This window comes from Streptomyces sp. NBC_01233 (assembly GCF_035989305.1).
Lineage (GTDB): Bacteria > Actinomycetota > Actinomycetes > Streptomycetales > Streptomycetaceae > Streptomyces.
In genome coordinates this window covers 2,123,852-2,180,710 of the sequence record NZ_CP108514.1, presented here as the reverse complement: position 1 = coordinate 2,180,710, position 56,859 = coordinate 2,123,852, and the positions used below count along the sequence as shown (strand labels likewise).

49 protein-coding genes and 1 pseudogene (2 of these 50 only partly in view) are annotated in these 56,859 nt (G+C 73.0%); 24 read left to right on the top strand and 26 right to left on the bottom strand.

What is annotated here, in order from left to right; all coding sequences use genetic code 11:
* Positions 1-595 carry the final stretch of a ribosome biogenesis GTPase Der gene (der, locus tag OG332_RS10020; RefSeq protein WP_327413120.1) on the top strand. Its footprint begins 869 nt before the window's first position, so the window shows 595 of its 1,464 coding nt (coding positions 870-1,464); the start codon falls outside the window, past its left edge; its stop codon occupies positions 593-595.
* A 37-nt stretch (positions 596-632) separates the two neighbouring features.
* Here the strand turns inward: der and OG332_RS10015 are convergent, their stop codons facing one another.
* Positions 633-998: a hypothetical protein gene (locus OG332_RS10015; protein ID WP_327413119.1), complete on the bottom strand. Its 366-nt coding sequence runs from the start codon at positions 996-998 to the stop codon at positions 633-635.
* Positions 999-1,205: 207 nt separating this feature from the next.
* Positions 1,206-2,012 (bottom strand): hypothetical protein, encoded by an 807-nt coding sequence (locus OG332_RS10010; protein ID WP_327413118.1) that lies wholly within the window; start codon positions 2,010-2,012, stop codon positions 1,206-1,208.
* Between the two features lie 298 nt (positions 2,013-2,310).
* On the opposite strand from OG332_RS10010, the gene OG332_RS10005 reads away from it, so the two are divergent.
* From OG332_RS10005 to OG332_RS09995, 3 genes are all read left to right on the top strand, one after another.
* Entirely contained in the window at positions 2,311-3,132 is an 822-nt protein-coding gene (locus tag OG332_RS10005; protein ID WP_327413117.1) for a LysM peptidoglycan-binding domain-containing protein, read from the top strand.
* Between the two features lie 116 nt (positions 3,133-3,248).
* Complete coding sequence (locus OG332_RS10000) at positions 3,249-3,773, top strand: hypothetical protein (protein WP_327413116.1); 525 nt, start codon at positions 3,249-3,251, stop codon at positions 3,771-3,773.
* 66 nt (positions 3,774-3,839) lie between these two features.
* Positions 3,840-4,820, top strand: a complete 981-nt coding sequence (locus tag OG332_RS09995; protein WP_327413115.1) for a helix-turn-helix transcriptional regulator — start codon at positions 3,840-3,842, stop codon at positions 4,818-4,820.
* Between the two features lie 283 nt (positions 4,821-5,103).
* Here the strand turns inward: OG332_RS09995 and OG332_RS09990 are convergent, their stop codons facing one another.
* A complete protein-coding gene (locus OG332_RS09990) occupies positions 5,104-6,171 on the bottom strand; it encodes a phosphatase PAP2 family protein (protein WP_327413114.1) in 1,068 nt (355 codons plus the stop codon).
* 239 nt (positions 6,172-6,410) lie between these two features.
* Positions 6,411-7,526: a hypothetical protein gene (locus tag OG332_RS09985; RefSeq protein ID WP_442816129.1), complete on the bottom strand. Its 1,116-nt coding sequence runs from the start codon at positions 7,524-7,526 to the stop codon at positions 6,411-6,413.
* 282 nt (positions 7,527-7,808) lie between these two features.
* Between OG332_RS09985 and OG332_RS09980 the strand changes: the two genes are divergently transcribed.
* Together OG332_RS09980 and OG332_RS09975 are read left to right on the top strand one after the other, a co-directional pair.
* Positions 7,809-9,458 (top strand): MFS transporter, encoded by a 1,650-nt coding sequence (locus tag OG332_RS09980; protein WP_327413112.1) that lies wholly within the window; start codon positions 7,809-7,811, stop codon positions 9,456-9,458.
* A gap of 178 nt (positions 9,459-9,636) precedes the next feature.
* Positions 9,637-10,809: an acyl-CoA dehydrogenase family protein gene (locus OG332_RS09975; protein ID WP_327413111.1), complete on the top strand. Its 1,173-nt coding sequence runs from the start codon at positions 9,637-9,639 to the stop codon at positions 10,807-10,809.
* Positions 10,810-10,818: 9 nt separating this feature from the next.
* On the opposite strand, the gene OG332_RS09970 is transcribed toward OG332_RS09975, so the two are convergent.
* Entirely contained in the window at positions 10,819-11,268 is a 450-nt protein-coding gene (locus tag OG332_RS09970) for a cell division protein SepF (protein ID WP_319731194.1), read from the bottom strand.
* Between the two features lie 285 nt (positions 11,269-11,553).
* Here OG332_RS09970 and OG332_RS09965 point away from each other — a divergent pair, with 285 nt between their 5' ends.
* The 4 genes and pseudogenes from OG332_RS09965 to OG332_RS09950 all read left to right on the top strand — a co-directional run bounded on the left by OG332_RS09965 (position 11,554) and on the right by OG332_RS09950 (position 15,386).
* Positions 11,554-12,873, top strand: coding sequence for a DUF5685 family protein (locus OG332_RS09965; RefSeq protein WP_327413110.1), 1,320 nt, complete (start codon positions 11,554-11,556; stop codon positions 12,871-12,873).
* Between the two features lie 77 nt (positions 12,874-12,950).
* Positions 12,951-13,789, top strand: a pseudogene (locus tag OG332_RS09960) (DUF1684 domain-containing protein).
* Between the two features lie 135 nt (positions 13,790-13,924).
* The gene (locus OG332_RS09955; RefSeq protein ID WP_442816128.1) at positions 13,925-14,812 is read left to right on the top strand and encodes a S1 family peptidase; all 888 of its coding nucleotides are present in this window, start codon (positions 13,925-13,927) and stop codon (positions 14,810-14,812) included.
* A 94-nt stretch (positions 14,813-14,906) separates the two neighbouring features.
* Positions 14,907-15,386 carry a hypothetical protein gene (locus OG332_RS09950; protein ID WP_327413108.1) on the top strand — a complete coding sequence of 160 codons (480 nt, stop codon included), beginning with the start codon at positions 14,907-14,909 and terminating at the stop codon, positions 15,384-15,386.
* Positions 15,387-15,441: 55 nt separating this feature from the next.
* On the opposite strand, the gene OG332_RS09945 is transcribed toward OG332_RS09950, so the two are convergent.
* From OG332_RS09945 to fxsA, 6 genes are all read right to left on the bottom strand, one after another.
* Positions 15,442-16,338: a DUF4231 domain-containing protein gene (locus OG332_RS09945; RefSeq protein WP_327413107.1), complete on the bottom strand. Its 897-nt coding sequence runs from the start codon at positions 16,336-16,338 to the stop codon at positions 15,442-15,444.
* A gap of 84 nt (positions 16,339-16,422) precedes the next feature.
* A complete protein-coding gene (gene fxsT / locus OG332_RS09940; RefSeq protein WP_327413106.1) occupies positions 16,423-20,415 on the bottom strand; it encodes an FxSxx-COOH system tetratricopeptide repeat protein in 3,993 nt (1,330 codons plus the stop codon).
* On the bottom strand, positions 20,399-21,766 hold the full coding sequence (locus tag OG332_RS09935; protein WP_327419165.1) for a TIR-like protein FxsC: 1,368 nt from the start codon (positions 21,764-21,766) through the stop codon (positions 20,399-20,401). The genes fxsT and OG332_RS09935 overlap by 17 nt, the downstream gene beginning before the upstream one ends.
* A 92-nt stretch (positions 21,767-21,858) precedes the next feature.
* Positions 21,859-22,707, bottom strand: coding sequence for an aminoglycoside N(3)-acetyltransferase (locus tag OG332_RS09930; RefSeq protein ID WP_442816127.1), 849 nt, complete (start codon positions 22,705-22,707; stop codon positions 21,859-21,861).
* Positions 22,704-24,956 (bottom strand): radical SAM/SPASM protein FxsBH, inactivated beta-hydroxylase extension form, encoded by a 2,253-nt coding sequence (gene fxsBH, locus OG332_RS09925; RefSeq protein WP_327413105.1) that lies wholly within the window; start codon positions 24,954-24,956, stop codon positions 22,704-22,706. The genes OG332_RS09930 and fxsBH overlap by 4 nt, the downstream gene beginning before the upstream one ends.
* A gap of 29 nt (positions 24,957-24,985) precedes the next feature.
* Complete coding sequence (gene fxsA, locus OG332_RS09920; protein WP_319727240.1) at positions 24,986-25,150, bottom strand: FxSxx-COOH cyclophane-containing RiPP peptide; 165 nt, start codon at positions 25,148-25,150, stop codon at positions 24,986-24,988.
* 326 nt (positions 25,151-25,476) lie between these two features.
* On the opposite strand from fxsA, the gene OG332_RS09915 reads away from it, so the two are divergent.
* The gene (locus tag OG332_RS09915; protein ID WP_327413104.1) at positions 25,477-26,049 is read left to right on the top strand and encodes an NADPH-dependent FMN reductase; all 573 of its coding nucleotides are present in this window, start codon (positions 25,477-25,479) and stop codon (positions 26,047-26,049) included.
* Here the strand turns inward: OG332_RS09915 and OG332_RS09910 are convergent.
* Together OG332_RS09910 and OG332_RS09905 are read right to left on the bottom strand one after the other, a co-directional pair.
* Complete coding sequence (locus OG332_RS09910; RefSeq protein WP_327413103.1) at positions 26,046-26,948, bottom strand: alpha/beta fold hydrolase; 903 nt, start codon at positions 26,946-26,948, stop codon at positions 26,046-26,048. The two genes, OG332_RS09915 and OG332_RS09910, sit on opposite strands and share 4 nt — an antisense overlap.
* A gap of 690 nt (positions 26,949-27,638) precedes the next feature.
* Positions 27,639-28,193 carry a TetR/AcrR family transcriptional regulator gene (locus OG332_RS09905; RefSeq protein WP_327419163.1) on the bottom strand — a complete coding sequence of 185 codons (555 nt, stop codon included), beginning with the start codon at positions 28,191-28,193 and terminating at the stop codon, positions 27,639-27,641.
* Positions 28,194-28,380: 187 nt separating this feature from the next.
* Between OG332_RS09905 and OG332_RS09900 the strand changes: the two genes are divergently transcribed.
* From OG332_RS09900 to OG332_RS09890, 3 genes are all read left to right on the top strand, one after another.
* On the top strand, positions 28,381-29,769 hold the full coding sequence (locus OG332_RS09900) for a purine-cytosine permease family protein (RefSeq protein WP_327413102.1): 1,389 nt from the start codon (positions 28,381-28,383) through the stop codon (positions 29,767-29,769).
* 86 nt (positions 29,770-29,855) lie between these two features.
* On the top strand, positions 29,856-31,514 hold the full coding sequence (locus OG332_RS09895) for an amidohydrolase (protein ID WP_327413101.1): 1,659 nt from the start codon (positions 29,856-29,858) through the stop codon (positions 31,512-31,514).
* 66 nt (positions 31,515-31,580) lie between these two features.
* Positions 31,581-31,997 (top strand): hypothetical protein, encoded by a 417-nt coding sequence (locus tag OG332_RS09890; protein WP_327413100.1) that lies wholly within the window; start codon positions 31,581-31,583, stop codon positions 31,995-31,997.
* Positions 31,998-32,244: 247 nt separating this feature from the next.
* Here the strand turns inward: OG332_RS09890 and OG332_RS09885 are convergent, their stop codons facing one another.
* A complete protein-coding gene (locus OG332_RS09885) occupies positions 32,245-33,315 on the bottom strand; it encodes a DUF3533 domain-containing protein (protein ID WP_327413099.1) in 1,071 nt (356 codons plus the stop codon).
* A gap of 156 nt (positions 33,316-33,471) precedes the next feature.
* Between OG332_RS09885 and OG332_RS09880 the strand changes: the two genes are divergently transcribed.
* The 3 genes from OG332_RS09880 (at position 33,472) to OG332_RS09870 (ending at position 39,228) form a co-directional block, all read left to right on the top strand.
* Positions 33,472-37,116 carry a DNA polymerase III subunit alpha gene (locus tag OG332_RS09880; protein ID WP_327413098.1) on the top strand — a complete coding sequence of 1,215 codons (3,645 nt, stop codon included), beginning with the start codon at positions 33,472-33,474 and terminating at the stop codon, positions 37,114-37,116.
* A 107-nt stretch (positions 37,117-37,223) separates the two neighbouring features.
* Complete coding sequence (locus OG332_RS09875) at positions 37,224-38,210, top strand: DNA polymerase Y family protein (RefSeq protein ID WP_327419162.1); 987 nt, start codon at positions 37,224-37,226, stop codon at positions 38,208-38,210.
* A gap of 157 nt (positions 38,211-38,367) precedes the next feature.
* Positions 38,368-39,228: an esterase/lipase family protein gene (locus tag OG332_RS09870; RefSeq protein WP_327413097.1), complete on the top strand. Its 861-nt coding sequence runs from the start codon at positions 38,368-38,370 to the stop codon at positions 39,226-39,228.
* A gap of 45 nt (positions 39,229-39,273) precedes the next feature.
* Here OG332_RS09870 and OG332_RS09865 read toward each other — a convergent pair whose 3' ends face one another.
* Both OG332_RS09865 and OG332_RS09860 read right to left on the bottom strand, forming a co-directional pair.
* Positions 39,274-40,326 (bottom strand): lytic polysaccharide monooxygenase auxiliary activity family 9 protein, encoded by a 1,053-nt coding sequence (locus OG332_RS09865; RefSeq protein ID WP_327413096.1) that lies wholly within the window; start codon positions 40,324-40,326, stop codon positions 39,274-39,276.
* Positions 40,327-40,660: 334 nt separating this feature from the next.
* The gene (locus OG332_RS09860; protein ID WP_327413095.1) at positions 40,661-40,888 is read right to left on the bottom strand and encodes a hypothetical protein; all 228 of its coding nucleotides are present in this window, start codon (positions 40,886-40,888) and stop codon (positions 40,661-40,663) included.
* Between the two features lie 479 nt (positions 40,889-41,367).
* Between OG332_RS09860 and OG332_RS09855 the strand changes: the two genes are divergently transcribed.
* Positions 41,368-41,733 (top strand): hypothetical protein, encoded by a 366-nt coding sequence (locus OG332_RS09855; RefSeq protein WP_327413094.1) that lies wholly within the window; start codon positions 41,368-41,370, stop codon positions 41,731-41,733.
* 76 nt (positions 41,734-41,809) lie between these two features.
* Here OG332_RS09855 and OG332_RS09850 read toward each other — a convergent pair whose 3' ends face one another.
* Both OG332_RS09850 and OG332_RS09845 read right to left on the bottom strand, forming a co-directional pair.
* Positions 41,810-42,292, bottom strand: coding sequence for a DUF402 domain-containing protein (locus tag OG332_RS09850; RefSeq protein ID WP_327413093.1), 483 nt, complete (start codon positions 42,290-42,292; stop codon positions 41,810-41,812).
* Positions 42,289-43,254, bottom strand: a complete 966-nt coding sequence (locus tag OG332_RS09845; RefSeq protein ID WP_327413092.1) for a GNAT family N-acetyltransferase — start codon at positions 43,252-43,254, stop codon at positions 42,289-42,291. Before OG332_RS09845 ends, OG332_RS09850 begins: the two co-directional genes overlap by 4 nt.
* Before the next feature lie 119 nt (positions 43,255-43,373).
* Here OG332_RS09845 and OG332_RS09840 point away from each other — a divergent pair, with 119 nt between their 5' ends.
* Together OG332_RS09840 and OG332_RS09835 are read left to right on the top strand one after the other, a co-directional pair.
* Positions 43,374-44,783, top strand: a complete 1,410-nt coding sequence (locus tag OG332_RS09840) for an IS4 family transposase (protein ID WP_327411459.1) — start codon at positions 43,374-43,376, stop codon at positions 44,781-44,783.
* A 94-nt stretch (positions 44,784-44,877) separates the two neighbouring features.
* On the top strand, positions 44,878-45,267 hold the full coding sequence (locus OG332_RS09835; protein ID WP_327413091.1) for a GntR family transcriptional regulator: 390 nt from the start codon (positions 44,878-44,880) through the stop codon (positions 45,265-45,267).
* Between the two features lie 103 nt (positions 45,268-45,370).
* Here OG332_RS09835 and OG332_RS09830 read toward each other — a convergent pair whose 3' ends face one another.
* Positions 45,371-46,468, bottom strand: coding sequence for a DUF5925 domain-containing protein (locus OG332_RS09830; RefSeq protein WP_327413090.1), 1,098 nt, complete (start codon positions 46,466-46,468; stop codon positions 45,371-45,373).
* A 206-nt stretch (positions 46,469-46,674) separates the two neighbouring features.
* On the opposite strand from OG332_RS09830, the gene OG332_RS09825 reads away from it, so the two are divergent.
* Complete coding sequence (locus tag OG332_RS09825) at positions 46,675-47,475, top strand: SGNH/GDSL hydrolase family protein (RefSeq protein WP_327419161.1); 801 nt, start codon at positions 46,675-46,677, stop codon at positions 47,473-47,475.
* Here OG332_RS09825 and OG332_RS09820 read toward each other — a convergent pair.
* Positions 47,445-49,202 (bottom strand): serine/threonine-protein kinase, encoded by a 1,758-nt coding sequence (locus tag OG332_RS09820; RefSeq protein ID WP_442816126.1) that lies wholly within the window; start codon positions 49,200-49,202, stop codon positions 47,445-47,447. The genes OG332_RS09825 and OG332_RS09820 overlap by 31 nt on opposite strands.
* Positions 49,203-49,442: 240 nt before the next feature.
* Here OG332_RS09820 and OG332_RS09815 point away from each other — a divergent pair, with 240 nt between their 5' ends.
* Positions 49,443-49,712: a hypothetical protein gene (locus OG332_RS09815; protein WP_319731741.1), complete on the top strand. Its 270-nt coding sequence runs from the start codon at positions 49,443-49,445 to the stop codon at positions 49,710-49,712.
* A 44-nt stretch (positions 49,713-49,756) separates the two neighbouring features.
* Here the strand turns inward: OG332_RS09815 and OG332_RS09810 are convergent, their stop codons facing one another.
* From OG332_RS09810 to OG332_RS09800, 3 genes are read right to left on the bottom strand one after another with little or no spacing between them, the layout of a single operon-like run.
* The gene (locus tag OG332_RS09810) at positions 49,757-50,977 is read right to left on the bottom strand and encodes a CaiB/BaiF CoA transferase family protein (RefSeq protein ID WP_327413088.1); all 1,221 of its coding nucleotides are present in this window, start codon (positions 50,975-50,977) and stop codon (positions 49,757-49,759) included.
* A 56-nt stretch (positions 50,978-51,033) separates the two neighbouring features.
* On the bottom strand, positions 51,034-51,831 hold the full coding sequence (locus OG332_RS09805) for an ABC transporter permease (RefSeq protein WP_327413087.1): 798 nt from the start codon (positions 51,829-51,831) through the stop codon (positions 51,034-51,036).
* Complete coding sequence (locus OG332_RS09800; protein ID WP_327413086.1) at positions 51,828-52,799, bottom strand: ATP-binding cassette domain-containing protein; 972 nt, start codon at positions 52,797-52,799, stop codon at positions 51,828-51,830. Before OG332_RS09800 ends, OG332_RS09805 begins: the two co-directional genes overlap by 4 nt.
* Positions 52,800-52,873: 74 nt before the next feature.
* Between OG332_RS09800 and OG332_RS09795 the strand changes: the two genes are divergently transcribed.
* A complete protein-coding gene (locus tag OG332_RS09795; RefSeq protein ID WP_327413085.1) occupies positions 52,874-53,599 on the top strand; it encodes a TetR/AcrR family transcriptional regulator in 726 nt (241 codons plus the stop codon).
* Between the two features lie 55 nt (positions 53,600-53,654).
* On the opposite strand, the gene OG332_RS09790 is transcribed toward OG332_RS09795, so the two are convergent.
* On the bottom strand, positions 53,655-54,779 hold the full coding sequence (locus OG332_RS09790; protein WP_327419160.1) for a type ISP restriction/modification enzyme: 1,125 nt from the start codon (positions 54,777-54,779) through the stop codon (positions 53,655-53,657).
* Positions 54,780-54,946: 167 nt separating this feature from the next.
* On the opposite strand from OG332_RS09790, the gene OG332_RS09785 reads away from it, so the two are divergent.
* Entirely contained in the window at positions 54,947-55,108 is a 162-nt protein-coding gene (locus OG332_RS09785; protein WP_327413084.1) for a hypothetical protein, read from the top strand.
* A 104-nt stretch (positions 55,109-55,212) separates the two neighbouring features.
* Here the strand turns inward: OG332_RS09785 and OG332_RS09780 are convergent, their stop codons facing one another.
* Positions 55,213-55,962 carry a GntR family transcriptional regulator gene (locus tag OG332_RS09780; protein WP_327413083.1) on the bottom strand — a complete coding sequence of 250 codons (750 nt, stop codon included), beginning with the start codon at positions 55,960-55,962 and terminating at the stop codon, positions 55,213-55,215.
* Between the two features lie 64 nt (positions 55,963-56,026).
* A protein-coding gene (hmgA, locus tag OG332_RS09775; protein WP_327413082.1) for a homogentisate 1,2-dioxygenase crosses the window boundary here: on the bottom strand, positions 56,027-56,859 show its 3' portion. The gene runs 493 nt beyond the window's last position; only the last 833 of its 1,326 coding nucleotides appear in the window; the start codon falls outside the window, past its right edge; the stop codon is at positions 56,027-56,029.

The following is a 56,859-nucleotide window of genomic DNA, read 5'->3' as shown; positions in this document are numbered from 1 at the left end:
CTACGCCTCCCTGCGCACGGCCGCCGCCGTCGAGAAGGCGGAGGTGGCGGTCATCCTGATCGACACCACCGAGACGATCAGCGTCCAGGACCAGCGCATCATCACCATGGCCGTCGAGGCCGGCCGCGCGATCGTCATCGCGTACAACAAGTGGGACGAGCTCGACGAGGAGCGCCGCTACTACCTCGAGCGCGAGATCGAGACCGAGATGCAGCAGGTCGCCTGGGCGCCTCGCGTGAACGTCTCTGCGCTCACCGGCCGCCACATGGAGAAGCTGGTCCCGGCGATCGAGACCGCCCTCGCGGGCTGGGAGACGCGCGTCCCCACCGGCCGGCTGAACGCCTTCCTCGGCGAGGTCGTCGCCGCCCACCCGCACCCGATCCGCGGCGGCAAGCAGCCCCGCATCCTGTTCGGGACCCAGGCGGGCAGCAAGCCGCCGCGGTTCGTCCTCTTCGCCTCCGGCTTCCTGGAGCACGGCTACCGCCGCTTCATCGAGCGACGTCTGCGCGAGGAGTTCGGCTTCGAGGGCACCCCGATCCACATCTCGGTGCGGGTGCGCGAGAAGCGCGGCGCCCAGTACAAGAAGAAGAAGTAGCAGCGCGAGCAGCGGTGCGCGGAAGCGCTGTCCGGGGTCAGTAGCCCCGGCGAGGAGCGGGCGGCAGGGCCGCCGGGATGTGCGTCATCCCGGTCTGGTGCTGCCGCCCGCCGGCGTATCCGGAGGGGCCCGCGTACGCGTACGCCGGCTGCGGCTGGGGGGTGTACGAGGGCTGCCAGTCGTCGGTCCGCTGCCACGCGGAACCGCTCCAGCCGCTGCCGTACGAGCCGGCGCCGCCGGTGTAGGAGCTCCCGTAGGAGAAGGCCGTGAACCCGAGGTCCTCCTCGCCCGAACGGTCGCCCGGCAGGGCCCGGAAGGCACGCAGGTACTCCGAGTACAGCGTGTCGTAGATCGGGGTGTGCGAGACGGCCGGTGCGCTGTCCCGGTCGCGTACGGGGCGCATCGCGGGGACGGTGCTCGGATAGGACGGGGCGCGGGAGGAGTCGTATGAATGCACGTATCAGCCAACGAAACCGACGGCTTGCGGATGCGGGGTGACAGGGGAGGAAACGCAGATCGCCGGGGGTGCGCGGGACGGACCGCACACCCCCGGCGCACGCCGCCGGGCCCCCTCGTCAGGGGGCTGGCGGCCGTTCCGGTACCGCCTCGGTCAGGCGCCGGGCGAACCCGCCAGGGGCATCGCGGCGGCCACGAGCTTGCCCGCGGCGGCGGCCTTGTCCAGCGCGTCGCGCAGCAGGTCCTCGCGGGGCTGCTGGCCGATGGAGCCGACCGGGGCGGCGTAGATGAGCACGCGCTGGGTCTTCTGGACGGCGGTGCGCCAGCCGTCGGTGACCGACAGCGCCTGGTGCGCCTGCCACCAGGCGACCTGGCCGCCGCCCTCGGAGCCCGGCTGCAGCACGGCGTGCAGCTGGCCGCCGGCGAGCAGGACCGACCAGCCGCCCAGGACGGTGGGGAGCTCGGCGGTGTCGGTGACCGGGATGAAGCCCTGCTCGATGAGGAGCGGCAGGAAGTCGTCGCCCGGGCCGTCGCTGCCGGGGCGGGCGATCGGCGCGGTCGGCTCGACGACCAGGGCCGGGTGCAGCTCGCCGCCGATCAGGATCAGGCCGCTGGTGATGCCGAGGACCGCCTGGCCGCCGGGCACGTTCTGCGGGGCGTTGCCGTCGGCGCCGGGCGCCGGGCTGTCGCCGGTGATGCTGCGGACGGCACCCTGGAGCTGCTCCTCCGAGACGGAGACGACCTGCGAGGGGATGCAGGTGGCGTGGGCGAAGGCGAGGACGGCCGTCTCCTCGCCGACGAACAGCACCGTGCTGGTGCGGTCGTTCTCGGGGTCGCCGGGAGTGCGGCAGGAAGTGCAGTCGTAACTGCGCGGCGCGTCCTCGCCGACGAGCAGCCTGTCGGCTTCTTCGTCACCGATCTCGGCACGTACCTCATCACTGACGTCGAGCATGCGCGGCACGGGGTGGCTCCTCGGCATAGGTGCGGGGCCGGGGGACTCCCGGCTCGCCGGGCTCAACGGACGAGCGGCGGCGGGGGTCACGCCATTGGAGGGAACGGAATCGAACCGGGCCCCCGGAAGAGTGAACCGTCCGACTGGAGCGTTGTTTTCGTGCCAACTGTTTTCTGGTTGTGGTCAGTTGGCGGCTGGGTATGGCCGTTTGGGGCAGGGGGGGGCGGGTCGGCCGACCGGGTGGGGTGCGGTGACCCGCCGCGTGGCGGGCCGGAGGGGGCCGCAAGGGGCTGCATAGCGTGACCCGATGCCCAACTTCCGGATCCGCCGGGCCGCCGCCTGCGGCGTCGCCGTTGCCGCCGCCGTGCTGGTGCTCCTCCCTCCCTGCGACCCGGCGGCCGCGGCTCCGCCACCGCCCGCGCCCGGACCGGCGGGAGCGGCGCACCCCGGCTCGCCGGGGGTGATCGGCAGCGGGCCGGGGGACTGCGGACCGGGCGGGGAGTGGCCCTGGGACTGCGTGGCCGACTGCGAGAGCGGTGGACGGTGGGCGGTCAACACCGGCAACGGCTTCTACGGCGGGCTGCAGTTCTGGCAGCCGACCTGGGAGGAGTACGGGGGGCTGGCGTTCGCCCTGCGGGCCGACCTCGCGACCCGCGGACAGCAGATCAGGATCGCGGAGGACCTCCTCGGCTCGCAGGGGTGGAACGCGTGGCCGGTGTGCTCGAAGCGGTACGGGCTGGCGGGGCGGATGCACGCGGTGCGGGCCGGGGACACGCTGGTGTCGATCGCACGCAAGCACCGGGTGCGGGGCGGGTGGCGGGCGCTGTACGAGGCGAACCGGGAGCTGATCGGGCCGCGATCGGAGGCGATCGCGGTGGGGATGCTGCTGGCGGTCCCCGAGCCGCAGCCGCAGCCGCAGCCGGAACCGAAACCGAAGCCTGAGCCGAAACCGCGGCCGGAGGCGGAACCGGGGCCTGAGCCGAAACCGAAGCCTGAGCCGAAACCGAAGCCTGAGCCGAAACCGCGGCCGGAGCCTGTGGTCGGGCCGGTTCCCGCCCGGCCGGACGCCGCGTCCCCCGCCGTGCCGTCGCCGTCGCCGCCGCCCGCCAAGGCTCCGGCCCGCGGCTGAGAGCACCGCATCGCCGCGGCCCGGCACGGCAGGTCCGCGCGTTGCGGGATGCCCTGAAGGCACTGACCCTGGAAGCACCGAGCCGAACGGCTCGCTCGGAGCCGGTGGTGAGTCAGATGGTCCAGAGCAGACACCCTCGGGCCGCGGCCTGCGCGGCGGCCGCAGTCCTGCTGGCCGTACCGGCCGTCGCGGGATGGTCCCCGGCCTCCGGGCCGGGAGAACGGGGATCCCCGGGCCCGCCGGCGGCCGTGGCCGCCGCCGTGCCGGCCGTGGACGGCCCGGCGGACCCCGAGGCCGCCAAGGCGCAGATCGAGAAGAACTGGGCCACCTTCTTCGACCCCGAGACCTCCGTCAAGGAGAAGGCCGAGCTGCTGCAGCACGGTGAGACGCTCGCCGTGCTGCTGGGCCTCTTCGGGGCCGACGCCAACGCCCCCGAGACCTCCGTGGAGATCACGGACATCACCTTCACCTCGCCCACCGAGGCCAAGGTGACGTACGACCTGATGGTCAGCGGCATCCCGGCGCTGGAGGACGGCAAGGGGGTCGCGGTGCTGGACGACGGGGTCTGGAAGGTGTCGCTGAAGAGCCTGTGCGGGCTGATCGAGCTCAGCGGCCACGACGCGCCGGCGCCGCCCTGCTGAGACCCCGCTGCCCGGCCGGATTCCGCGCGGCTCCGCGCCGCCGGGCTCCGCTGGCAGACTCGGGGAATGCTCGACACCTCCGCACGACTCCTGCGCCTCCTGTCCCTGTTGCAGGCCCACCGCGAATGGACCGGGGCCGATCTCGCGGAGCGCCTCGGGGTCACCGCGCGCACGGTCCGGCGCGACGTGGACCGGTTGCGGGAGCTGGGGTACCCGGTGAACGCCAGCCCGGGGACCGGCGGCGGCTACCAGCTGGGGGCGGGGGCCGAGCTGCCCCCGCTGCTGCTGGACGACGACGAGGCCGTGGCCGTCGCCGTCGGGCTGCGGACCGCCGCGGGGAACGGGGTGGAGGGGATCGGGGAGGCCTCCGTACGCGCCCTCGCGAAGCTGGAGCAGGTGTTGCCTTCGCGGCTGCGGCGCCGGGTGTCCGCGCTCAACGAGTTCACCGTGCCGATGCTGCGGGGGGCCGAGCGGTCCACCGTGGACGCCTCGGTGCTGACCGAGCTGGCCTCCGTCTGCCGTGACGGTGAGCGGCTTCGCTTCGGCTACCGGGACCACGAGGACACCGTCAGCCGCCGCACCGTCGAGCCACACCGGCTGGTCTGCACCGAGCGGCGCTGGTACCTGGTCGCCTGGGACCTGGACCGGGACGCGTGGCGGACCTTCCGAGCCGACCGGATCGAGCCCAGACCGCCGCACGGACCGCGGTTCACCCCGCGTCCGCCGCCCGCCGAGGACCTTGCCGCGCACGTCTCCGAGGGGGTGTCGCAGCGGGTGTACGCCGCCCGTGCGGTGGTGCGGCTGAAGGTTTCGGCGCAGGAGGCGGGACGGATCGTCGGGCCGAGCGACGGAGTCCTGGAACCGGTGGACGGGCAGAGCTGTCTGCTGCGCACCGGGGCGGTGAGCCTGGACGTTCTGGTGATTCACATCATGCTGCTCGGCTGTGAGTTCGAAGTGGTCGAGCCGCCGGAGCTGACGGACCGGATCAGGGTCGCGCGGGATCTCCTGGGGAGGGCCGTGGATCCAGGAGAAGTGAAGGAAATGTAGCGGACCTGAGGGGGATTCAGCTGGTCTGGTCCATGAGGACCGTGGCAATGTCCGCCACGAATTCCGGGCCGCTCGGGGGAAATTCCAAAGTCCTTGCACGTCGGGCGTGTCGCGGTTCGGAAAACAATGTGCGGCTGTTGATATTCTGTGACACAAGCGTGACCCGGGACGGACGAACGTCCGGGCGCGGCGCTGACGAACGACGAAGGCGGGCCCGGTCGGTGAGACCGGGCCCGCCTCGTGTCGCGGGTGAGGTGGTGCGTACCGACCCGCGGTGGATCCGTCAGCCGCCGGCGATCGGCCGGGCGGCCGCCCCCCGGGTGGCGGCGGCCCGCTCGGTGTGGGCCGGGCGGCGGCTGCCGACCGGGGTGACCGGGGTCCGCTCGGAGCGGATCAGGTGCGGCCGGGCCGCGGCCGGGTGCGGGGCGGGCCGGGGAGCCGGGGAGTGCGCCGCGCCGGCAACGGCCGCGGCGGGGACCGGAACCGGCTCCTCGGCGACGGGGCCGTCGACGCGCCGCAGCTGCCATTTGCCGCCCGCGGAGAGCAGCGGCGTGAGCGCGGAGACGACCGGCGCGGGCATCCGTCCGGTCTCGGCGCGGCGGCGCAGCAGCTCGCGCAGGTCGAAGACGTAGGCCTCGCTCCGGGCGATGAGCGGCTCGAACCAGGGCAGGGCCAGCAGGATCAGCAGACCCGCGGACCAGCCGAGCAGAACGTCGCTGACCCAGTGCGTGCCGAGGTACACGGTGGTGGCGCCGACGCTCAGCGAGACGACGGCGGACACCACGGACAGCACCCGCCGGGTGACCACGGTGGAGGCCAGGTAGGCCAGGATCCCCCAGGTCACGACGGCGTTGGCGGTGTGGCCGGAAGGAAATATATCGCCGCCCGCGAAGAGTTCGGCGGATCCGATCTCCGTGGCGTAGTGCGGGCCGAGCCGGCCGAGACCGAGCTTGACGGACCCGACGGTGACGTTGAGCAGGAGCAGTGCCACGCCGAGGGTGATCAGCGGGCGGAGGGTGTGCTGGCGCCAGCAGCGCCAGCCGAGCCAGGCGGCGACCATGACCGCGGTGGGTCCGCGCTGGCCGAGCACGACGAGGTAGTCGAGGAAGGCGTGTACCTGCGGCCACTGTTCGTAGGGCCGGAAGAACATGATCTGCCAGTCCAGGCGGACCAGCCACGAAGTGGTCAGTACGGCCACCACGATTGCGAGATAGAAGACGAGGGTCGATCCCAGGAGTACGACGCGGTGCCGGCTCATCTGCGGGGTTTGCAGATGAGCCGGTCGCTCTGGTTCCCGGTCCAGCCGGGCGAACACCCGCTCCAGACGGGTCAGGATTTGGTCGGTACGCACTCAATCGACGTTACCGCGCGCCGCTGGTCGGCCCGGGCGAATCGCGGGCTTTGTGATGACCATGTGATGTGGAGTTGGTCTCACGCGGTGCTTAATTCGCGGTATTTCGGCAGTGGTTGGAACCAGGGTGATCCACTGTCTCGGCAATTGTTTCGGCCGCTTACCCGAACTTTATTGCCGCAGGTCATTTCTTTTGCTGAAAGATGGATGGGAATGATTCATTCCGTTATGTGGGGACTCTAGGGAGGCCCCGACCCGTTCAGCCAGAACGCCCCGTAGAGCGCCGAGACCAGGGCCGCCGCGCCCAGCACCAGGGCGGCCCGCCGGGTCCGCCACCCGGCCAGCGCCAGCGCCGGCGGCAGCATCAGCGGGAAGGCCGGCAGCAGCAGCCGGGGCTTGGAGCCGAAGTACCCGGAAGCGCACAGCGCCAGCGCCACGACGATCCCGCAGTACACGAGCAGCGGCGCCGGCTGCCGCTGCCGCACGCACGTCGCGTACAGCCACAGCACCAGCACCACCCCCGCGATCAGCCCCACCCCGGCGGGGAAGGCGGACGAGGCCAGCTTCGCGCCGACGAACCGGGCGAAGGCCCAGCCCCCGTCGAAGCCGTTGCCCCAGCCGCCCTGCACCTCCAGGTACCCGAGCAGCCCGCTCCCGGTGTGCGCGCCGACCCACAGCACGTACGCCGCCGCTCCCAGCGGAGCCAGCAGCGCGCCCGCCGCCATCCGCCAGGACCGCTCACCGCGACGCCAGCCCAGAACGGCCGCCACCCACACCGCCGCGACCACCGCCGCACCGACCGGGCGGGTCAGCCCGGCACCCGCCGCGAGCAGCCCCGCCGTCAGCCACCGGCCGCGCAGGGCCCCGTACAGCGCCCAGGCGGCCAGCGCCGTGAACAGCGACTCGCTGTACGCCATCGACTGCACGATCCCGACGGGCAGCGCCGCCCAGACCCCGACCGCGAACACCCCAGCCCGGCGGCCGTGGAGCAGATCGGCCACCGCGAAGATCCCCCAGGCCGCGGCGAGCCCCGCGACCGCCGACACCACCAGGCCGGCGGAGCCGTACGACAGTCCGGTCGCCGCCGAAACCAGCCGCTCCAGCCACGGCAGCAGCGGGAAGAACGCCAGGTTCGAGTGGACGTCCCCGTTCGGGAGGACCACCTCGTACCCGTACCCCTCCGCGGCGATGCGGGCGTACCAGAGCGAGTCCCAGCGGGCCGACAGCAGCGTGTGCGGGCTGCTGCCCGCCGCCGCGCCCCACACCGCGAGCACGGTCAGCCCCAGCAGCCGGACCGCCGCGAAGACGGCCAGCGCGGGCGCGGCCCGGCGAAATCCAAGATCTTTCACGGGCATGATTATCGGTGGCGCCGGGCCCTGCCCGGGTCCGAGAACCACCGGCCGTGAGCGCGCGTGTACGCGGGGGAGGATCGGGGGCGCGGGAGTGGCGCACACCACACCGGGGCCGTCGCCGGGATGAGAGCTTGGCCACGTGTCGGACGGACGAACTCGCGTACGCTGACCGTTCACTCGCGTGTCGATGCCGGACCCCGTTGGACGCCGCACAGCGCACCACCCCCCGTGGCTCCACAAGACGCTGGTCCGCCGAGCGCGAGGGATCACCTGGGAGGTACATGCATGTCGGGGACGAACGCGGCCGGGGCCAGGACCCCTTCCCCCTGGCAGCGGCTCAGCGCGGCCTCCGGCGGAGCCAACCGCTGGGTCGTCCTGGCGGTTCTCTGCGTCAGCCTGGTCCTCGTCGCACTCGACGCGACCATCCTGCACGTCGCCGTCCCCTCCATCACCGAGGACCTGCGCCCCGGCCCGATCGAACTCCTCTGGATCGTCGACGCCTACCCGCTGGTCTGCGCCTCCCTGCTCATCCTCTTCGGCACCCTCGGTGACCGGGTCGGCCGCCGCCGCATCCTCCTCCTCGGCTACGGACTCTTCGGCGTCGCCTCCGCGATAGCGGCCCTCGCCGACAACGCCCAGGTCCTCATCGCCGCGCGCGCCCTGCTGGGCATCGGCGGCGCGATGATCATGCCCGCCACCCTGTCGATCCTGCGCCAGGTCTTCCCCGACCGGCGCGAGCGGGCCCTGGCCATCGGCATCTGGACCGCCGTCGCCGCGGTCGGCGCCGCGAGCGGGCCGGTGCTCGGCGGCTTCCTGGTCCAGCACTTCTGGTGGGGCTCGGTCTTCCTCATCAACATCCCGCTGATGGCACTGATCCTTCCGCTCGGACGCTGGCTGCTGCCCGAGTCGCGCGGCGCCGCGGACGGACCGTGGGACGTGGTCGGCGCGCTCATGGCCGCCGCCGGCGTACTCGTCTCGGTGCTCGGCATCAAGCGGCTCGGCGCCGAACGCCACCTCCTGGACGCACAGGCCGTGGTCCCGCTGCTGCTCGGCGCGGTGCTGCTCGTGCTGTTCGTACGGCGGCAGAAGCGGCGGACGCACCCGCTGATCGACATGCGGATGTTCTCCCGCGCCGCCTTCTCCACCTCGGTGGCCTGCATCGTGCTCGCCATGCTGGCCCTCGTCGGCCTGGAGCTGATCGCCGTCCAGTACCTCCAGCTGGTGCTGGAACTCAGCCCGCTGGAGACGGGCCTGCGGCTGCTGCCGCTGACCTTCGCCGCCATGGCCGCGGGCGCCACCGGGTCGTACACGCTGGGCCGGGTCGGGCCGCGCACGATGGTCTCGCTGGGCTTCCTGCTGACCGCCTTCGCCGTGCTGCTGCTGACGCTGATGGGCCAGCAGGACCGGCCGCTGCTGCTGACCGTCGGCTTCATCCTGCTCGGCTTCGGACTGCAGACCACGCTCTTCGCCGCGTACGAGTCGATGCTCAGCGAGGCCCCGGCGGCCACCGCGGGCGGCGCGGCCTCGATCGGCGAGACCTCGTACCAGCTGGGCGCGGGCATCGGCATCGCGCTGCTGGGCAGCGTGATGAACGCGGCGTACCGGCCGGGGCTCGTGGGAGTGCCGGGGGTCTCGAAGGCGGACGCGGCGGGCGCGGCGAACTCTCTCGGCGAGGCCTATCAGATCGCCGCGCACCTCGGAGGGCCGGCGGGGGCCGCGCTGTACGCGGCGGCGCGGCACTCGTTCGTGCACGGGCTGCACGTGACCCTGCTGGTGAGTGCCGGACTGTTGTTCGCGGGGGCGGTGATGGCGCTGAAGCTGCCGCGGGCCATGGAGTGCGGGGCCGCCGAGGGTGTGGCCGAGCCGGTGCGGTTGCCCGCGCAGGCGAGCGGTGAGCCGTGCGTGGCTCCTGCGCCGGTCGAGCACGCGGGCTGATCGCCGTTGCGGGGGCGCTGCCCCCGAGCCCCCGCGCCTCAAACGCCGGCGGGGCTGGATGGTGCGGGCGGGGCCGCTGTCATGGCGGGGCTGGATTTGGGCGGCGAGGGCTAATAGCGTCGGGCGGGCGCAAAAACTTGCGTTGCCGGGTTTTGTATTCAGGCCGCCGGGAGGCCCCGTGTCCGCGTTCCTGCCCCATGATCCGCTCGGGCTCGACGAGCTCCTCGGGCCCGATGACCTCGCCGTCCGCGACACCGTCCGGAGCTGGGCCGCCGACCGGGTGCTGCCGAACATCGCCCAGTGGTACGAGAGCGGTGAGCTGCCCGGGATCCGGGAGCTGGCCCGGGAGCTCGGGGCCATCGGGGCGCTCGGGATGTCCCTCGAGGGCTACGGCTGCGCCGGGGCCAGTGCCGTGCAGTACGGCCTCGCCTGTCTGGAGCTGGAGGCCGCCGACTCCGGCATCCGCTCGCTGGTCTCCGTGCAGGGCTCGCTGGCCATGTACGCGATCTGGAAGTACGGCTCCGAGGAGCAGAAGCAGCGCTGGCTGCCCGGCATGGCCGCCGGCGAGCTGATCGGCTGCTTCGGGCTGACCGAGCCCGACGTGGGCTCGGACCCCGCCGCGATGCGCACGTACGCCAAGCGCGACGGCACGGACTGGGTGCTCAACGGGCGCAAGATGTGGATCACCAACGGGTCGGTGGCCGCCGTGGCCGTGGTGTGGGCGCAGACCGACGAGGGGATCCGCGGATTCGCGGTCCCGACGGACACCGCAGGGTTCTCCGCGCCGGAGATCAAGCACAAGTGGTCGCTGCGGGCCAGCGTGACCAGTGAACTCGTCATGGACGACGTGAGGCTGCCCGCCGATGCCGTGCTGCCGTCGGTGAAGGGGCTCAAGGGGCCGCTCGGCTGTCTCAGCCACGCGCGGTACGGGATCATCTGGGGGTCCATGGGCGCGGCCCGCGCCAGTTTCGAGGCGGCGCTCGACTACGCGAGGACGCGGGAGCAGTTCGGCAAGCCGATCGGCGGCTTCCAGCTCACCCAGGCCAAACTGGCGGACATGGCCCTCGAACTCCACAAGGGCATCCTGCTCGCCCACCACCTGGGCCGGCGGATGGACGCGGGCACCCTGCGGCCGGAGCAGATCAGCTTCGGCAAGCTCAACAACGTCCGCGAGGCCATCGACATCTGCCGTACCGCGCGGACCATCCTCGGTGCCAACGGGATCTCGCTCGAATACCCCGTCATGCGGCACGCCACCAACCTCGAATCGGTCCTCACCTACGAGGGCACCGTCGAGATGCACCAGCTGGTGCTGGGCAAGGCGCTCACCGGTCTCGACGCCTTCCGGTGAGGGCCCTGCTCAGCTCTGGTTGAAGAAGTCGCGCGAGCGGCCGCCGGGCTCGCCGCTCACGATCTGGGTGTCGGCCGGGGTCAGCAGGAAGACCCTGGTCGCCACCCGCTCGATCGAACCGCGCAGCCCGAAGGTCAGGCCGGCCGCGAAGTCGACCACGCGCTTCGCGTCGCCGGGGTCCATCGAGGACAGGTTCACGATGACCGGGACCCCGTCGCGGAACAGCTCGCCGATGCCGCGTGCGTCACGGAAGCCGTCCGGGGTGACCGTCGCGATCCGGCGGCCGTGCTCCACGGCCGACTCGGAGGCCACCTTCACCCGCGGGTCGGTGACCCACTGCTCACCGGGGCCGGCCACCGAACCCTGGGCGGCCTCCGCGTAGTCGTCGTCGTAGTAGCGCTCGTCGTCGCTGTCCTCCACGAGACCCAGCCAGGCACTCGCCTTGCGCACCGAACCCATGGACTGCCTCCTTTCACCGCGGTCAGTCTGTCTTCTCTCCGCTGCCCCTATGCTCGTCCATGATGCTGACAACGCGCCAAGTGGATAGCCGCCGCGCAGAGGTTTCGTGACGGTACTGGTGCAGAACATCCGTTGCACGGTCAAGGATCCTGATGGCTACCACTGCTGACTGAGTGAAAATACGACCACTGCCGCCGTGCGGGTGAGCGATGGGGACGTTCGAGTGAACGACACGGCTCGCTACGATGCCCGGCAGGTACGCGTACGACACACGGGGGAAGCAGCTTGTTCGGCATCGTCAGACCTTGCACGCACCGGCTGGGGGAGCGGTTCAAAGCGGAGTGGATGGCCCATCTGTGCGGGCTGTGCCTGGCACTTCGGGGAGACCACGGGCAGTTCGCCCGGATCGTCACGAACTATGACGGCTTGCTCGTCTCCGTTCTGACGGAGGCTCAGTCGGGTCCCGCGCCCGACGCCCGACGCACCGCGGGGCCCTGCCCACTGCGCGGGATGCGCACCGCCCCGGTCGCCCAGGGCGAGGGTGCGCGGCTCGCGGCCGCGGTCTCGCTCGTCCTCGCCTCCGCGAAGGTGCGCGACCACGTGGCGGACCGGGACGGGCTGTTGGCCCGCGCACCCATCGCCGCGGCCGCGCGCAAGGTGGCCCGGGGCTGGGACCGCGCCGGCGCCCGCACCGGGGCCTCGCTCGGCTTCGACACGGCGGTGCTCGTCGACGCCGTGGACCGGCAGGCGGGCATCGAGACGCTGGCGGGCCCCGGCACGCCGGTGCTCGTGGTGACCGAGCCGACGGAGACCGCGACGGCCGCCGCCTTCGCCCATACCGCGCAGCTGGCCGGACGGCCAGGCAACGCACCGGCCCTGGCCGAGGCGGGCCGGTACTTCGGGCGGCTCGCGCACCTGCTGGACGCGGTGGAGGACCAGGGCGCCGACGCCGCGGCGGGCGCCTGGAACCCGCTCACCGCCACCGGGACCTCGCTCACCGAGGCCCGCCGGCTCTGCGACGACGCCCTGCACGGCATCAGGCTCGCGCTGAGCGAGGTCGAGTTCGCGGACGCGGGGCTCGCCCACCGGCTGCTCGTGCACGAGCTGCGCACCTCGGTGGACCGGGCCTTCGGGACCGGCAGTTGCGCCCACACGGCGACCGCCTCCGCCGGGCAGGGCGGCAACCCCTACGGGGGCCAGCCGTACGGCGGCCAGGGCGGGAACCCGTACGGCCAGAACCCGTACGGCGGGGCCCCGTACGGCGGGGCTCCGTACGGCGGGGCCCCGTACGGCGGCGGAGCCGGCGGGCCCGGGATGCCGCCCACGGGCCCGGGCGGATTCGGCGGTGCGCCGCCGCCGCAGCGGCCCCGCCGCGGACTGCTCGCCGGCTGCGCGGTCGCCCTCGGGCTGTTCTGCACCTGCCAGATGTGCTGCACCGAACACGAGGGCCCATGGTCACGGAAGAAGCGGGACCCGTGGTGCGACGCCTGTGAGTGCTGCGACTGCTGCAACGGCACCAATGGTTCCAGCGGTGGTGGCGGCGGGAGCGGTGGCGGCGGTGGCGACGGCTGCTGCAGCTGTGACTGCTGCGGCTGCGACTGCTGAGGCTCCTTCAGGTTTCACAGGTCCGGACGGCGTACGAGGGGATTCCCGTCCGGACCCGTGTGGAAGGGGTGAGCGGGATGAGCGACGACGCAGACGATCCGCATGCCGCCCGGCGGACATGGCACGAGGGTGGGGCCGCGGCCGTGTCCGCCCCCTACGGTCCCCTCGCGCTGACGGGCACGTACGGGATCGCCGACTACCCGGAAGGTCGAATTCCGGCCGTCCCGGGGCTCTGGCGCGCGACCGACGGCGGTGTGGCGCTCACCGCCACCGCCCACGACGCCCTGCGCCTCGACGGCGAACCAGGGGGTCCCCCCGACGCAGTCTGGGGGAGGGTGACGCCGTACCGGCCGCCGACGAGGCCCCGCCCGCGCCCTCCCGGCTCTCCGCCGGGGAGGTGCGGATCGTGGTGATCCGCCGCGAAGGGGAGTGGGCGGTAAGCGTCTTCGGCCCCGCCTCCGAGGTCCGCCGGGCCCGCACGGGCGTCGAGGCCGCCCCGTACGACCCCGCCTTCGCGCCGCAGGGCCGTTTCCGGCCGTATCCCGAGGACCGAAGGGTCCAGGTGGAGACCGCCGACGGGCGGGCCCGCGGACTCGGCCTCGCCGGGGAGCCGACCTTCCCCTTCCAGGGCGCCGAGCACACCCTCCAGGTCGCCGTGGACGAGGACGGCGGCAGCCTCAGGGCCGTGTTCGGCGATGCCACCGGCGGGCGGTCCAGCTCCCGCTTCCGCTTCCTGCAGCCCGGCATACCGGACGCAGGCGGGGCGATCACCGTGGATTCCCACCGGCCGCTGCTGCCCCCCTGCGCCTTCGCGGACCACTTCCTCCGCCCGTTTCCGCCCCCGGGGAACACGCTCCCCTTCGAGGTGGCGGTGGGCGAGCCGAGGCTGAAAGCCGCTCTTGCGACCGGTATCTGACGACAGGACACTCCCGACAGCGCTTGTCAGGGGCACGGCCAAAGTTCATGCGCCCGCCGTGCCCCCGGCTGCGCCTCACGGGCTCAGGCACCCCCACATCCGCCGGGCCCCCGACCCTCTCCAGGAGGACGAGAAGTGAGGATCAAGCGCATGACCCGTACCAGGCTGCTCGCGGCGGCCACCGGCCTGGCCGCCGCCGCAGCGTTCGCCGTCCCCACGGCGGCGACCGCGGACCCCCAGGACGGCGGCGGATTCAGCGCCGACCGGCTCGCGTCGGCCAGCGCATCCGTGCTGCGCGCCAACGTCGGAGGCACCGCCTGGCACACCGACCCCGCCACCGGAACCCTCGTGGTCACCGCCGACTCCACCGTCTCCGCCGCCGCCATCGACAGAATCAAGCGCGAGGCCGGAGCGGACGCCGGGGCGCTGCGCATCGAGCGCACCCCCGGCAAGCTCACCAAACTGGCCTCCGGCGGCGACGCGATCTATGCCAACAGCTGGCGCTGCTCGCTGGGCTTCAACGTGCGCAGCGGCAGCAACTACTACGCCCTGACCGCCGGGCACTGCACCGACGGCGCGGGCACCTGGTGGACCAACTCCGCCCGCACCACCGTGCTCGGCACCACCACCGGCTCCAGCTTCCCGACCAACGACTACGGTCTCATCAAGTACGCGAGCAACACGCCGGTGCCCCCGGGGACCGTCGGCAGCCAGGACATCACCAGCGCCGTGAACGCCACGGTCAACATGTCCGTGACCCGGCGCGGCTCCACCACCGGCATCCACAGCGGCCGGGTCACCGGCCTCAACGCCACCGTGAACTACGGCGGCGGCGACATCGTCTACGGCATGATCCGCACCAACGTCTGCGCCGAGCCCGGCGACAGCGGCGGCCCGCTCTACTCGGGCACCCGCGCCGTCGGCCTCACCTCCGGCGGCAGCGGGAACTGCTCCTCGGGCGGCACGACCTTCTTCCAGCCCGTGGTCGAGGCCCTGAACGCCTACGGGGTCAGCGTCTACTGACGGTGCCTCACGCCCCCGTCGCACCCCTGGACGTCCTCCCGCCTTCTGGGAGGATGTCCAGGGGTGCGTGTCCGCGGGGGAGGCAGGTTTCTGCATGAAACGTATCGGCGTGACCGGACACCGGTCCATTCCGGATGCGGTGCTCGGGCATGTGGAGAACGGCCTGCGCGCCGTACTGGGCGGCCACGAAGGGCCGTTGGAGGCGTTCTCCAGTCTCGCCGAGGGGGCGGACCAGCTGTTCGCCGCCATCGCGCTCGAATGCGGCGCGGGACTGACCGTGGTGATCCCCAGCGGGGACTACGAGGACGGCTTCGAGGGCACCGAGGCCCTGGCCCGCTACCGACGGCTCAAGCGCCGAGCCACGCAGGAGATCCGGATGGACTTCGCCCGCTCCACGGACGAGGCCTACTACGCCGCCGGCACCTACATCGCCGACTCCTGCGACCGCCTCGTCGCCGTCTGGGACGGGCAGCCCGCGCGCGGGCACGGAGGCACCGGCGAGATCGTCGCCTACGCGCGGGCGCTCGGCAAGCCGGTCACCGTCATCTGGTGCGAGGGCGTGTCCAGGGACTGAGCCACGCCCCCGCCGTCGGGTCGGCGGTCCACCGGGGTGACGGTTCGACCGGGCCTCAACTACTGTGCCGGGCAAGCCAGTCGGTGTGCTGCGGGGAGACGTACCGCTCGGTCTCGTACACCGACGAGGGCCACTGCGACTCGGTGATCGTCGTCTGCATCACGACCATCATCGCCGCCAGGTCCTGCTCGATCAGGGAGTGCGCCTCGATGAGCGGATGATGGCGGCGGACCTCGTTCCAGGCGATGCCGGCCGCGGCCGCCGCGCTCAGCAGTGCGGTCAGCTTCGGCCCGGGCCCCGACCCGAACGACCCCAGCAGCGCGAACAGCAGGGCCAGGCAGGTCAGCAGCACGATCGTCCACGACCACAGGTTCGTCGCCCGCCGGGACACCTCCGTCCGCCGCCGGTACCAGTTGCGCTGCTCGATCAGCCGGTCCCGGACGTACGTCTCCCGCCGCACCTGGTAGCCCATCCCGCGCAGCCGCTGCATGGCGCCGGTGATCTCCCCGCCCTCCGGTACCGTCCCGGCCGTCCGCGGATCCTCCCAGCCCATCTTCCGCAGCTCGGCCAGGCCCGCCTCCAGCCGGGTCCGGTACGTCTCCTCGGGCGCGCCGACCTCGCTGCCGAACGGCGCCCCGTGCACGGCGTACCGCCAGGCCAGGGACTTGATGAACTCCGCCGCGCTGCGGTTGAGCTGCCACTGCGGGCGCGCCCGGCGCCTGGTCGCCCGCATGCCCACGCCCAGCACCCCCGCGTACGCGAGCACGCTCAGCAGCCCGAGGAGGTACAGCGAGCCCAGCTTCGGCCCCGAGGGCAGTGCCGCGGCCCCCGCGGCGGCCACGAGCAGCACCAGCTGGGTGCGGGTGGCCTGGGTGGACTCCCGCTGCCGGGAGACGGCCGCCTGGTCGGTGTGGTGGAAGAGGGCCGGCAGGTCCTCGTTTCGGAAAGTCATGCTGTCGGTCACAGCGCCCCCCTGCTGTCGGGTGGCGGGCGGCGGGAGCCCCGCGGTCGCGGGGCCCCGCCGCCCTCCGTGGAATCACACGGCGAGAGGCTCCAGATCGCGGTGGATGCGCCGCTCGTCACGGGCGTACCGGGTCAGGCTGTGGTCCTCGCCGAGGAGTCGGCTCAGTTCGGACACCGCCTCCGCCCGCAGCCGGGCCGCCTCTTCCTTGCGGCCCAGCGAGTCCAGGCTGACCGCCATGTTGGAGCCGGCCGCCAGGGTCTCGGGATGGTGCCCCCCGAGAGCCTCGCGCAGCCGTATCACGGCGAGCCGCTCCAGCTCCAGGGCGCCTTCCGGATCGCCCAGATCGGCCAGGGTGTTGGCCAGGTTGAGGTGGGCGAAGACCGTGTGCGGATGGTTGTCGCCGAGGACGTCCCGCATCAGCCGGATCGTCTGCCGCAGCATCGTCGCCGCCGTCTCCGCCGCGCCCGTGCCCCAGTGGAAGACCGCCAGGTTGTTGACGGCCGCCAGCGTGTACGGGTGCCGCTCGCCCGGCACCTTCATGTACTCGTCCACCACCTCCTGCGCCAGGTCCCGCGCCCCGCCCGGGTCCCCGGTCGCGAAGAGGTCCGAGGCCAGGTTCAGCTCGCAGGACAGCAGGTCCGGGTTGACCGAGGTGTACTTGGCCCGGTAGCGGGCCCGGGTGGCCGTGGTCAGCCGGAGCGCGTCCTCCAGCTGGCCCGCCCGGCGCAGCGACACCGCCAGGTTCTTCGCGGCCGACAGGGTGCCGGGGAAGGCCCGCCCCAGCGTCCGCTTGTAGGTCTCGTAGGTCCGGCTGAGCAGTTGCACCGAGTCCTCGTACCGGCCCACCTCGCGCAGGTCGCGGGCGAGGTTCTGCGCGGAGGACAGGGTGTACGGGTGCTCGGGCCCGAGCACCTCCGTGCGCAGGTCGTGCACCTCCTGGTCGATCTCACGGGCTCTGGTGTACTGGCCCACCAGCCGCAGGTTCAGCGCCAGGTTGTTCGCGGCGGCCAGCGTGCGCGGGTGCGCCTCGTGGAAGATCTGGCTGAAGCCCTCGTGGGCGTCGGTCGCCAGCTCCATCGCCTCCGCGTACTGGCCGAGCGCGCCCAGGGTGTTGGCGAGACCGCTCATGGTCATGTACGTGTGCGGGTGCGAGGGGCCCAGCACGGCCCGCTGGCGCTCCAGGGTGACCTCGTCCAGCTCCTTCGCCTCCACGAACCGCCCCTGCGAGCGCAGGATGTTCGACAGGTGGAAGCGCAGGTACAGGTACTGCAGGTCGTCGTTGCCCAGCATCTCCTTCCAGGCTTCGCGCAGCTCCTCGCCGAGCGCGTACGCGGCCTTGAAGTCGCCGCGCTTCCACAGGTAGCGGACGCGGTCGATCAGCAGTCGGCGGGTCTCCGGCTCCTTGCAGTACCGGGCCTCGGACGGGGTCAGGTGCGACCAGATGGTGTTGAACCGCGGCCACGTCTCCGGGTTGTCGATCGGCTCGTCGTCGTCCGGCCGGGCGCCCGCCAGGATCCGGTGGACGGCGTGCCGGGCCTCCCGCTGCTCCTCCTCGGTCAGCTGGGCCCGGATCACCGCCTGGACCAGCCGGTGCACCTGGATGCTGTTGCTGACCTGGTCGACCTTGGCCAGCGCGAACCGGCCGATCTCCCGGATCACCCGGCCGAGCACCAGCTTCTCCTGCAGGGAGGAGTCGTAGGGCTTGAGGGCGTCGATCATCTCCTTGCTGTAGAGCAGGTTCGCGGAGATCGGCTCGGGCGCGAGGAAGGCGCACAGCTGGAGCAGCCGGACCGCGGCCGGGGAGCGGGACTGCAGCCGTTCTATCGAGATGTTCCAGGTGGCGGCCACCGGCTCCGGATAGCCGGGCGGCTGGTTCAGGGCCAGTACGCTCGCGGCCTGCTGGGCCAGCTGCTCGATGTACGCGGCCACCGGCGTCGCGGTCTCCGCGATCCAGGCGCCCGCCTGCTCGACGGCCAGCGGCAGGTCGCCCACCGCCACCGCCACCTGCTCGGCGTCGTCCTTGCTGAGCCCCGGGGCCCGGCGCTGGAGGTGCTCGATGGACTCCTCGCGCAGGAACACGTCCACCGGGAGCGCGTCCCCGTACTGCGACCAGGACTGGTTGCGGGAGGTCACCAGCACGTGGCCCGGGCCGCCCGGCGGGAAGAACCGCTTGAGCGTCTCGGGATCGTCCGCGTTGTCGAAGACCAGCAGCCAGCGCGAGGAGGGCACCCCGCGCCGCAGCAGGTCGATCGCCTCCTGGGAGGCGGCCGCCATGTCCTCGCCGGTCTGTGCACCCAGGCGTACGGCCAGCTCGGCGAGGGCCGCGACCACGTCGTCGGTCTGCTCCGAGGAGATCCACCACACCAGGTCGTAGTCGGCCATGAACCGGTGCACGTACTCCAGCGCCACCTGGGTCTTGCCGACGCCGCCGAGCCCGAACAGGGTCTGCGGCTGCGGCAGCACCACGGCCATGCCGCCGCCGAGCTGGTCGCGCATCCGCTCCAGCACGATGCTGCGCCCGGTGAACCCGGGATTGCGCGGCGGCGCGTTCCAGATCTTCGGGACGGTGCCCGGGAAGCGGGGGCCGGGCTGGGAGGCGCTGGCGACGCTGTCGGGCAGCGCCATCGGCCGTTCCACCGCGCGCAGCAGGGCGGCGGTGGCGTGCACCTCGTCGAGCCGGAAGAGGTCCACCGGGTTGCGGTCGATGTAGGGCGTGGAGAGCCGTACGTCGCCCACCCTCAGCGGCACCAGCTGGCGGCGGCCCCCGGTCGGGTCCTCGGCCGCGGCCCGCTCCCACACGTCCACGGCCCGGGCGGACTTCAGGTAGGCCGTGGAGAGCAGCACCACCGTCCGGGCGGCGGTGTCGATGCTGATGCCCGTCCCGCCGCCGAGGGTGTCCCCGGATCCCGCGGTGACGGGGGCCCGCTCCGCGGAGACGTCCTTGGGCACGACCCGGAAGCCGGCCCGGGTGAGCACCGACTCGATCCAGTCGGCCCACATCCGGTTCTCGGCGACGTAGGAGAGGAACAGGTCGGCGGGCAGGGCCGGGCGGCGCCGGGTGAAGGCGTCCCTGATCCGCAGGCGGACCTCCTCGCCGATGACCGGCATGGAGGTGATCTCGCCCTCGGTGACCACCGTGGTGAGCCGTTCGAAGGCGGAGAGGAGGGAGTTGGTGAGCCCGGCCTCGTCGCCGAAGGTGGCCAGGGTCTCCTCGTAGGCGTAGTAGGGCCGGTACGGGATCTCCACCGCGCCCCAGTACGAGGTGAGCTCGTCGCCGACCAGGCCGCCCGGGAAGCGGTCGAACTTGATCCGGGCCAGAGCCCGGCCCGCGTCGGCCTTCTCCTTCTCGCCCTCGTCGATGCGCATGGGGACGGGGTAGATCTTGATGCCGCGGTCGTTGAACCGTTCGTCGATCTGGCGGGCCACGGACGCGGCGCCGTCGATGGACTGGTCGGAGAGGGTGAAGCAGTCGACCAGGACGTCCGGGAGGTGCACGGTGCAGATGTCGGCGATGTCGGACAGACCGGTGCGGCTGTCGATCAGGACGTAGTCGTAGTTCTTCTTCATGTCGGCGCGTAACGCGTCGAAGAAGAGGCCGCCGCCGAGGCGGTCGTAGAAGTTGTCCCAGTCGAAGGTGGAGACGGTCGCGGAGTACTCGCGGTTCTGCCGGCCCGCGGAGACGAAGTCCAGGGTGCCGCCGTCCGGGAACTCCCAGCCGAGGGTCTCCGGGGTCAGCGAGACGGCGTGCGGCTGTATCCGCGCGTAGTCCTTGTGCCAGTCCTCGGCGCGCTGCACCGGACTGGTCGCGGCCCAGGCGTACTCGCTGATCAGGTCGATGACCCCGGTGGTGGCCCCGAGCGTGGACGGGTCCAGGAAGGGGTGGAAGAAGCGGTGCAGGCCCGGGGCCTCCAGGTCCCAGTCCACGGCGAGGACCCGCTTGCCGTTGGCGGCCAGGATCCAGGCGGTGTTGGCCAGCGCCATGGTGCGGCCCGTGCCGCCCTTGTACGAGTAGAAGGTGACGATGCGTCCGTCACGGCTGTCCGTGCTGTCACGACTCGCTGTCATCCGCGTCCCCCCGGTCGGTGTCGTTGCTGTCGTTGCCGTCGATGTGGGCGTCGTACGCGTTGTAGGCGTCGGGCGGGAAGGGAGCCCTGGGCGGTGCGGGCGGCTCGCTCATCCCCATCGGCCCGAGCAGGCGCGGGCGTTCGGTGTGGGTGTTGCCGGCCGGCAGGTAGACCTGGGCGTGTCTGAGGAACTGCTGGGCGGCGGCCTCGACCACCTGGGGCAGGATCTGTCCGAGGGTCTCCATGTTGGCCACGCCGTTCGCGGCGGCCCGGCAGGCGGCCCGGCCCTGGCCCATCTTGACGGGCAGGGTCTCCTCCAGCCGCCGTGCCAGCTCGGCCTCCTTCGCGCGGCTCTGGTGGTCGTAGCGGTTCCACGGCACGACCACGTTGATCCACGGGCGGGACTCCTGGTCGAAGGCGGCCAGGCGCTGGCGGCGGTGCTCGTCCTCCACCACCCAGCGGTCGACGATCAGGATCTCCGGCCGGGTCGGCGGCTGCTTGCTGTCGAAGTGCCCGGCCTCGTCGTCGAAGGAGGACATGGTGGTCTGGTAGTTGAGGTTCTTGATCACGTCCTCGGCGACGTACGCGATCGGGCGCTGGGACACCGGATGGTACGGATTCCAGTCCAGGGCGCTCTCCCCGTAGTACTCCGGGCTCCGGCCGTCCGGCAGATCGTGCCGGGAGCCGGCCGCCACGGTCACGTGGAGGGTGCGGGCGGGGCCGCTGCCGGCGCTGCCGGCGCTGCCGGAGGGGCCGAAGGCGCTGGGCACCACCCGGTAGTCCATCGGGCGGACGGGATCGAGACGGACGGTCTCGGCGACCCGGACGATGCGCCGGGCCAGTTCGTAGACGGCCCGCTCGTACTGCTCGGCGTATCCGCGCAGTTTGATCAGCCCGTACAGCCCGTCGGTGACGTAGCGCTCGCCGAAGGTGTTGTGGTTGAACTGCAACCGCTCGGCAGGACCGGGCAGTTGGGAAGGGGGGACCGGCACCCATAACGCGGGCACGATGGCCTCGGCGCGCTCGTTGCTCGCCGCGCCGTGCTGGATCGCGCGGTGCGCGAAGGCGAACCATTCCTTCCCGCACATCTCACTGGCGAAGTACCGCGGCGAGAACAGGGGCACGAAGACCCGGCAGGTGGCGAGCGCCGCCCCGAGCCGTTCCGACCAGCCCTCGCCGCTGCGTATCTCCCGGTCCATGAACCCCGCTTCGGCGCCGGCGGGCAGATCCGTCAGCGCCATGACGTGGCCGCAGAGATCGCGGAAGAGGCGCTCCACCCACATGTCGGGGTCGGGCCCCCCGGCCCCGAATCTCGGTGTATGCGCATAACTGAGAAAAAAATATGGCTGCACTGATGCGGGCAACACGCCCCCCGTCCCGAAGCTGCGAGCGAAGAAACATCATTCCGGAGCTGCTTCGCCACATCCCCTCATCGTTCAGTCAATCAGCGTCTGTTTTCGGTCATCCACTCAAGGGCGTGGTCAACGGCATCCGGGAGGGAGAAGAGCATGGTCGCCGCCCCTCCCACCCACCCCCTGCGCACCCGGGAATCCGGGAACGTCCTGCCGATCTCCGCGAAATCGCCGTCGTCCAGCGCCACGTCCTCGTAGGCGGTCCACGCCCCTTCCTGCCGACTCCCTTGCCGCCCCGGAAGGTTCACCTTCACCACACACTCGTACATGCGCAAGGGGGGCTTCGGAATTCGATACTCCGCGAGATGGAAAGCCGTGCAGACCGAAAACCCCACATTGATCATGAGTACCTGACCGCCCTCCCAGCACAACTTCCCCAGCGGTGTCTCCTCACCCAGGTGGCTTTCGATGCGGTGCCCGGAGCAGAGCCGCTCCGCGTCCGCGCCGAGGGCGGCGAAAGAGGTCTGCGGGTGGGCGCTGCGCGCGGCGCCCGGCGTGGTGCGGACGGCCTCGGCGAGGGAGCCCATGCCCTGGCTCGGGGTGCTCGCCGGGTCGAAGGCGGGCATCCGCTCGCGGAAGGCCCGCACCCCGGACCCGTCCAGGCCGGCGATCCGATCCAGATGGGCGCCGGAGGTCTTGGAGTTCTCCGGGGTGAACGCGGGGACCACCAGGGTGCCGCGCGGGCCGAGGACCCCCGTGAGGGCGTCGCGCAGCTGCTCGGCGCGCAGTCCGGTCCCGCCGAGGGCGGCGTGCACCATGAGCCGCATCCCGGGGCGGACCCCCAGCAGCCGCAGCTGCACGGCCAGCCGGAGGGTGCTGGTTCCCCGGCCCGGGCCGGCGGGGGCCCGGGCCGGGGTGGGGGAGGCGGAGGGGGCGCTCACGCGCCGACCGCCTTCAGTTCGTAGCGGAGCTCCGCGACGAGGCGCTTGCCGGTGGTGGTCAGCTCGGCCGCCTCGGAGAGGCGGTCCAGCGCCCGGTGGATGCGGTCCGAGCCGCCCGGCTCGGGCGCCGCGGTGGCCCGGCGGTACGCCTCCACCGCCACCCGCTCGTGCACGTCGGCCAGCAGCCGCGACACCGGGACCGGGCGCTCCCGCCACGGCGAGGGGTGCTGCCACTCCCCGTCCAGCGCGTACAGGTCGGCCACCTCGGTCAGGGCCCGCAGCCGGGTCCGCCGCCGCCCGGTCAGCAGTGCGAGCGCGGTCTCCCGCACCCCGGCCGCGTACGGCACCCCGAGCGCTCCCGGCCCGTGCCGGCCCGCCTCGCCCCAGTCGCCGGCCCGCGGGCCGCCCGCGAGCGGGGTCAGGGTGGTCAGCCCGGTGGCCGCCGCCCGGGCGAACTCCGGCACCGCCTTGTGCAGCAGCGCCCACGCCCGGTCCAGCCTGCCCCGCCACTCCTCGGCCTCGCCGGTGCCGAGCCGGAGCCGGGGCGGGCGGGGGAAGCAGTTGCGGTACGGGTCGAGGTCCTCCAGCGCCACCGGCGCCGCGTCCGGCCCGGGCGACCAGGTGCGCACGGGCTGCCAGCGCGCGTCCCCCGCCGCGGGCCCGAACCGGTGCTCGGCGCGCCCGTCCCGTACGGCGTACCCCTCGTCGGTGACGTGCAGCGCGGCCCGGCCCTCCGTGCCGGGCTCCCCGAGCCGCAGCAGCCCCAGCGTCGGCAGGTACACCTCGCCGTCCCGGTAGGCCACCTCGGCCGGCAGGTCCAGCCCCCCGCGCAGGACGGCCGCGACGGCCAGCGCGGTCAGCCTGCGCGTCGCCTCCGGACCGTCCTGCCGACCCTCCCGGGCGGCGTCCAGGGCCGCCAGCACCCAGGTGCGGGTGAACGGGTGGTCCAGTACGGCGTCCAGCGCGTCCGCGCCCGCCTCCCCGGCCTGTTCCACGGCGGCCAGCAGCTCCCAGGCGCGCGCCCAGCCGGGTTCGGCGCCGAGGTCCGCGTGGAGCCGGGCCAGCAGGATCCGGGTCAGCTCCTCCTGGGAGCGGGCGAGTTCGGCCGGGTCGGAGAGCTGCGGCGCGGTCTCCCGCAGGGCCGTGCGGCCCTCGACCCCGTCCACGAGCTCGCGCAGGTCGGTGCAGTAGACGGAGGGGTTGTCGAAGCCGTTGCGGTCGCGGTAGCGGTGGGTGTAGAGACCGCCGCCGCATGAACGTACGACGGGGCACCGGCGGCACGAATCGCTGACGCCCGCGAGGCCCAGCTGCCGGGCGCGCACCCCGGGATGGGCCGCGACCTGGTCAAACGCATGGTCGAAGACGTTGAACCCGGTGGCCGCGGCCCCCTCGAAGGCGCTCTTGAGGGAGTCCACCTGCTCCAGGGTCCCGTCGGTCTCGACGACGACGAGGTCCGTGGGCGCGAGGCCGAGCGACTCGGTGAGGCTGGGGCCGCCGCGCAGGGTGGAGAGCAGGGAGTCGAAGAGCCGTACGGGCACCGGGCGGCCGAGGCGCTCCCAGTGGTCGAAGATCCGCAGGAGCCAGCGCGCGTACGCGTCGGGTGCGTCGTCCGGGCGGACCGGAGGGGTCTCCCAGGTGGCGTGCGGGAGGAGGAAGTCCACGCGTGGGGGCTCGAGTCCGACGAGCGCGTCCAGTACGGCCACCGGATCGTTGGCCACGTCCACGGTGCAGAGCAGACCCTGGTAGAGGTGGCGGTAGGGCTCCGAGCGGAGCAGTGCGACGGCGGCCAGGACCAGCGGGTGGCTCGTACGGCCGTCCGCGAAGCGGCGGTGGCGGTCGTTGGCGGCGCGGTCCCCGTCCAGGGAGATGCCGACCCGGACGCCGAACTCGTCGAAGAGGTCGAGGTAACGGGTGCTGAGCTGCAGGCCGTTGGTGTGGATCCGCAGGTCGAGGGCGGCGGTTCCGGTGAGCGCCCGGCTGAACTCCTCGCACACGAGGCGGAGCCGGGCGGTGCCCGCCAACAGGGGTTCCCCTCCGTGAAGAATCACCGTGACGGAGGGGAGTGCATGGTCACGGGCATGTTCGGCGAGCCGCGACGCGGTGTGCGAAATTACCTCGGGGGAGATCACCTTCGGTCGGGCTCGCCAGCTCTGATCTGCGTGTTCGTAGACATAGCAATGATCACAAGCAAGATCGCATCTGCTGTGAACTTTCAGGACGATCTCGCGAAATGCGATCAGGCCGGTCATTCCGCCAGTCTAGAGCGCTTACTTCGGTGTCAGAGCGCGGAGTTGAAGATCGGCGCCTGAACCGGACGGCCGGATTCAGCCGGCAGCACGCGACCGAGCGTCGCCGCCGCGGAGGCGGTGTGGACGTCGATCTTGGCGAGCGGGACCCTGCGGGCCTTGACCGTGCTGGTCGCGGGGGTTGCGGAAGTGTTCACGACACCGTCCTTGGGGAAGCCATGTGGAATGGGCATGTGAATGACAACAGCGACGCGCTGCCGTCAAGCGTGGACTTTACTCGGCCACACCCCATTGGCAACCGAGACATGACGCCTGGTCAACCGTTCTATAGCAAGCTCGGCGTATTTCTCGACGTGGCTTATTCGGCCGTTCGCCGGACGGCAAGATCCTTTTTGCCCGGCGGCGGACCCGGACCGGGACCCGGCCGGAGCCGCACCCGGCGCCGCACCCGCGTCCGACCGGGGTGCGCGAACGCCGCAACCCGGCGCTGACCTGGCCCCACCCGCCTCGGTAGGTTGGGTGCATGACCACGCCGCCCCTGATCCTCCTGCTGTCCGGAAGTCTGCGCGCCGGTTCCTCCAACGAGGCGGTGCTGCGCACCGCGCAGGCCGTCGCCGCCGAGACTCCCGCCGGCGTGCGCACCGTCCTGTACGACGGGCTCGGCACGCTGCCGCACTTCAACCCCGATGACGACACCGACCAGTTGCCCGCTCCGGTGGCGGGGCTGCGCGCGGCGATCGCCGCGGCGGACGCGATCCTGGTCTGCACCCCGGAGTACGCGGGCACCCTGCCGGGATCGTTCAAGAACCTCCTGGACTGGACGGTCGGCGGTACCGAGATCGGCGACAAGCCCGTGGCCTGGGTGAACGCGGCAGCTCCCGGCCGCGGCCAAGGCGCGGAGGCCACGCTGCGCACGGTCCTCGGCTACACCGGCGCCGCGGTCGTGGAGGAGGCCTGCGTACGGATCCCGGTGACCGGGGGGATGTCCGGCCGGGACGGGACGATCGCCGACCCGGAGGTCCGGGCGCGCATCGGCGAGGTGCTCGGCGTACTGGCCGGCCGGGACCGCCCGGACGGCCAGGACGAGACCCCCTAGGCGGGCTGCTGCTCGCTGAGGGGCGGGATGGGCAGGTCGCGCAGCAGCCAGTTGAGTACGTCGGGCAGTGCGCGCAGGGCCGCGAAGTGCGCGGCGGCCGGCTCGATGGCGGTCGTGGCCCCCGGGATGCGGCGCGCCAGCCAGCGGGAATGGCCCACGGGGGAGAACACGTCGAGCTCCCCGTGCCAGATCAGCACCGGGCAGCGGATGTCGGCCGGGTCGAAGCCCCAGGGGCGGCTGAAGGCGAGGACGTCGTCGATCCAGCCGTACGCCGAATGGCGCAGCCCCTCACGGTAGTTCCGCAGCAGCATCGACCGCAGGCCCGCATCCGAGACGATCATGCGGTCGTTCTCGGTCAGCTCCCGGCGCAACTCGTCCAGCAGCCGGCCGGGGTCCTTGCGGATGCCGTCGGCGCGCGGGATCAGCCGGGCCGCCAGCTCCTCGGGGTCGGCGGTGGCGGTGGTGTACTCCTTGACGTTCGACGCGGCCATCCCGGCGAACCAGTCGAGGTCCTCCGCGTCCCGGGGGGCCAGGCCGACCATGGCCGCGGTCCGGGTGACCCGGTCCGGGAGCAGGGCGGCGCAGGCGAGGGCTCCGGCGGCGCCGCCGGAGCGGCCGGCCACCGCGAAGGTGTCCAGGCCGAGGGCGTCGGCGATGGCGGCCACGTCCTGGGCCACGTCGGCGACGGTGCGGCCCGGGTGGCGGTCGGAGCCGCCGTAGCCGGGTCTGTCGTAGGCGATGAGCTGCATGCGGCGTTGGTAGAGGACCATGCCCCGGGGGGCAGGGCCCAGGCGGCTGCCGGGCATGCCGTGGAGCAGGAAGACGGGCTTGCCGTCGGGATCGCCCCAGCGCTCCACGGTCAGAGCGCGCCCGTCCGCTGTGCGCACCTGATTGCGCACGCGCTCCCTCCTTCACGATCGGTGCGAGTCGTCACCGAGATTGTGCTCGCTGGGGGAGGAGCGCGGTAGGGCGCACTTCGTGCGAAATTCTTGTGAAGGCTTTCACGAGTGCGCAGGGCGCCTTTGGTCCTCTGGTATATGCCCAGGTCAAGTAGGGGACCTTGGGGGCGTGAACGGGTGTGCGCGGCCCTTCGGTCCGCCCGGAAAGGGCTTTTTCGGCACGGACGCTTCCGCTTTTGCGCGTCGAATTGCGGCATCAGGCTGAGGCATCGGGAAAAACCCGGTCAGGGTCGGTCCGGTTCGAAATGAAGGAGTTCCGCCGAGGCGCGGGCGGGGCGGTCGAGGGCGGGAGGGAGGCGGGAAGGGCCCGCCCGGGGCGTCGACAGCGTCGGGGCGTCGGGCGGGCCCTCTCACGTCCCCGGCGCGGGCGGCGGCCGATGGCCGGGCGGGGTCACAACCGGGCCTGGGACCCGTCGAGTTCCACGAACCCCAGCAACTGCCTCAGCTGGTTGAAGCTGGTGATGCGGCGTCCCGTGACCGTGATCGAGCCGCCGATTCCGCGGCGCAGTCCGAGCGCGAACCGGGCGAGGGAGCCCCACTGGTTCTCCAGTCGTGCGTACGGCTCCGGAGGCTTTGCCCGTGTCCTTATCCGTGCACCCCTGCTTGCCTCGGGGTGCGCGGTGCGGGTTCCTAGAGGCGCGGGATGAGGGCCGCCGCCGCCGAGCGGGCGTGTTCCAGGGCCCGGGCCCGGTCCGCGCCGCGCTGGCCCAGGACGACCCGGGTGCTCAGGCCGTCCAGCAGGGCGAGCAGCTCCGAGGCCCGTCCGGGTACGTCCATGGGTGCGAAGCGGCCCTGCTCCACGCCCTTGGCGAGGAGCGCCTCCAGGTCCCGCTGCCAGCTCTCGTCGAGCTCCTCCTGGGCCGCCTTCAGCTGCTCGTTGGAGGCGGTGCGGGCCCACAGCTCGATCCAGAGCGTCCAGCGCGGGTCGCGCGGGCCCTCGGGGAGGTAGAGCTCCAGGTACTGGTCGAGCTTGCGCGCGGCCGTGACCCTGCTGCCCAGCAGTGCCCGGCGCTCGCCGGTGAGCTGCTCCTCGCTCCAGCGCAGCGCCTCCAGCAGGAGCCGGTCCTTGCTGCCGAAGTAGTACAGGATGTGGCCGCCGCTGGTGCCGAGCCGCTCGGCCAGCGCCGACATGGTGAGCGCCGCGAGACCGTCCTGCGCGATGGCCGCCATGGCTTCTTCCAGCATCCGCTCCTGGGCGATCCGCCCATCGCGCCGCCGTGCCGCCCCCGCTCCTGCTCGCGCCACCGGTCCCGCCCTCCGTCTCACCTGGCCCGACCTTATCCCGGACGGGGTCTTGACGAGGGCGGGGTCCCACCCTCATCTTGAATGCCATTCAAGAACTTAGAACGGCGTTCAAGATCAGGGGTGCAATATGGCGCAGCAGACAGCCGACGTCGACGAGGTGTTCCGGGTCGAGACGCACGGGATCGATCCCATCCCCGACGCGGAGCGCCACGGCAGTGCCAAGGACCTCTTCTGGCTCTGGTTCGGCTCCAACCTCACCTTCACCTACGTGATCAACGGCGCGCTCGCCGTCGCCTTCGGGCTCTCCTTCTGGCAGGCCACCGCCGTGGTCGTGATCGGCGGACTGTCCTTCTTCGCCATCAGTGCCGCCGGACTCAGCGGCATCCGCACCGGCACCGCCACCCTCGTCATCTCCCGCGCCGCCTTCGGCGTGCGCGGCAACTTCCCGGCCGGCGTCCTCAACTGGGTGGTGAGCATCGGCTACACCATCGTCAACACCGTGGTGGGCACCCTCGCGCTGGAAGTCTTCTTCGCCGAGATCGGCTGGCAGGGCGGCACGGCCGGCCGTGCCGTCGCGCTGCTCATCACCCTCGCGCTGACCTTCGCCGTCGCCATGTGGGGCCACGCCACCGTGCAGTTCGCCGAACGCTGGATGGCCTACGTCCTCGCCGCGGGCTTCGGCCTCCTGCTGCTCTTCGTCCTGCCCGGCGCCGACACCGCCGCCGCGGCCACCGCCCCCGGGCTGTCCGGCTGGAGCCTCGCCTTCGTGGTCATGTTCGCCGGGCCGTTCTCGTACGTGCCGATGCCCGCCGACTACACCCGCTACCTGCCCCGGACCACCTCGCTGCGGTCCATCACGTGGACGGGCGCGCTCGGCGGCTTCGTCTCCTCCGTGGCCCTCGGCGTCGCCGGCGTCGCCGCCGCCACCCAGACCGACATGACCGACGCGGTCGCGGGGGCCGAGAGCCTGCTGCCCGGCTGGTTCCAGCCGCTGTTCCTGGCCCTCGTACTCGGCGGCTCGGTCACCAACTCGATCATCACGCTCTACTCCTCCAGCCTGAACCTCCAGGTCCTCGGCATCCCGTGGAGCCGCGCCCGGGCCATCGTCATCAGCGCCGCCGTGACCGCCGTCGGCTCGCTGGCCGCCCTCTTCCTGACCGACTTCACCACCTCCCTGCTCTCCTTCCTCTCCCTCCTGATCATCGTCTTCGCCCCCTGGGGCGGGGTCTTCCTCGCCGACATGCTGCTGCGCCGCTGCCGCTACGACTCCGACGCACTGCACGCGGGCCGTGCCGGCGCCTACTGGTACCGCTCCGGCTACCACCCGGCCGGCCTGGCCGCCCTGCTCGCCGGCATGGCCTTCGCTGCCCTGACCTGCGACTCCGAACTGTGGACCGGACCCCTGGTGGCCCCGCTCGGCGGCGCCGACCTCACCCTGCTCGGCTCGGTCGTCTCCGGACTCGCCTACTGGGCGCTCACCCGGCGCCGGATACCGGCGTACGCCCCGGCCGCCTGACCGGCCGAGCGCCCCGGCCGCCTGACCGGCCGCCCGCCACGCCCGGCCGCCCGCACGACACGTCACACGCAATGGAGCCCCCTCACATGGCACGCCACCCCTTCCCCGTCGACCTGCTGCTCACCGGAGCCCGCATCCACACCGTGGACCCGGACCTGCCCGAGGCCGAGGCCCTCGCCGTGTACGACGGCCGGATCGTCTGGCTCGGCCCGGACCGCGAGGCCGCCGCCTGGGCCGGCCCGGACACCGAGCGGATCGACGCGGGCGGGAAGCTGGTGCTCCCCGGCTTCATCGACGCGCACAACCACGTCCGGCTCGGCTCGGACGACGCCTGCGTGCAGCTCGCCGGGGTACGGACCCTGGCGGGCATCCACGAGCGGATCCTGGCCTGGCGGGAGGCCAACCCGGACGCGGAGTGGATCGAGGCCGAGGCCTTCGACTACTCCGCGATCCCGGACGGCCGGATGCCGTGCGCCGCCGACCTGGACCCCGTCACCGGGCACACCCCCGCGATCGTGCTCTCGTACGACGTGCACACGGCCTGGCTGAACACGGCGGCCATGCGGCGGCTGGGGGTCTCGCGGGACCGCACGGACCTCCCCTTCGGCACGGCGGCGGTGGACCCGCAGGCCGGCGAACCCACCGGATTCGTCAAGGACTTCGCCATCAAGGGGCTCTCGCGCGACGGCCACCGGGCGCTGCGCGACCTGGGCGTCCCGTGGGCCTCGCCGGACCGGCAGTACGGGCGGCTCGCCAAGAGCCTCGACGACGCGATCGGCTTCGGCATCACCACGGTGGTCGAGCCGCAGAACTCCCTCGACGACCTCGCCCTCTACGAGCGGGCCCGGGAGGAAGGCCGGCTGCGCTCGCGGATCGTCGCCGCCCTGTTCCACCCGCGGGGCACCACCGGGGAGGAGCTCGACGCCTTCGCGGCGGCCGCCCGTGCGTACGCGGGGGAGCGGCTGCGGGTCGGCCCGCTCAAGCTCTACATCGACGACGTGGTGGAGCCGCGCACGGCCGCGCTGCTGGAGCCGTACGCGGGCTGCGGCCACCACCGGGGCGAGACCTTCTACCCGGCCGAGGAGTTCGCGGAGCTGCTGGCGGAGCTGGACGCGCGCGGCTTCCAGTGCTTCGTCCACGCGACCGGCGACCGCGGCATCCGGACCGTCCTGGACGCGGTGGAGCACGCCCGGTCGGTCAACGGCCCGCGCGACGCCCGCCACCAGGTGGTCCACGTGGAGTGCCTGGACCCGGCGGACGTACCGCGCTTCGCGGAGCTGGGCGTGGTCGCGTGCATGCAGCCCAGGCACTGCGCACCGGAGATCGCGGGCCCCGGCCAGGACTGGGCGGAGAACGTCGGCGAGGGCCGCTGGCACAAGGCGTGGCCGATGCGCAGCCTGCACGAGGCCGGGGCGGTGCTGGCGTTCTCCAGCGACTGGAACGTGGCGGAGATGGACCCGATGGTCGGCATCTACACCGCGGTGACGCGCCGCCCCCTGTCCGGCGCCGGCCCGGCCTGGCAGCCGGCCGAGACGGTGGACGTGGCCACGGCGGTGCACGGCTACACGATGGGCTCCGCCCACGCCAACTTCCTGGACCAGGAACGCGGTTCGCTCACGGTGGGCAAGGCGGCGGACTTCGTGGTCCTCTCCCGCGACATCCTCGCCGTCCCGGCCGACGAGATCCCGGGCACGGTGGCCGAAACGGTGGTGGTGGCAGGCGAAATCGTCCACCGGGCCACCTGAGTTCCGGCGGCCGGTGTGCCTAGGCTGATGCCTCACGGGTGCTCCGCCCGGGGAGAGGTGGGGGACGTGGTCACGCTCGTCGAGTTCGTGGTGCTCGCAGTCGTCGCGCTGCTGGCCGGAACCCTGGCCCGCAGGGCGGTAGCCCGCCGGGCGGCCGGGCGCACCGCCTCCGCCTCCGGCGGCGCCGTCGTGGCCGTTCCCTGCCAGGCGCGGTGGCGGCAGGGGGTGCGTCGGCGGTTCTTCGGCTACGGGAAGCTGAACGCCGGCGCGGACGGCACGGGCGCGGTGTTCAAGGCCCCGCTGCGCGGCGCGGTCCCGCTGACGGTGGGCGGCCGGGCGGTTGTCCGGGAGAGCCTGCGACCGGGCATGCGGGTGCTGGAGTACCGGGCCCCGGACGGGCAGCGCATCGACTTCCAGGTCTACGACGCCGAGGCCGAGCGCGCGGCCCGGTTGCTCGGGGTCCCGGGCCCGGCGGACCGGTGACCGGCCGGGGCTGGCGTTGGGGCCAGTACCGGAGGGGTTCGTCGAGGGGCCCTCGCGGCCTGCCACCTCCGTTCGGCCGAACTCCTTGACCAATGTGATGGTCTGCAGGTCCACCCGGTGCCACCCGGTGCCGGCGGGTGCTGGCCGCCAGGGCCTCGGCCGCGGGGCCGCGTGGGTGACCACCACCGTCTGGGTGTCCCGGCTCGGATACGGCGCGAGCCGTACACGGCCGAGCATCCCGCCGGGGTCAGTCGGGGAGACCGCTGCCCACGGCGGCCCCGGGCCGGCCCTTGCGGGACACCGCGCAGGCCAGGGTGACCGCCGAACCGACCACCGCCCAGGCGGCCAGCACCAGCAGCGGCCCGCCCGCGCCGTTCCCCCTGAAGTACGTGATGGAGCGCGCCGCGTACGTGCCGGCGCCCGGCGGCAGGGCCGGGCCGATGGCGCTCCAGAACGGCGGCAGCAGCGGGTAGGGGTAGGCGCCGCCGGCGCTCGGGTTGCCGAGCACCACGACCAGCAGGATCGCGAGGCCGATGCCGATCACGCCCGCCACCCCCTGGAAGGCGAGGGTGATCGCGCCGACCGCGAAGACGACCAGGGTGCCCAGCCCCCACAGGCCCATGATGCTGCCGGGCAGCGCGCCCAGGATCGGGCCCGCGATGACCGTGCCGAGCAGCCCGGCGGCGATCGCGTACACGAGCAGCGCGCCGAGCCGGATGACGGCGCGGTGTGCGTTGGCGGGCCGGGCGCCGGCGCTGATCGCGAGGATCGCGGCGCACAGGTAGCCGCCCACGCACCAGCCGATCACCAGGTAGAAGGAGCTCAGGCCGCGGCTGTCGCCCTTGCCGGCCGGGGCCACGTCGGTGACCCGCAGGGTCCGTCCCTGGGTCTTCTCGACGAAGCCGACGATCTCTTCCACGGCCTGGGACAGCGAGGCGCCGGCGCCGGAGGCGACCAGCAGCCGGTCGGTCTTGCCGGCGGGGTTGACGATCAGCGCGGCGTCGACGTCCCGGTGTCTGACCTGGTCGAGCGCCGCGGCCTCGTCCTTGACCACGCGGGGGTCGAGCGGTTCGCCGGGCAGGGCGCCGAGCTGCTTCGCGGTCTGCTGGGCCACCGGCGCGAGGGGGGCGGCCACGGCGATCGGGATCTCGCTGGGCTTCGGATGGTGGAAGGCCCCGATGTACGAGGTGATGAAGGCGAGCTGGAGGGCCAGCACCCCCAGGACCAGCAGGGCTGCCCGGGTGGTCACGGCGTCCTTGACCTCGGCGAGGAAGCCTGTGGACGGGCCTGCGTCGGTGCTCTTGGCGGGCTGGGTCATGTTTCACACGCTCGGCGTACCGGGGGCGGGGCGCAGCAGGGGAGGGCCGAATGGCTGACCTCAGACGATCGAACAGATGTTTCGCACGAATATTCGAATTACTCTATGGTGGAGGTGGGGGAGGAGGTGTTCAACGAGCGAAGCAGGAGGCCGCGGGTGCCTGGTTTTACGCATCTGCACACCGTTTCGGGGTTCTCCATGCGCTACGGAGGCTCGCACCCCGAACGGCTGGCGGAACGTGCCGCCGAGCGGGGCATGGACGCCCTCGCCCTGACCGACCGCGACACCCTCGCGGGCACGGTGCGGTTCGCCAAGGCGTGCGCGAAGGCGGGGATCCGGCCGCTGTTCGGAGTGGACCTGGCCGTGTCGCCTCCGGTGGGGTCGGCCGGGTCGGGGGGCTCGGCCGGCTCCGCCGGAGGCGGCGCGCGTACGGGCATCAGCGGATCCGGATCCGGCGGCCGGGCGGGCTCCGCCGAGGCCTCGTACCGCCGCCGTACCCCCGTCAAGGGCGGGGCCTTCGTCGACGAGTCCGCCGCGCGGGCCGTCTTCCTGGCCCGGGACGGGGCCGCCGGATGGGCCGAGCTGTGCCGGATGGTCAGCGCCGCCCACGCCGGTGCCGGCGAGCCCGACCGGACCGGACCCGACGGCGCCGCGTCCCTGCGGACGGCCGACGGGCAGCCGGTGCTGCCCTGGTCGGCCCTGCGCGGAGAGGGCGTCTTCGTCCTCCTCGGACCCGGCTCCGAGGTGGGGCGGGCACTCGCCGCGGGACGCCCCGACCGGGCCGCCCGGCTGCTCGCGCCCTGGCGGGAGGTCTACGGCGACTCCCTGCGCCTGGAGGCCGTCCACCACGGCCGCACCGGCACCGGCACCGGGCCCGGCTCGCTGCGGCTGGCCGCCCGTACCGTCGGCTTCGCCGCCGAACAGGGCGTCCCGGCCGTGCTCGCGAACGCCGTCCGCTACGCCGACCCCGGCCAGGGCCCGGTCGCCGACATCCTCGACGCGGCCCGCCGCCTGGTCCCCATCGACCCCCGCGGGCCCCTCGACACCGGCGAACGCTGGCTCAAGGCCCCGGCCGCCATGGCCGAGGCCGCCGACCGCATCGCCCGGGCCGCCGGCCTGCGCCCCGCCGACGCCAGACGCCTGCTCGCGGAGACCTCCCGTACCGCCGAGGCCTGCACCGTGGACCCCGAGGACGACCTCGGCATGGGCTCCGTGCACTTCCCCGAGGCCCGGCTCGTCGGCGCCGCCCACCGCAGCGCCCAGCGCGTCCTCGCCTCCCGGGTCTCGGCGGGCATGGTGCTGCGCGGGTACGCGGACGACCGTGCGTACTGGGAGCGGATGCACCAGGAGCTCGACATCATCGCCTACCACGGTTTCGCCTCGTACTTCCTGACGGTCGCTCAAGTGGTCGATGATGTACGGGAGATGGGTATCCGGGTGGCCGCCCGCGGCTCCGGAGCCGGCTCCCTCGTCAACCACCTGCTCGGCATCGCGCACGCCGATCCCGTCGCGCACGGGCTGCTGATGGAACGCTTCCTGTCCAAGCGCCGGCGCGTGCTGCCCGACATCGACATCGACGTGGAGTCCGCCCGCCGGCTGGAGGTCTACCGGCGCATCATCGACCGGTTCGGCACCGAGCGCGTGGCCACCGTCTCCATGCCCGAGACCTACCGGGTCCGGCACGCCGTCCGCGACGTCGGCGCCGCCCTGTCCATGGACCCGGCCGTCATCGACCGGCTCGCCAAGGCCTTCCCGCACATCCGGGCCCGCGACGCCCGCGCCGCGCTGGCGGAACTCCCCGAACTGCGTGACGTACGGGGGGAGTCGCACGGGCGGCTGTGGGAGCTCGTCGAATCCCTGGACGCGCTGCCCCGCGGGATCGCCATGCACCCGTGCGGGGTGCTGCTCTCCGACGCCACCCTGCTCGCCCGTACGCCCGTGGTGCCGACCAGCGGCGAGGGCTTCCCCATGTCCCAGTTCGACAAGGACGACGTGGAGGAGCTCGGGCTGCTCAAGCTGGACGTGCTGGGCGTACGGATGCAGTCCGCGATGGCGCACGCCGTCGCGGAGATCCGGCGCGGCACGGGGGAGGAGCTCGACCTGGACGACCCGGCGCAGGTGCCGCCGGGGGACCGGGCCACGTACGGGCTGATCCGCTCGGCCGAGACGCTGGGCTGCTTCCAGATCGAATCGCCGGGCCAGCGCGACCTGGTGGGGCGGCTGCAGCCGTCGACCTTCCACGACCTGGTCGTCGACATCTCCCTCTTCCGGCCGGGGCCGGTGGCCGCCGACATGGTGCGGCCCTTCATCGAGGCCCGGCACGGACGGGCGCCGGTCCGCTTCCCGCACCCGGACCTGGCGGACGCGCTGCGCGAGACGTACGGGGTGGTGGTCTTCCACGAGCAGATCATCGAGATCGTGCACGTCATGACCGGTTGCGGGCGGGACGAGGCGGACCGTGTGCGACGCGGCCTGTCTGACCCGCAGTCGCAGGCGCGGATCAAGGTCTGGTTCGCGGCGAAGGCGGGTGGCCGCGGCTATCCGGCGGAGGTGATCGCACGGACCTGGGAGATCGTCGAGGCCTTCGGCAGTTACGGCTTCTGCAAGGCGCACGCGGTGGCCTTCGCGGTGCCCACGTACCAGTCGGCGTGGCTGAAGGCGCACCACCCGGCGGCCTTCTACGCCGGGCTGCTGACCCACGATCCGGGGATGTACCCGAAGCGGCTGCTGCTGGCGGACGCGCGGAGGCGGGGCGTACCGGTGCTGCCGCTGGACGTGAACCGGTCGGCGGCCGCCCATCGCATCGAACTGGTGTCCGATGTCGCCGCGCGGGCGGTGTGGGGGCTGCGCCTGGGCCTGTCCGACGTCCACGGCATCAGCGGGGCCGAGGCCGGCCGGATCGAGGACGGGCAGCCGTACGCGTCCCTGCGCGACTTCTGGGACCGGGCGCACCCCGGACGTCCGGTCGCCGAACGGCTCGCACAGGTCGGGGCGTTGGACGCCTTCGGTGCCAACCGGCGTGACCTGCTGCTGCACTTGACCGAACTGCACGGCGCGCAGCGGGCGGCCGGCGTCCGCGGCCCCCAACTCCCCCTGGAGGGCGGCCGGTCCACGGCCTCCGTCGGGCTGCCCGACCTCACCGAGGCGGAACGGCTCAGCGCCGAGCTGGGCGTCCTCGGCATGGACGCCTCGCGGCACCTGATGGGGGACCACCACGCCTTCCTGGCCGAGCTGGGAGTGGTCCCGGCGCGCCGGCTGCGGGACACCGCGCACGGGCAGACCGTACTGGTCGCGGGGGCCAAGGCGGCCACCCAGACCCCGCCGATCCGGTCCGGGAAGCGGGTCATCTTCACCACGCTGGACGACGGGACGGGCCTGGTCGACCTGGCCTTCTTCGACGACAGTCACGAGCGGTGCGCGCACACCGTCTTCCACTCCTTCCTGCTGCTGGTACGGGGGGTCGTGCAGCGGCGGGGCCCGCAGAGCCTGAGCGTGGTCGGGGCGGCGGCGTGGAACCTGGCGGAGCTGGCGGAACTGCGGGCGGCGGGCGGCCTGGACGCGGTGGCGGCACGGCTGGCGGCCGAGCCGGTCGCCTCCGGCGGTGACGGCGGTGACGGCGGTGACGGCAGTGGTGACAGTGACGGCCGTGACCGTGCGGCGGGGGAGGAGAGGGTCCCCGAGCGCCGGATCCGCATGTCCACGGGGTACGAGATGAACCCGTGGGCCGACCTCCAGCCCCCGGGCACCGGCCCCGCGACCGGCCGCAAGCTGTGGCACTCCAGCCCGGGGAGCGCGGGATGACCTCCGGCCGGGTGGCGGACGCGGGGGCAGGGGCCCACGCGGCCCCGGTGGCCGCCGGTCCGGGCGCACCGGCGGGATCCCCGTGGACGGCGGCCGGCGGGGCCGTGATGTGCCTGCGGCTGCACCCCGCCGGCGGGGGACCGCTCGGGGCCGAGGCGTACGCCGGGGTGCTCGCGCTGCTCGGCGGGATCACCCCGGCCGTGCAGGCCCTGGCGCCCGACACCGCCCTCGCCGATGTCCGGGGCGCGCTGCGCTACTTCGGCTGCGACGCCCGCCGGCTGGCCGCCGTGATCCGGGTCCGGGCCCTCGCCCTGTACGGCGTGGACGCCGCCGTCGGCGTGGCCGGCAACCCCATGCTGGCCCGGGCGGCGGCCCGCGAGGCCAGGCCCGGGGGGACCCTGCTGATCCCCGACGAGCCCGCCGCCGTACGGGAGTTCCTGGCGGGCAAGCCCGTCACCGTGCTCGACGGGATCGGTCCCAAAGCGGCTCGCACCCTGTGCTCCTACGGCCTCGACTCCGTCGGCCGGGTCGCCGAGGCCCCGCCCGCCGCCCTGCGGCGGATCCTCGGGGCCCGGCTCGGCCGCGAGGTGCACGAACGCGCCCTCGGCATCGACCGGACCCCCGTCCGGCCGGACGCTGCCGCCCGCACCATCGCCGCCGAGCGGCTCTTCGACCGGGACGAGCTGGACCCCGTACGGCACCGGCGGGCCCTGCTCTCGCTGACGGAGGAGCTCGGCGCGAAGCTTCGTACACAAGGACCGGGCCAGGGGCAGGTCTGCCGGGCCCTCTCGCTCACCGTCCGCTGCGCCGACCGCACCACGCTCACCCGCACCCGCACCCTGGCCGAACCCACCGCGCACTCGGCGGCCCTGACCGCCGCGTCCTACGCCCTCTACGAGGGCCTCGGCCTGCAACGGGCCCGGGTCCGCGCGCTGTCCCTGCGGGCCGAGGGCCTGACCCCGGCAGAACGGGCCGTGCGGCAGCTCAGTTTCGACCCCGAGGACGAGAAGGCCCGCCGGCTGGAAGCCGTCACGGACCGGGTCCGCGCGCGCTTCGGACCGCAGGCCATCGCCCGCGGCTCGCTCGCCGCCTGACGGACGATCGGACGACACGCGAGTTTTTACCGACGCGTAACTTCCCTGTGTTGCTACTCACCCGTAATTTAGCGGCAGCAGCGCCCCTTTGTGATCCGGATCACGGGACGAACCCCCACGCCCCATCCCCTTGAGTCGAACGCAAGGAGATCACACGATGCTGCCCTGGAGACGCCTGCTCCGCCCGCTGGCCGTCCTCACCCTCACCGCCGCCGCACTCGTCGCCCCCACCGGCGCAGCGCAGGCCGCGTCCGCCCCCAGCAGCGGCTGGAACAACTGGTCCTGCAAGCCGTCCGCCGCGCACCCGCGCCCCGTCGTCCTCGTGCACGGCACCTTCGGCAACTCCGTCGACAACTGGCTCGGCCTCGCGCCGTACCTCGTGCACCGCGGGTACTGCGTCTACTCCCTCGACTACGGCCAACTCCCCGGCGTGCCCTTCTTCAACGGGCTCGGCCCCATCGACAAGTCCGCCGGCCAGCTCGACGTCTTCGTCGACAAGGTCCTCGCCGCCACCGGCTCCGCCAAGACCGACATCATCGGGCACTCGCAGGGCGGCATGATGCCGCGCTACTACCTGAAGTTCCTCGGCGGCGCAGAGAAGGTCAACGCGCTGGTCGGGCTCGCCCCCGACAACCACGGCACCACCCTGCTGGGCTTCACCAAGCTCCTCCCGTACTTCCCCGGGGCCGAGGACCTGATCAGCACGGCCACCCCGGGCCTCGCCGACCAGATCGCCGGGTCCGCCTTCCAGCAGAAGCTGAACGCGGGCGGGGACACCGTGCCCGGGGTGAAGTACACGGTCATCGCCACCAAGTACGACGAGGTGGTGACGCCGTACCGGAGCGCGTTCCTGGACGGGCCCAACGTACGGAACGTCGTGCTCCAGGACCTGTGCGTGCTGGACCTCTCGGAGCACGTCACCATCGGGCTCACCGACCGGATCGCCTGGCACGAGGCGCTCAACGCCCTCGACCCGGCCCACGCCGAACGGACCACCTGCGCCTCCGTCTTCGACTGACGGGCGGCGCGGGCGGCCCGCGGCGTTCACCGGCTCACCCGTGAGCTAGCGGCCGTGACGGCCCGCCGTCGTCGCACGGCGGCGGGCCAGCCCGAACAGCACGGCCGCGCCGACGGCCAGGGCGCCGGCCCCGGCGATCGCGATCGCCGGGGTGGCGCCGTTGCCGCCCGTCTCCGCTAGGTTGCGGCCGGCCGTGGCCTGGGAGGGCACCGGGACGGCGGCATCGGTGCTGCCGTTCGTCTTCGGGTCGTTGTCGCCGTGGCCGTCGTGCTCGACGGTGGACTTGTCCGCGCCCGCGGCGATCTGCTGGTCCGTCGGGGCCGAGGGCTTGTCGGACGGCTTGGAGTCGGTGTCGGGGCCGGTACCGGTACCGGGCTTGGCACTCGGCGACGCCGCCGTGCTGGGCTTGGTGGTCGGCGTGCTGCCGCCGCCCCCGTTGCCGCCGCCCCCGTTGTCCTTGCCGAAGACCACGTCAGAGCAGGTGTAGAAGGCCTCCGGGCTGTCGGAGCGCTGCCAGATGCTGTAGATCAGGTGGCGGCCGGCCTTGTTCGGGACGGTCCCCGAGAAGACGTAGTCGCCGTTCTGCATGCCGGGGTCGGTGACCTTCGCGAACGGCGCGGACTCCAGGTCGGACCACTTCAGCGGCTTCGTCGGGTCGTACCCGTCCTTCGTCACGTACAGCTCGAAGGAACCCTTGTGCGGGGCCGTGCCCTTGTAGCGGAAGGTGTGCGCACCGGCGGTCATCGGGCTGGCCGGCCAGTCGGCCCGGGCCAGGTCCAGACCCCGGTACTTGTCGTTGCCGGCGGAGCACAGCTGGCCGTTCGGGATCAACGCCTGGTGGTTCCCCGCCGCGTTGGCGATGTTCACCGCGTTCCAGTCGTAGAACGCCTGCGCCCCGCTGGACGCCACGGCCGCCTTGCAGGCCGCCGACTTCGGCGCCTCGGGCCCCTCCGCGTAGCACGCCGCGACCCGGCTGACCGGGTCCGTCATCGAGCCGTGCGCGACCGCGGGAGCGGCGGCGTACGCGGCCAGGGCCAGCGGGGCGATACCGGCGGAGGCGATACGGGTCAGCTTCACGGAACGGCGGCGTGCGGACATGGGTGGATCTCCTTCGGGCACAGGCAGAGGTGCGCCAGCGGAATCGGAATCGGGTCCAGCGGCGCCGCCCCCCGGCGGCGCCACACCGGCCCTTCCTGTCCTGGCCCGGCCAAGCTAGCCCCCCGCACCACGCCTTTCGCCTGCTCCGGCCGCCCGGAGCGGATCTTTAGGGTCCTCTTAAGGTCGAGGTAAGAAGGGCCTCAGGAACTGGCATGGCGGAACCCTCGCACCCCAAGGGTTCCGGCTCCCCACCGTCCACGACGGTCCAGGCAGATCCGCCTTGTGCTGCCTCCGGTGGCTCCCCGACCGGCTCCCCGCGTGCCACCGGCGACGTTCAGGCTTCGGGGCGCTTCCACACCTCGGGGCCGCCGCCTTCCCACGTGATCGGCCCGTCCTCGCTCATGTCCACGTCCTCCAGCCCGGCACGGCGCAGGAACTCGGCAACATCCCTGGGGGTGTGCGCGCGCCCGAGGTCCGCGTCCACGCCGAGCGCATGCACCGTGACCTTGCGGCCACCCTGAGGCGACACCGGATGCACGATGATCTCCGTCTGGTCCGACATGCCCCCAGCCTGCCGCCCCGGCGTCAGTCCGGCACGCCGAGCGCGCTGTCCGGCCGACGGTGGGTACAGGCCTCGACACCTTCGGCGAGGCTCGGCGGGCTGCCTCCCACTGAATATCGGACGTGGATTCGAATTCGTGCTCGCTGCGCATGCGAGCGGGGGACAGCAGAACCGACGGCTCCCACGCTCGCGAGCGCCCGGGGCCGCCGGCTGACGGCCCCGGTACGGCTCGGCCCTCTCGGCCCAGGACGTGGTGTGACGTCCGGGTCGACTTCGTTGCCGAGGAGGAACGAGACCGCGGCCGAGTGGCCACCGGGGCGGGCGGCACCGGCCCGACAGCAGCCCCGCCCGCCCCGGCTCATCCTGGCGCTTTCAGGGTCTGTGGTCCGGCGAAAGCGGCGGCAGAACCGGCTCGTTGACGTCGGCGGCACGATGGCGGGAGCCCAGCTCCGTCCGTGCGCGGGGGCTACGCTCCGGGGATGAGGCGAGCAGAGGTTCTCAAGCGAGTCATCGGCATCCTCACGGAGGCCCAGGAGATCCGCCGGGCGGCGGAGGCAGGCGAGGAGGACGACGGCCCGGCCGCGGAGACCGGCGTGGTCACCAACCTGCTGAACGAGATGCTGCCCTCGATCAGCGTGCCGGCCGACTCGTCACCCGAGCAGGTGGCCCGCCTGGTCGCGGAGGCGCTCGGTCCTGCCCTGCAGACCATGGTCGCCGGGTTCAGCCTGGCCTTCACGAGTCTCGCCATCGCGCACGACGACGGCCAGACGGACGTCTCCGCGATCGAGGTCCTGCAGAGGCTCGCCCTCGAAGTGGAGGCCGGGTACTTCGACGAGGGCGCGTAGACGGGCGGAGCGACGGGATCGGCCGGCCCGGACCGGCCGGCGAGGCGGGCCGGGGGCCCGCCCCGCCCGGCCGCCCCTACGCGAGGAGGGCGCTCAGGCCGGCAGCCGAGCGCGCCTGGTCGTCCAGGGCGTCGAGGGCCCGGACGGCCTGGGCGGCCGCCTCCGGGTCGCTCGTGGCGAGCCCGCTCTCGGCGAACTCGTCCTCGTCCAGGCGCAGTACGGAGGTCCCGTCCGCCGAGACCCACAGGTCGAGGTCCAGGTCCTCCACGAGGATCTCCCCGGCCTGCACCAGGGCCGGGCGCGTCACGTCGCAGTACCAGCCCTTGAGGACGCCGTCGCCGGTCCACACCTCCTTGACCGCGTACCAGCGCGTGCGCCAGAAGTGCTCGACGAACACGTCGCCCGGCTCGAAGCGGACGAAGCCGAAGTCCCGTACGCCCTCGGCCGCCCAGGGCGCGCGCACGGAGATCCGGTCGCCGTCGTCGGCGACCTGCGCCGCCGGATAGCGGATCTTGGTGCGTCCGGCCTTGGTCAGGACGACGGTCAGCTGCTCGGTCACGCTGTCTCCAGTTCCTTCGTGCGCTGTTTCGCGAGTCTCTTCGTGTAGCGCGTTTCTGTCGCGCAGATCTCGTACCCGAACCACTCGTTGACGGCGAGCATCGGGGCGTTGCCGGCGTCGTTGCCGGTGAAGGCCTCGGTGTACCCGGCCGTGCGGGCCCGGTGCAGGGACGCCGTCTTGGCGAGCTTGGCCAGCCCCCGCCCGCGGAAGGCGCGCAGGGTACCGGTCATCCCCGAGGCGTAGCGGGTGGCGCCGTCGGTCCGGGCGAGCGTGAAGGCGGCCACCGCCCCGTCGACCAGCACGACGGTGGTGAGCTCCTTGTCGAGGCAGGGGCTGTTCCACGTGTGCGCGAGCCAGTCCTCGTAGTCGTCGAACTCGGCCGCCACATCGCCCGGTTCGTCGGCCGTCGTCTCGGCGTCGGCCTCGAAGAGCGGCCGCGGGTCTGCGGCGAAGGCCGAGGCGGGACGCAGTTCGACCCCGGCCGGGAGCGGCTGCGGGAGCGCGGGCAGCGCGGCCGACGTCAGGTCCAGGCGCAGGAAGTGCGCGGACCGTCTGGGGCGGTAGCCGTGCCGCTCCGCGAAGGCGCGGTGCGCGGGCTCGTCGAGGACCCAGGCGTACGCGTCCACCGCGCCCCGCGCGGCGAGGTGCTCCTCGGCCGCGCGGAGCAGCAGCAGGCCGGCGCCCAGACCCCGGCGAGCGGGGTCGACGTACGCGTTGACGTACCCCTGGCCGGGCTGCGGACTGTCGTGGGCGATGCCGGTCTCGGCCGTGCCGACGACCTCGCCGCCCGGGGTCTCGGCGACGAGGATGCGGCGGTGGCTCGCGGGGTGGGCGCAGGACAGCTCGAAGGCCACGCCCTCGGCGGTGCCGACCATGAAGGGCAGGGCCGCGCGACGGACGCGCACGACGGACTCCGCGTCCGAGAGGTCGCCCGGGCGGAGGTCGCGGATCGATGCGGTCATCAACACCGTTGCGTTAGGGATCTTGAGTCGTTGGCAACCCCCGCATGAGTAGCAGGAACGGGACTCCTGGTAGATCAACTTGTGCTGAAGCAAGGTGATCGTCGAGTCCAGGAGTCCCGTTGCGGGAGAAGTCTGTCATCACGCGCACGATCGAGGTCGCTGGGGGTGTGTTCGCGCCGGGGCAGCTGGGTGAGCTGACGCAGACGGTGGACTTCGAACTGGTGGACGCGGTGCTTGAGGAGACCGGCACGGTCGAGCGGCGACTGCGGCTGCTGCCCTCGCGGGTGGTGGTGTACTTCGTCCTCGCGCTCGCACTGTTCGAGAACTGCTCCTACCGGGCGGTGTGGGGCAAACTGACCGCCTCGCTGACGAGTCTGGCCCTGGCCGTCCCGGCGGCTTCCTCGCTGTCGCGGGCGAGGCGGCGGATAGGGGCCGCCCCGCTACGGCGGCTGTTCGAGATCCTGGCCGGGCCCCTCGCTGTCCGCGGGCAGTCGGGCACGTTCTGGCGGGGCCTGCGGTGCGTGGCCGTCGACGGCACTCTCCTCCATGTCCCGGACGAGAAGACGCTCACCTGGAAGTACCCGAAACGGGCCGGTGACACGCTGGAGTTCGGCTACCCGCTGCTGCGGCTCGTCGTCCTGGTCGAGTGTGGCACCCGCGCCCTGCTCGCCGCCACCTTCGGACCCGAGAGTGACGGTGAACTCACCTACGCGAACCGCCTGTTGGGCGCTCTTGACGACACGATGCTCCTGCTGGCCGACGCCGGCTTCGATGCGGTGGAATTCCTCCGTGACATCCAGGGCAGCGGGGCACGATTCCTGATCCGCTCTTCCGCCCGACGCATCCCCACCCCCGCCGAGCACCTGGCCGACGGCTCCTACCTGGCCCGGATCGGCTACGGCGTCATTCCCGTCCTGATCACCGTCCGCGTCATCGAGGCCCACCTCACAGTCCGCCTGGACGACGGCACTGTCCGCCACGAGCAGTGGCGCCTGCTCACCAGCCTCCTCGACCCCGTCCGCTACCCCGCCGATGAAGTGGCCGAGCTCTATCACCGCAGGTGGCAGGTGGAAACCACCTACTTCTCGATCAAGGCGACCATCCTGGAGGGCCGCGTCCTGCGCTCGCGCACCCAGCCCGGCCTCGACCAGGAGGTCTACGCCCTGCTCACGACCTACCAGGCCCTCCTCCGCGCCGCCGCCGACGGCATCGAGACCCGCCCCGACCTCACCATGAGCCGGATCAGCTTCACCGTCCTGATCCGCACCGCCGGTGACACCGTCATCAGCGCGACCGGAATCCTGCCCCCACTCGGCCCTGTCGACCGAGTCGGCGTGATCGGTCAGGCCGTCCTCGAAGCCCCGCTGCCGTCCCAACACAGGCAACGCATCAAAGCCCGCACCCGCAAGAACCCCACCAGCAAGTACGGCCCGAACGCCGGACAACAGCCCGTGACCAGCCAGAACTACAGCATCCAGACCACTATCACGTTCTTCGAGCACGGCCTCAACAGCCGCTCACGGCGCTAAAGCAACGGTGTTGATGCGGTCATGCGGCAGACGCTACGGGCGCTTTCGCGCCGGGCGCCTCCCAATTTACCGGCGATGGGGGACAATCACCCGCGTGACCTCGACAAACCTGAAGATCGCCATCGACGGCTCGGCCGGGTCGGCCGCCCCGTACGAACAGCTGCGCGCCCAGATCGCGGACCGGGCCCGCTCGGGGAAGCTGCCGGCGGGATTCAAACTGCCGACGGTACGGGGGCTGGCGGAGGAGCTGGGGCTGGCCGCGAACACCGTCGCCAAGGCGTACAGGGCGCTGGAGGCGGACGGGGTGATCGAGACGCGGGGCCGGAACGGGACCTTCGTCGCGGCGTCGGGGGAGGGGGCCTCCCGCGAGGCCGCGTCTGCTGCGCAGGCCTATGCGGACCGTGCCCACCGGCTGGGCCTGTCCGAGGCCGAGGCCCTCTCGGCCGCAGCCGAAGCCCTCCGGGCCCGGTACGCCGCCCGCTGACGGCCGGGGCCCCGCGCCAGACGCCTACGGCGCTCCGCCCCAGACCCCTACGGCGCTGCGCGCCCGCGCCTCGAACGCCGGCGGGGCCGAACTCCGGCGGCGGCTAGAGGTACAGCCCCGCCTCCGCCGTGTGCGGCTGCGGCGGCAGGATCGCCGCCGGGCCCGAGCCGCGCCGCAACGCGAAGAGCTCCGCCAGGCTGGCGCCCTCGCGGGAGACGCCCTCGTCCGTGCCCAGCCAGTCCACCGCCTCCCGGTGGGTCAGCCGGCCGACCTCGATGCGGGCCAGGCAGCGCCCCGGCCGGACCACCGCCGGGTGGAGCCGTTCCAGGTCCTCGTTGGTGGTCACGCCGACCAGCACGTTGCGGCCCTGCCCCAGCAGTCCGTCCGTCAGGTTCAGCAGCCGTGACAGCGCCTGCCCGGCGGTGTGGCGGGCCTCGCCGCGGATCAGCTCGTCGCAGTCTTCCAGAAGCAGCAGCCGCCAGCGGCCCTTCGACGTGCCCTCGTCCTCGCCGATCGCGATGTCCATCAGGTAGCCCACGTCGTTGAACAGCCGCTCCGGGTCCAGCACGCAGTCCACCTGGCACCAGTCCCGCCAGGACCGGGCCAGTGTGCGCAGGGCGGAGGTCTTGCCCGTGCCCGGCGGGCCGTGCAGCAGGAGCAGCCGGCCCGCGATGTCGTCGGGGGTCACCTTCATCAGCCGGTCCATCGCCCCGGCCACCGGCGCGGTGTAGTTCGGGCGCACCTCCGCCCAGGTCCCGGCCGCGATCTGGCGGGTCGTCCGGTAGGGGCCGCGGCGCGGGGAGACGTACCAGAAGCCCATCGTGACGTTCTCCGGCTGCGGTTCGGGTTCGTCCTGCACCCCCTCCGTGGCCTCGCCGAGCACCCGTTCCGCGAGTTCGTCGCTGACCGCCGTCACGGTGACGTCCGCGCCCCGGCTCCAGCGGGAGACGAGCATGGTCCAGCCCTCGCCCTCGGCGAGGGTGGCGCTGCGGTCGCTGTCGCGTGCCGAGCGCAACACCGTGGCCTCCGGCGGCAGGAGGGTCGCATCCGTCTTGACCCGCTCGATCGACACGCTGTGCGAGTACGGCTGCTCACCAGTGGCGAACCGGCCGAGGAACAGCGCGTCGACGACGTCCGACGGCGAGTCGCTGTCGTCGACGTTGAGCCGGATCGGCAGCGCGTCATGCGGGTTGGCTGGCATGGCGCCCATGATCCGGCACACCGTGCCCTCGTGCACCCGTGTTTCGCCGGATCGGGTGCCCGAGTTCCCTCTTCAAACGCATGCGGAGTGAAGATTCGGGCCGCAACTCTGCCCCGAACATTCTTGGCATGGACACTTCCGGCCAGTCGCGGCTGCTTGTACCACGGACTCAGGAGTAACCCCCACAAGGAGCCGCACACATGAGCATGAGACTGTCGCGCTTCGCTGCCCTCACCTCCTCCGTCCTACTCGCCGCGGGCGCCGCCCTGTTCGGCGCCCCCCAGGCCTCCGCCGCCGCCGACTTCGGCTACGTCGCCCTCGGCGACTCGTACTCCTCCGGCGTCGGCGCCGGCAACTACGACAGCGCCAGTGGCAACTGCAAGCGCACCTCCCGCGCCTACCCGGCCCTGTGGGCCGCCGCCCATTCCCCCCAGACCTTCTCCTTCGCCGCCTGCTCGGGCGCTCGTACGGGTGATGTCCTCGCCGGCCAGCTCGGCCCGCTCAACTCCGGCACCGACCTGGTCAGCATCACCATCGGCGGCAACGACGCCGGATTCTCCGACGTCATGACGACCTGTGTGCTCCAGTCCGAATCCACCTGCGTGAGCCGCGTGAACCAGGCCAAGGCCTACGTGGACTCCACCCTCCCCGGCCAGCTCGACCAGGTGTACAACGCCATCGACAGCCGCTCGCCCGCCGCCCGTGTCGTCGTCCTCGGCTATCCCCGCTTCTACAAGCTGAACGGCACCTGCACCACCGGCCTGACCGAGGGCGAACGCGCCGCCATCAACGGCGCCGCCGATTACCTCAACGCCGCCATCGCCAAACGCGCCGCCGACCACGGCTTCACCTTCGCCTCGGTCGCCGGAGCCTTCACGGGCCACGAGATCTGCTCCGGCAACGCGTGGCTGCACAGCGTCAACTGGCTGAACATCGGCGAGTCGTACCACCCGACCGCCGCCGGACAGTCCGGCGGCTACCTGCCCGTCTTCACCAACGCGGCCTGATCCGCCCGGCCGGCCGCGGGGCTCGCCGCGGCACTCGCCGTCGGCGAGGGCGGTGACGCACTCGCCGCAGGGGAGGAGGTCCCGGCCGTCGGGGTCTCCTTCCTGCACGTCACGGAGGTGGCCACCCACTGGGTGGTCACCTCCGCCGGCCTCCGCACCTCCAGCCGGACCGCGTCCTCGAAGGACGCGTCCGGGACGTGCGTGAGCTCGAAGTGCTCCAGCCGCCGGCTCCGCGGCCCGGCCGCCTCGTACGTGACGGGCTGCCAGCCGGGACCGGAGGTCCGCCCGCTCCGCGTGACCCAGCGGTACTCCAGTACCACCGGGATCCGCTCCACCTCGACGGTGGCGGTGAAGGCGGGCGCGCGTTCCCCGGGCGGCGGACAGCTGCCGGTGTAGGTGGAGCGCACGACGTCGACGTACACCGAGACGTGCTGACCCGCGGCGGCCGAGGCGGAAGCCGAGGCCGAAGCCGACGGCGAGGCGGACGCAGTGGCCGAGGGGCCCGTGGTGACGGTCCGGGCGGTGGTCGCCGCGCCCGACGGAGCGCCCGCGCCGCCTCCGCGGCCGTCCGTGTCCCCGTGATCCTTCAGCAGCACCCACACCAGCGCGACCAGGGCGAGCGCCAGTAGCGCGATGCCGGCGGACAGCACCAGTCCGGCCCGGCCCCCGCCTTCCACCGGTCCGGGTCCCGGTCCGGGCGCCGGCGGCGCGGGCTGACCGTACGGTCCCGCCGGCGCGCCGTGCGTGCCGAAGCCCCCCTGGCCCGCCGGCGCCCCGCCGCCCCGCGCCTCGTGCCCGTGGTGCGCGGTGGCCGTCGGCGCGTCCGGGCCCGACACCGGCCCGCCGGAGGCCCGTACGGCCCCGCCCGCGCCCACCACCCGCAGCATCCGGGCCGCCTCCGCCGCGGGCAGCCGCTCGGCCGGATCCTTGCGCAGCAGCCCCTCCAGTACGGGCTCCAGCGGCCCGGCCCGGCGGGCCGGCGGCAACTCCGCGTCCACCACGGCCCGCAGGGTGTCCAGCGGGGTGGCCTGCCGAAACGGCGTGACCCCCTCGACGGCGGCGTAGAGCATGACCCCGAGCGACCACAGGTCCGACCCGGGTCCCGGATCGCGCCCCAACGCCCGCTCGGGCGCCAGGAATTCGGGTGAGCCGACCACCTCGCCCGTCATGGTGATTGCGGAGGAGCCCTCCAGGCTCGCGATCCCGAAGTCACTGAGCACCACCCGGCCGTCATTGGCGATCAGCACGTTGCCCGGCTTCACGTCCCGGTGCAGCACCCCGGCGTCGTGCGCGGAGCGCAGTGCGGCCAGCACCTGTTCCCCGATGTGGGCGGCGCGCTGCGGGGCCATCGGCCCCTCCGCCTCCAGTACGTCGGCCAGCGAGAGCCCGCGCACCAGCTCCATCACGATCCAGGGCCGCCCGTCCTCGGACGCCACGTCGTAGACGGTGACGACCCCGCGGTGCGAGACCCGGGCCGCGGCCCAGGCCTCCCGCTCCAGCCGCCGGTACATGCGCTGCAGTTCGGCGGGATCCAGTCCGGCGGGTGCCCGTACCTCCTTGACGGCCACGTCGCGGGCCAGCACCTCGTCCCGGGCCCGCCACACGACGCCCATGCCGCCGCGGCCGATCGGTTCCAGCAGCCGGTACCGGCCCGAAACGACACGATCGGAGTTCGATTGCTCACTCACGCGGCCCCCCGAGTGCGTTCCCCTGCGCCCGCGCGTCATCGGGCGGTCACTCCAAGTTAGCGCAGTGCGCGGCAAGTGACCCCTGTCGTGACGGGACTCGCGGCATGGCCCTCCACGGCGTCACCTCTGTGCGGAGAGTGACGGTCGACTCCGTTGAGTAACCGTCAACTACCCGTACTCATAGGGGTAATTCACACCACCGGGATACCCGGGGGCGACGCGGGGGCGATAGGGTTAACCTGCCCGGGCCGGGTGCCCTCGTACGGGTGGGGAGAGAACATGGAACAGATAGCTATGCGCAGCAGGCCGCCTCGCGTGCCTGCCATCACCTGCGGCAGCGGTGCGAGCAGTTCGCGCCTCGACCGCCATCTCGCCGTGCTGGGCGGACCCGCCGTCCCGCACCGGGAGACCGCGGAGGCGACGCTGCTGATGCGCGAGCTCACCTCCCGCGACCACACGCACCGCCTGCGGAGCCGGAGCGCGCGCGTCTCGCTCTTCGCGCCGCTGCGCCGTCTGCGTCGCACGCTCTTCGGCAGCCGCCGTTCGTAACCGTCCCCGCAGCCGTTCGCCCTCGGGCCTGCGGCTTCCCGGCCCTACCCGATCACACCGTCCCGGCGCAGTTCCGAGATCTGTGCGTCCGCCATCCCCAGGGCGCGCAGCAGGGGTTCGGTGTGTTCGCCCAGCGCGGGCACCGCACCCATGTGCGGTGCCGCGCCGCCCGGCAGCCCGATCGGCGGCAGCAGGGCCCGCAGCGGACCGGCCGGTGATCCCACCTCCCGCCATCGGTCCCGGGCCGCCAGCTGCGGATGCCCGGCCAGCTGGGCCACCGAGTTCAGCCGCGCGCAGGCGATGCCCGCCGCCTCCAGCCGCCCGATCGCCTCGTCCGCGCCCAGCCGCCCCAGGGCCTGCGCCACCACCGCGTCGGTCTTCGCCCGGTTCCCGGTGCGCGCCGCGTTCGTCGCGTACGCCGGATCCTCGGCCAACTCAGGCTGCTCCAAAACCTGTTGGGCGAGCCGACGCCACTCCCGGTCGTTCTGCACCGACAGCAGCACCCGGTCCCCGTCGGCCGTCGGGTAGGCGTCGTAGGGTGCGATCACCGCGTGCGCGAGTCCGGTGCGCACGGGCTGCTCCCCGCCGTGCATCGTGTGGTGGAGCGGATGCCCCATCCATTCGGCCAGCGCGTCCAGCATGGACACCTCCACCCTGCCCCCGCGCCCGGTGACCCCGCGGCGCAGCAGGGCGGCCAGGACCCCCGAGAAGGCGTACATGGCCGCCGCGATGTCGGCCGCCGGGATCCCCGCCTTGACGGGCTGCTCCGGGGTGCCGGTCACCGAGACCAGGCCCGCCTCGCACTGCACGAGCATGTCGTAGGCGCGCTTGTGGGCGTACGGGCCCTCGGGGCCGTAGCCGGAGACGTCCACGGCGACCAGCCGCGGGTAACGCGCGCACAGCGCGGCCGAGTCGAGCCCGAGCCGGGCGGCGGCGCCCTGTGCGAGGTTCTGCACGAAGACGTCGGCGCCGGCCAGCAGACCGTGCAGGACCTCCCGGCCGCGCGGGTCCTTCAGGTCGAGCGCGATCGACTCCTTGCCCCGGTTGGCCCAGACGAAGTGCGAGGCGAGGCCGCGCGCGGCGGTGTCGTACGCGCGGGCGAAGTCGCCGCCGTCGGGACGCTCGACCTTGATCACCCTGGCGCCGAGGTCGGCGAGCTGGCGGGTGGCGAAGGGGGCCGAGACGGCCTGTTCGACGGCGACGACGGTGATGCCGTCCAGCGGGAGCGGTTCGGGGGCCGGTGCGGGAGCCGTTTCGGTAGCCATGGGCCCTGCCTACCGGGTCGGACGGGAACTGTCACCACGTGGGGCGGTGACATGCGTCATCCGCGCGCCGCCTCCCCGCGGGCGAACCTGCGCGTGGCCAGGGGCACGAACAGCGCGAGGAGCAGCACCGACCAGAGCAGCGCCCCGGCCACGGGATGCGCCGCGGGCCAGGCGGCCCCGGCCGCCGCCTCGGCCCCGGTGTTCCCGCACAGCTCGCGCACGGCGGTGGCGACGGCGCTGATCGGGTTCCACTCGGCGACCGTGCGCAGCCACCCGGGCAGCCCGGCGGTCGGCAGGTACGCGCTGGACAGCATCGGCAGGACGAAGGTGGCACTGCCGAGCTGGCCCGCCGCCTCCTCGCTCCTGCTCAGCAGGCCGAGGTACGTGCCCGCCCACGCGGCGGCGAAGCGGAACAGCAGCAGCACGCCCAGGGCGCCCAGCGCGCCCGGCAGGCCGTTCTCGATCCGCCAGCCCATTGCCAGGCCCACCAGCATGAGCGGCACCATCGATGCGCCCGTGGTGAGCAGATCGGCCGCCGTCTGTCCGAGCGGGACGGCGGTGCGGCTCATCGGCAGGGTGCGGAAGCGGTCCATCACGCCGCGGTGGGCGTCCTGCGCCGCCGTGAACATGCCGGTCATCAGGCCGTTCGCGGCGGTTGCGGCGAGCAGCCCGGGCACCAGGAACTCCCGGTACTCGGCGCCCGGCATGGCGAGGGCGCTTCCGAATACGTACCCGAAGAACAGCAGCATGGTGATCGGCATGGTCTGGGTGAGGACCAGGAGCGCCGGGGCGTGCCGGGCCTTCTGGAGCTGGCGGGTCAAGACGGCTCCGCCGTCGGACAGCAGGGTGCTCATGCGGCGTACTCCCGATCGGCGCGGCGGGCCCCGGTGAGGCGCAGGAACACCTCGTCGAGGGTGGGCGGGCGCAGACCGGCGTCCGTGACCGGGACGCCGGCGGTGTCGAGTTCCCGGATGATCCGCGGCAGGGTGAGCCCGCTGTCGAGGACGGTCGCACCCACGGTCAGCCGCTCCTCGTCGAGCACGGGCCGCCCCCCGGTGAGCTGGTCGAGCACGCAGGCGGCGGCGGAAAGGGCCCCGCGGGCGGCGACGGTGACCTCCGCGTAGGCGCCGATGCGGGCCTTGAGCCCGGCGGGTGTGCCGGTGGCGGCCACCCGGCCGCGGTCGACGACCACGATGTCGTCGGCGAGCCGGTCGGCCTCCTCCAGGTACTGGGTGGTGAGCAGCACCGTGGTGCCCTCCGCCCCTTTGCCGACGAGTTCGCGCACCGCGCTCCAGATCTGCTCGCGGGCCGCCGGATCCAGGCCGGTGGTGGGCTCGTCGAGGAACAGCACCCGGGGGCGGGTGACCAGCCCGGCGGCCAGGTCCAGGCGCCGCTTCATGCCGCCGGACCAGGTGGCGGCCACGCGGTCGGCGGCCTCGGTGAGCCCGAACCGTTCCAGCAGTTCGTCGGCGCGGGCCCGGCCCGCGGAGCCGCGCAGTCCGGCGAGCCGGGCGAAGAGCCGGAGGTTCTCGCGGCCCGTCAGGTCCCCGTCGACGGAGGCGTACTGGCCGGTGACCCCGATGGCGCGGCGGACGGCCGCGGGGTCGCGGGTGACGTCGTGGCCGGCGACGAGGGCGCGGCCGGCGGTGGGCGCGGTGAGGGTGGTGAGGATCCGGACGGCGGTGGTCTTGCCCGCGCCGTTGGGGCCGAGGAGGCCGCAGACCGTGCCTTCGGCTACGGCGAGATCGAGGCCGCGCAGGGCGTGGACCTCCCCGTAGCTCTTCTCCAGACCCTCACTAAGTACAGCGTACGTAGTCGTCATGTGCGACACCGTACCTCACTACGTACGGCGTACGTAACTAAGATGGTGGTCGAGACGACGAGGTGATCTGAGCGATGACAGCCGGCGGGCGACCCGCTGAACCCGAAGTGATCTGGTCCCGGCCCCAGCGGGCCGGCCGCGGCCCCAGGCCCGCGCACAGCCGCGACTCCATCGCGGCCGAGGCGGTGCGGATCGCCGACGCGGAGGGGATCGAGGCCGTCTCGATGCGGCGCGTGGCCGCCGGGATCGGCGCGGGGACGATGTCCCTCTACAACTACGTGCCGCGCAAGGAGGACCTGTACGAGCTGATGGTCGACACGGTCAGCGGGGAGTACGAGCTCACCCCGCCGACCGGCGACTGGCGGGCCGACCAGCTGGCGCTGGCCCGGCAGACGCGCGCGCTGATGCACCGCCACCCCTGGCTGCCGCGCCTGCTGAGCCCCGTCTACGGCTTCGGCCCGAACGCCCTGCGCTACCTGGAGTACAGCCTGGCCTGCCTGGTGCCGCTGGACGCGCCGGACGCCGAGAAGCTGGAGCTCGTCGCCGCGGTCAACGGCACCGTCGCGACCTACGTGGCGGGCGAACTGGCGCTGGCCGAGCGGGCCCGTGCGCTGCCGTGGAGCGAGGCGGAGGAGCAGGGCGTGCGGTCGGCCTGGCTCGGCTCCCGCCTGGCCACCGGGGAGTACCCGCGGCTGGCGGCGGCCCTCGCGGGCGGCGGCCCGGTCCCCGGCGCGGGGCTGGACATGGCCGCGGTGTTCGACCGCTCCGTGTCACGGCTGCTGGGGGCCTGGGGTACGTAGGGGCGCTGGACAGTCGGTTGCGCGGGCGGGCCCGCCGCCGCCCCCGCGCCGCTGCTCAGAGGAGCGCGAACTGCCCGCCCGGGCCCTCCTCGTGGTGGTCCAGCACCGAGGCCGGGCGCCGGGCCCAGCCCGGTGGCGGCAGCACCCCGGCCGCGCGCAGCTCCCCGGCCGACAGGCCCGGCCCCGGCTCGAACGCGGCCCGCTCCGGCGCCAGATCGGCCAGCAGTGCCAGCGTGGTCACCAGGGCGAGCAGCTCCGAGGTCCAGCTCTGCGGCCAATCGGCGGGCCCCAGCGCCTCCAGCCCGTCGGCGTCCGGACCGCGGTGCGCGGTGCGCGCGGCGAACCAGGCCTCCAGCACCCGCACGCCCTGCGCCTCGTACTCCCAGGCCCCGGCCGGCACGGGGGAGACCGTGCCGCCCCCGAGGCCCAGCGTCTCGCTGTCGGCGTCGTACGCGAGCCCCTGCGGCCACGCCCCCACCGCCGAGCGGACGTACGGGCGCCGTCCGCCCGGCAGGCGCGGCGGCTCACCGCCCCGCGCCCCGCGCAGCTGGACGGTGAGCAGCCGGTGCCCCAGCTCCAGCCCGGCCCGCCAGCGTGCGGGGTCGGCGGTGAGCGGGACCTCGTGGCCGCGCGGTCCCGGGCGGCCCGCGGCGAGGACCCAGCACAGGAAGTCCTCGGGGGTGACCCAGCCCCCGTAGCGCTCGCCCAGCAGGGGCAGCAGGCCGGGGGCGAGATTGGGCTCCGCGCCGCCGGGGCGCCGGTGCAGCGGGCGGATCCGGCCGAGCCGGCCGGCCGGGAGGTGCGCGGTGACCAGCGGGTCGGGGGTCTCGACGAGGAACACCTGGTGCTCGTCCCGGACCCGCCAGAGCTCCGGCCGGGCCGTGTCGATCAGCCGCTGGTCGGGCAGGAGCCACTGCTCGTCGAAGGGCTCGCGGAGCACCCGTACGGGGTCGGGGCAGGGGCCGGGCGCGTCGGCGAAACGGGCCGTGGCCGCCGAGCGCTGGCCCGGCAGCGCGGCCGCCCCGGCGGCGGGCGTGCGGACGCGGCTCGGGCGGAACAGTCGCTCCCGCTCGGCCCCTTCGGAGCCGGTCAGGGTGGCCCAGCGGGCGCGCAGGGCCGCCGGATCGGGGGCGGCCACCCAGTCCCGGCCCAGGCGCAGGCCGCCCACGGCCCAGGGCATCAGATCGTCCAGCAGCGGTACGTCTTCGCTCACGCCGCCGATGGTAGCGACGGGATCCGATGGCCGGGCTGCGTCCAGGCCGAAGCGTTACGCTCCTTATATACGCATAAGTGACACATGCGTCACCTGCGCGTCACGCGCGTACGGGATCGACCGAGGAGACGGTCATGAGCCAGTACGACGAATACTCGACTCCGTCGCAGGCTGAGGGCGAGCGCCTCGACGAGGACATGGACGAGAAGCAGCGCAAGGAGCGGCACCCCCAGACGATGCGGACCACGCCGTCCCAGGCGGAGGGCGAGCGCACCACGGAGGCCGACGAGAAGTAGGCGACGAGTAGACCGACGAGGAGCAGGCCGCCGAGAAGCAGGCGACGAGTAGGTCGACGAGAAGCAGGCCGCTGAGAAACAGGCCGCCGACGTGACGGGCCTCGTCAGTGGGCGTCGACCGTCACGGTGAAGGAGAAACGGTCGCCGCGGTAGCGGATCCGCGCCACGTCCACCACCCGGCCGTCCTCGTCGTACGTGACGCCCGTGTAGTGCAGGATCGGGCTGAGCAGCGGGACCTGGAGCAGCTCCGCCGTCTCCGGGTCGGCCAGCCGGGCCTCCACCGTGTCCGTGATGCGGCTGATGCGGACGCCCACGACGTCCCGCAGTACTTTGGTCATCGGCCAGCGCTCCAGATCGGCGAGGTCCACCGCCTCGGCGAACTCCGGAAGCACCGCGTTCTCGGCCCAGTTGGTCGGCTCGCCGCTCTCGCGGTCGCGGCGCAGCCTTCGGTACGTGACCACCTCGGGCGTGGCCGGGAAGTGCTCCAGCAGTTCCCCGGCCACGGGTGTGCGCCCGTGGCCGAGGATCGTCGTGCGATCACCCGACTGCTGGGCCACGATCGCGTCGACCGAGCCCAGCAGCCGGACCGGGGCGCTGCGCAGCGCGCCCGGCTCGATGAAGGTGCCGCGCCGCCGGTGCCGGCTGATCAGGCCCTCGCCCTCCAGCTCCTTGAGGGCCTGCCGCATGGTCAGCACGCTCACCCCGTAGTGCTCGGCGAGCTGCTCCTCGGTGGGCAGGCGCAGCGAGGCGTCCGGAGTGCGCCCCAGTATCGAGGCGCGCAGTGACTGCGACACCTGATACCAGAGCGGCAGCTTCCGGTTCAGTACCAGCGAGTCGGGGGCGAAGGCGGTCACGGGTGGATCTCCGAACGGCTGGACAGGGGGTGACGTGCAGCGCCTGCAGGGTATGCAGTGCAGGTCAGGCGCGGAAGTGGCGCTGCAGACCCTGCCACACGTCGTCGTAGCCGCGCTGGAGGTGATCGGCGCCGGCCGCCTGGGCGGTGGCGGTGATCGGCCAGCGGGTCTCGAACATGAAGGCCAGGCCGTCGTCGATCTTCTGCGGCTTCAGCTCGGCGGCGCTCGCCCGGTCGAAGGTCTCCCGGTCGGGGCCGTGCGCGGACATCATGTTGTGGAGCGAGCCGCCGCCGGGGACGAAGCCTTCGGCCTTGGCGTCGTAGGCGCCCTCGACGAGGCCCATGTACTCGCTCATGACGTTGCGGTGGAAGTAGGGCGGGCGGAAGGTGTCCTCGCCGACCAGCCAGCGCGGCGCGAAGACCACGAAGTCCACGCCCGCCAGGCCCGGGGTGTCGGAGGGCGAGGTCAGGACCGTGAAGATCGACGGGTCGGGGTGGTCGTAGCTGATCGAGCCCAGGACGTTGAAGCGGTGCAGGTCGTAGACGTACGGGACGTGGCTGCCGTGCCAGGCGACCACGTCGAGCGGGGAGTGGTCGTAGGTGGCCGACCAGAGGTTGCCGCAGAACTTGTTGATCACCTCGGTCGGGCGCTCGACGTCCTCGTACGCCGCCACCGGGGCCTGGAAGTCCCGTGCGGCGGCGAGGCCGTTGGCGCCGATCGGGCCCAGGTTCGGCAGCTCGAAGGGCTGGCCGTAGTTCTCGCAGACGTAGCCGCGGGCGTCGGCGTCCAGCAGCTCGACGCGGAAGCGGACCCCGCGCGGGATGAGGGCCACGTCGCCCGGCCGGGCGGCGAGCAGGCCGAGCTCGGTGCGCAGGAGCAGTCCGCCGCGCTCGGGGA

Coding starts and splice junctions, on each gene's coding strand:
- OG332_RS09820 (WP_442816126.1), bottom strand. CDS start 49,202: ATGACGCGCGGGCGCAGGGGAACGCACTCGGGGGGCCGCGTGAGTGAG.
- OG332_RS10015 (WP_327413119.1), bottom strand. CDS start 998: ATGCGCCCCGTACGCGACCGGGACAGCGCACCGGCCGTCTCGCACACC.
- OG332_RS09995 (WP_327413115.1), top strand. CDS start 3,840: ATGCTCGACACCTCCGCACGACTCCTGCGCCTCCTGTCCCTGTTGCAG.
- OG332_RS10000 (WP_327413116.1), top strand. CDS start 3,249: ATGGTCCAGAGCAGACACCCTCGGGCCGCGGCCTGCGCGGCGGCCGCA.
- OG332_RS09945 (WP_327413107.1), bottom strand. CDS start 16,338: ATGACTTTCCGAAACGAGGACCTGCCGGCCCTCTTCCACCACACCGAC.
- OG332_RS09860 (WP_327413095.1), bottom strand. CDS start 40,888: ATGTCGGACCAGACGGAGATCATCGTGCATCCGGTGTCGCCTCAGGGT.
- OG332_RS09915 (WP_327413104.1), top strand. CDS start 25,477: ATGACCACGCCGCCCCTGATCCTCCTGCTGTCCGGAAGTCTGCGCGCC.
- OG332_RS09865 (WP_327413096.1), bottom strand. CDS start 40,326: ATGTCCGCACGCCGCCGTTCCGTGAAGCTGACCCGTATCGCCTCCGCC.
- OG332_RS09855 (WP_327413094.1), top strand. CDS start 41,368: ATGAGGCGAGCAGAGGTTCTCAAGCGAGTCATCGGCATCCTCACGGAG.
- OG332_RS09950 (WP_327413108.1), top strand. CDS start 14,907: ATGAAACGTATCGGCGTGACCGGACACCGGTCCATTCCGGATGCGGTG.
- OG332_RS10005 (WP_327413117.1), top strand. CDS start 2,311: ATGCCCAACTTCCGGATCCGCCGGGCCGCCGCCTGCGGCGTCGCCGTT.
- OG332_RS09985 (WP_442816129.1), bottom strand. CDS start 7,526: ATGCCCGTGAAAGATCTTGGATTTCGCCGGGCCGCGCCCGCGCTGGCC.
- OG332_RS09980 (WP_327413112.1), top strand. CDS start 7,809: ATGTCGGGGACGAACGCGGCCGGGGCCAGGACCCCTTCCCCCTGGCAG.
- OG332_RS09795 (WP_327413085.1), top strand. CDS start 52,874: ATGACAGCCGGCGGGCGACCCGCTGAACCCGAAGTGATCTGGTCCCGG.
- OG332_RS09785 (WP_327413084.1), top strand. CDS start 54,947: ATGAGCCAGTACGACGAATACTCGACTCCGTCGCAGGCTGAGGGCGAG.
- OG332_RS09895 (WP_327413101.1), top strand. CDS start 29,856: ATGGCACGCCACCCCTTCCCCGTCGACCTGCTGCTCACCGGAGCCCGC.
- OG332_RS09970 (WP_319731194.1), bottom strand. CDS start 11,268: ATGGGTTCGGTGCGCAAGGCGAGTGCCTGGCTGGGTCTCGTGGAGGAC.
- OG332_RS09845 (WP_327413092.1), bottom strand. CDS start 43,254: ATGACCGCATCGATCCGCGACCTCCGCCCGGGCGACCTCTCGGACGCG.
- OG332_RS09810 (WP_327413088.1), bottom strand. CDS start 50,977: ATGGCTACCGAAACGGCTCCCGCACCGGCCCCCGAACCGCTCCCGCTG.
- OG332_RS09830 (WP_327413090.1), bottom strand. CDS start 46,468: ATGCCAGCCAACCCGCATGACGCGCTGCCGATCCGGCTCAACGTCGAC.
- OG332_RS09825 (WP_327419161.1), top strand. CDS start 46,675: ATGAGACTGTCGCGCTTCGCTGCCCTCACCTCCTCCGTCCTACTCGCC.
- OG332_RS09875 (WP_327419162.1), top strand. CDS start 37,224: ATGTGCCTGCGGCTGCACCCCGCCGGCGGGGGACCGCTCGGGGCCGAG.
- fxsT (WP_327413106.1), bottom strand. CDS start 20,415: ATGACAGCGAGTCGTGACAGCACGGACAGCCGTGACGGACGCATCGTC.
- OG332_RS09790 (WP_327419160.1), bottom strand. CDS start 54,779: ATGCCCTGGGCCGTGGGCGGCCTGCGCCTGGGCCGGGACTGGGTGGCC.
- OG332_RS09885 (WP_327413099.1), bottom strand. CDS start 33,315: ATGACCCAGCCCGCCAAGAGCACCGACGCAGGCCCGTCCACAGGCTTC.
- OG332_RS09815 (WP_319731741.1), top strand. CDS start 49,443: ATGGAACAGATAGCTATGCGCAGCAGGCCGCCTCGCGTGCCTGCCATC.
- OG332_RS09800 (WP_327413086.1), bottom strand. CDS start 52,799: ATGACGACTACGTACGCTGTACTTAGTGAGGGTCTGGAGAAGAGCTAC.
- OG332_RS09805 (WP_327413087.1), bottom strand. CDS start 51,831: ATGAGCACCCTGCTGTCCGACGGCGGAGCCGTCTTGACCCGCCAGCTC.
- OG332_RS09900 (WP_327413102.1), top strand. CDS start 28,381: ATGGCGCAGCAGACAGCCGACGTCGACGAGGTGTTCCGGGTCGAGACG.
- OG332_RS09870 (WP_327413097.1), top strand. CDS start 38,368: ATGCTGCCCTGGAGACGCCTGCTCCGCCCGCTGGCCGTCCTCACCCTC.
- OG332_RS09905 (WP_327419163.1), bottom strand. CDS start 28,193: ATGCTGGAAGAAGCCATGGCGGCCATCGCGCAGGACGGTCTCGCGGCG.
- fxsBH (WP_327413105.1), bottom strand. CDS start 24,956: ATGACCGGCCTGATCGCATTTCGCGAGATCGTCCTGAAAGTTCACAGC.